Below are 57,671 nucleotides of genomic sequence, written 5' to 3'. Positions count from 1 at the left end.
CTTGCGCCACGCCACCACGGGGGTGATCTCGCCGGCGAAGAGCCGCACCCCGTGCAAGGTCAAGTCACGGGCGGTCTCGAACTGATCGTGTGGTTGGGTGCGGAATCCCACGATGATGTCGGCGTGGTCGATCATCTCTTGGGTCACGTTGGCGTGGTGATCGAGCATCAACGCCAGCGGAAGTGACGGCCCCACGACGCCGCGTGCCGTACGAAGAAGGGCTCCTTCGACGTCGTCGATCCGCTCCGCCGAAGCCGCTCCGTGCAGCAGCATGACCAGCCCGTCGAGCTTGCCCGCGCCACGGAGCCCATCTCGAACCTTGGCGTCGAAGAACTCGAACGCTTCCGTCGAGAGTCGACCGCCCGATCGAGTGTTGCCGCGAATGATAGGAACGGTCTCGACCTCGACCCCGCAGCGCCCGATGGCATCGAGATAGCCGCCGACGGGGCCGCCAGAGTGCAGACGCTCGAGGATCTCGGCCCCTTCGTAGATCCCGAACGACTCGAAATCGGCGAGCGTCGTCAGCGTCGGGTTGAAGCTGCTCGTTTCCTGAGTGATCTGAATTAGCCCGATGCGCATGACTGGATATCTAGCCGAAACTCCGATGTGAGGCTTTCATTGTCTGCCAGCTCGGCTCAAGAAGCCACACCGCCGAAGGGTGTGTACCCGCGGCCCGACACGCCGACATCGAGCCCGAAGAGGGCGCCTGCGTGTGGCTGGGACCGCAGTTCGGCCTCCGAGAGCCCGCTGCGAGCGCTCGTGATGAACAGTGTGGTCCCCTCGGTGCCCCCGAAGGCACAGCTCGTGATGAAGCCTCCGGGCACCTCGACCACACGATCGAGCTGTCCCTGCGGCGTGTACCGGTGAACGGCGCCGCCATCCCAGAGGGCCACCCAGACGCAGCCTTCGGCGTCGATGCTGAGTCCATCGGGTATCGAGTCGACATCGACCAGGGCTTCGGACCGAATTGGCAGGCCCTCGGCGTCGAGATACAAGATGTCGACTCGGTAGGTGAGCGAATCGACGTAGTAGCAGATGCGGCCGTCGGGGCTCCAATCGACGCCATTCGACATGGCCACGCCGCCTCGGAGCCGCCTCTGGGACCCATCGGCCTCGACACAGAAGAGTCCCGCCTTCGGTTCGTCGGAGCGGTCGACTGTGCCGACCCATAAGCGTCCCATCGGATCGCATCGACCGTCGTTTGCGACCCCGTCGCCGTCCGGCGGCAGCGTGGCAATCGCCGGTCCGACACGGCCGATTTCGTCGATCCGAGCCACAGTCAGGCCAGCGACGGCGACCAGTTGACCCTCGACATCGGGCACGATGACGCTGACACGCTGATCGAGATCCATCGCGGTATGACGGCCCGAGCTGTCCAATTGATGGAGAACCTGGCCGTCGATGTCGAGCCACAACAACCGTTGCTCCCGAGCGTCCCATGTCGGCCCTTCCCCGAGGTCGCAGGCACAGTCCACGACAACGTCGGGGGTCATGTGGCCACCTTAGAGCGAGGGCGGTGAGGCAAGCCTTCTGCGGCCGTGCCCCTCGTGTACCTATTGTGAGCTTCGGCTGATGAGACTTGCCTCGGTATTGACTCCGCTTTCGGACGAGAACTTGACCTTGGCTGCCCAATGCGGCGTGGACGAGGTCGTCGCCCGCTATCTGGGACCCGACCTCACCCTGCTCGACGGGGTCAAGGACCGAATCGAGTCCTTTGGAATGCGGTTGGGGGTCGTCGAGGGATACCTGCCGATCGAACGCATCAAGCTCGGCAGCGACGACGGCACCGAGATGGACCAGATGAAGGCCCTCGTCCGGCATCTCGGCGACATCGGCGTTCCGCTCATCTGTTACAACTTCATGGCTGGAACCGACTGGATCCGCACCAGCGTCGATGCGCTCGAACGGGGCGGTGCCAAGGTGACCGCGTTCGACCTCGACGACCTCGAGAGCGCCCGAATCCCTGGCCGCCCCCCGTTTCGGGCCTCACTCGAGCCGGGGGCCACCCGCGAGCAGCTCTGGACAAACCTCGAAGCGTTCCTCACTGAGATCATTCCTGTGGCTGAGGACGCAGGCGTCGTGCTGGCCATGCATCCCGATGATCCGCCGCTCCCGTCGCTGCTGGGCAACGACCGCGTCATGCATTGCGTCGAAGGGTTCGAGCGGCTGGTCGGCTTGGTCCCGTCACCGTCCAATGCGATCGCCTTTTGCCAAGGCACGTTTTCCGAGATGGGCATCGATATTCCGGCTGCCATCAGGCAACTCGGAACCCATATCGCGTACGTCCATTTCCGTGATGTCACCGGTACCGCCGAGTCCTTCACCGAGACGTGGCAAGACACTGGCCAAACCGACATGTTCGAAGCGATGCGTGCATATCGCGAGGTCGGGTTCGATGGTCCGATTCGACCTGACCACGTTCCCCAGCTGGTTGGCGAGGGCGATGGCGAACCGGGCTACACCATGCTCGGTCGCCTCTTTGCCTTCGGGTACATCCGTGGCCTCATGGATGCCACCGAGATCTGAACATGTTCGATCTGATCATCCGCGATGCCACGCTGATCGACGGTTCGGGCGCCCCGGCACGTCCCGGCGACGTCGGCATTGCAGGTGGTCGCATCACCGCCCTCGGCAGCATCGACGCCGATGCGGGGGCGGTCCGAACCATCGATGCCCGCAGACGGGTCGTGTGCCCGGGCTTCATCGACATCCATACACACTCCGACCTCACACTCATTGCCGACGGCACCGGCGAGAGCAAGCTGCGCCAGGGCGTGACGACCGAGGTTGTCGGCAACTGCTCGTTCGCAGCGTTCCCGATCGAGCCCGAACGACTCCACCTCCACGCCGATCACCTCGCTGCGGCCACGGCACCGGTCACGCCATGGTGGACCGATCTCGATGGCTATGCCGATGCCTTGCACGACCAGGGTCTGTCGATCAACGTCGCGCCGCTTGCCGGCCACGGAACGCTGCGCGTGGCGGCGATGGGCGTCGACGAGCGACCGGCCACCGAAGCGGAAATGCGGCGGATGGAACGCGACCTCGATCGCGCACTCGAGCAAGGAGCCTTCGGGATGAGCACCGGGCTCACCCTCGTTCCCAGCTCGTATGGCGACTTCGATGAGGTCGCAGCACTGGCTCGAGTCCTGGCCGCCCGCGGCGCGCTGTATGCCACACATTCGCGAGCGATCGCACCCGACGAACGCGCATCGGTAGCTGAGGCGATCGAAATCGGCAGGCAGACCGGCGTGACGGTCGAGTTCAGTCATCTGGCGATCAACCGCCCGGAACGCTGGGGGCACGGAGCCGAACTCCTGTCCATGTTCGACGAGGCCCGCACGGAGGGCATCGACATCTTCTTCGACGTCTATCCCTACGACGCCTCATCGTCGTCGCTGACGCAGTACCTCCCGCCTTGGCTGCCCGCAGGCGGGACCGAAGCGATGCGTGCCCGGCTGGCGATCCCCGCAGAACGCCAACGTGCCCTCGACGACATGGCTGAGGGCTGGTTCGACGGGATTCCGTGGCTGTGGGACCGCTTCGTCGTGAGCAGCTGTCCAGATGGCTACGGCATCACAAAGACGCTCGACGAGCTCTCGGCCAGCGAGGGGATCGAACCGTACGAACTGACCCTGCAACTGTGCGAGCGGTACGGCAACGAGCTGGCCGTGGTGCTCTTTTATCGCAGCGAGGACGACGTCGAGAAGTTCCTGGCTCATCCGCTGTCGGTCATCGGCTCGGACGGCAATGCAATTCCGCTCCACCAACCCATGGCCTGTCCGCATCCGCGCAACTTCGGGACCTTCCCTCGAGTTTTGGGTGTGTACGCCCGCGACAAGCAAGTGCTCGAACTGAGCGATGCGGTGCGGAAGATGACCGCCGAGCCGGCTCGGCGCCTGGGACTGCCCGACCGCGGGACCCTCGCCGTCGGGGCCGTTGCCGATGTCGTGATCTTCGACCCCGACACCGTCATCGACAACTCCGAGTTCGGCCGCAGCGCCGATCCGCCGACTGGCATCGACGTGGTAATTGTCGGCGGCTCAGTGGTATTGGATCATGGAGTCATCGGAACCGATCGCCCTGGCCGGGTCCTGCGAAGGGGCTCGCGTCCCGCAATCGCCTGACCGGTCGACTCTGTTCACACAAAAGGAAACTCATGCGCGTCGCGACCCTCGGCTTCCACCACGAATCGAACACGTTCGCTCCGGTGCCAGCGACCCTCGAGCAGTTCCTTGCCAGCGGACCCGACGTCGGTGACGGTCTCGTCGCTAAGTACGCCGAATCACAGGCCACCCTGGCGGGCTTCATCGAGGCAGCGGCGGCGGACGCAGATGTGGAACTCGTGCCGTTGGTGTATTTCGACCTCAATCCGATGGGAACGATCACGGCTGAGGCGTTGGAAGCCATCGCGGCGCGGCTGCTGAGCGCGCTCGATGAGAACGGCCCCTGGGATGCAATTCTGTTGGCGCTTCACGGCGCCGCCGCATCCGAGATTCATCGTGACGCCGACGGCGAAATCCTCGAGCGCGTGCGGCGACTCGTCGGAGCCGACGTGCCGATCGCTGTCACCTACGACATGCATGCCAACGTCTCGGCGCGAATGGTCGACTGCGCCACTGTCGTGAACACGTACATGACCAACCCGCATCTCGATCCACGTCTGCGTGCTCGAGAGTGCGCTGATCTGGCATTCCGCGTCGTTCGCGGCGAGATTCATCCGGTCATGGCTCTCGAAAAGCCGCCATTGGCCGTGAACATCTTGCGCCAGGGGACGACCGACTCGCCGATGGCCGAACTCGTCGAGATGGCGGCGCAGGCCGCGACCCGACCGGGCGTTCTGTCGGTCAGTATCGCCGAGGGCTTCCCGTACGCCGATGTGGAAGAGATGGGAATGGCCTTCATGGCGGTCACCGACGGCGATGCCGATCTTGCCGGCGAGATCGCCCGCGAACTCGCTAGCGCCGCTTGGGAGGTTCGCGCCGAACTGGAAGGCGATGGGATCTCGGTCGACGAAGCACTTCGTCGCGCCGCAACCGCAGATGCCCACCCCGTTGTCCTCCTCGACGTTGGCGACAACGTCGGCGCTGGCAGCCCAGGTGATTCGACCCATGTCCTGGCAGCGGCGCAGCGTCTCGAGGTGGGCGGATTGTTCCATTCGTTGTGCGATCCGGCTTCCGTTGCCGTCTGTGCGGATGCTGGTGTCGGCGCCACAGTCGAACTACTCGTGGGCGGCAAGACCGATGACCTCCATGGCGACGCCGTCGCTATTCGGGGGGTCGTTCGAATGCTCGATGACGGGAAGTTCGAGGATGCCGGACCCACTCACGGCGGCTTCCGGTTCTATGACGCCGGTCCCCGGGCGCTCGTCCACACCCAGGACGATCACATGGTGCTGTTGACGTCACATCCTCGGGGCAACACCAGTCGAGCCGAACTCATCAGCGCCGGCCTCGACCCATTGGCGCAGCCGATCATCGTCGCCAAAGGCGTTCACTCGCCGCGTGCGGCTTACGAACCGATCGCAGCCGAGATGATCCAGCTGAACACCCCTGGCTGCACGAGCGCCGATGTCAGCGTTCTCGACTACACGTATCGACGTCAACCGATGTTCCCCTACGAGCCCGACACCCGGTACTGACTGCGCCCGGTACTGACTGCACCCAGTACTGGCAGCGCTGTGCTCGACCGTTAGAACAGCGTTTCGGCGATCTCGATGACCCGATAGTTGTCGTCGACGATCGGGATCGCGCGCCACTTGTCGAATGTGGTGCACGGATGCGAGATGCCGAAACCGACAAGGTCTCCGACTGCGAGAGGATCGGTGGGTTCGAGGTCCAGATAGGCGTGTTGATCGTTGATCTCGACGACCCGGGCACGCGCCACGGTCTCGATCTCTGTGGATCCGCGGCGACGGACCTTCTTCGGAACCGGCAACAGGCCATCGGTCGAGGCGTCGCGCTTGCCGATGCCCACCAGGGCTCGGGTGGGCTCAGGACGGGAGAGCACAGCACCCCAGACTTCGATCGCCGGCACGAGGCGGTCGTCGTTGCCGGTGCGCGGAGTCTCACCCATGGGGGAAACCTGGTGCAACGAACCGTCGTCGTGGCTGATGTAACAGCCGCTGCGGAGCACCACTCGATGGGGAGACTCGATGTCGACGAGTGAGAAACGGTCGACGACCTGATCGAAGTACGCACTGCCACCGGCGGTGACGATCACTTCGGGCGTCGGCTCGAACCAACCCTTGGCATCGACCGCGTGCGTCAGCTCGACGATCTGATCGAGGAACTCTTCGACCCCGTCTCGGACGGGTCGATCGTCCATCGGTCCGAGAATCCCCTCGAACCCGGAGGTTCCAGTGAGCGCCAGATGAGGGGACTGTTCGGTGGCGGCGGCGACAAGCAATCCGTCGGCGATGCTGCGTGCGCCGGTGCGCCCTCCGGTGATCCCCAATTCGAGCAGCACTGGCAACCGACTGGCTGGCTGGACGCGCGCCAGGGTCTCATTCATGATGTCGACACCCTCGAGGGAGTCGACATAGCAGTACACCTCGAAACCCTCATCCAGCGATCTCGCCAGCCATTCGATCTCGGCGGGGACGACGACCTGGTTGGCGATGAGGACCCGGCTTACCCCGGCCTCGCTCATGGTCTTGGCTTGCCACGTCGTCGCAGCGGTGATCGCCCAGGCACCATCGCTGAGCTGACGACGGAAGATTGACGGTGCCATCGTCGTCTTGCCGTGGGGTGCCAAAGACACGTCGTTGCGCTCGCAGAAGGCCGTCATTGCCTTGCTGTTGTGATCGATCGCCGATTCGAACAACAACACGGTCGGGTACGACACGTCGGCGTCGAACACACACCACCCGGTCGTGGCGCCCGAGGCAAGCGGCAGCCCTTTTAATTTGGACGTCGACGGCTGCGCGATGTCGGAAGACGCTGCGACTACGGCCTGCGAATCAGGGCCCATGGCCATTTCTCAACCCTCGGTGAGCTGTCTCAGCCCTCGGTGAGCTGTCTCAGCCTTCAGTGAGGAAGTCACGAACGAGACGCTCACCGACGCTGCGAATTTGCTTGACGACCGTTGGCACCATGTCGATCGTGAACCGTCGCGCCGGCGCGCTCACGCTGATGCCGCAGGGGAAGGGCATTCCGCTGAGTGCCACCGCGACGCATCGACCGTCGCCCTGGTTCTCGCAGTCGTCGATCGCATACCCCTGCTGTCGAACCGTCTCGAGAGCGGACAGGTAGGCCTCGGGTGTCGTGATCGTGGTGTCGGTGAAGGGCGTCATCTCGACCGCGTTCAGGATCGCCAGAACATGATCCTGGGGCAGTTCGGCAGCTATCGCTTTGCCGAGGGCTGTCGAGTGAATCGGGGCGCGCTCACCGGCGCGGGCCGCCAGGCGCATCATCTGGCTGCTCTCGAAGACGAGATTGTGGACGACTGCGGAACCATTGAGCGTTCCCAGGTTCGTGGTTTCGCCGGTGTCGTCGCGGAGTCGTTGAAGCGGACCGCCGGCCTGCGAGAGGAATGCCTCGAGCTGACGTGTGTTGTGCGGTTGGAAGGCGAGCCCGATTCGGTACACAGCGGATTCCTCATCGCGCTCGACATAACCCCGAGCCTCGAGCGCCGACAGGTACCGAAATGCCGAACTCTTCGGCAGTGATGTGACCGCCGCGGTTTCCGGGAGCGAGACCCCGTCGCGTGAGCGCTGCAGGAGATCAAGGATGTCGCAGACTCGTTCCACCGCTCGAATGGGGTAGGCGTTCGATGAACCATCCGACGTCGTGCTGCCCGATTTCGAGGACGTCTTCTTGTTCATCGTCTGAGCTCCTCGAGTTTGTGAACGTTGCCTGGCAGTCCGGTTCGAAGCGTTCGCCCAGAAAGCGGCTCAGTCGACTCGTAGGCATCCGACGATACCGAAGCCCAACCGCAGGTCGGCCCGACATCATCGAAGTACATCGACCGTTCCTGCTCCTCGCAGTAGTGCCATACCTGGCCGGAGCGGATCAGGCACAGATTGCCGGGCCGGGGATCGCCCACCTCGGCAGCGAGATCGTCCCCGGCGCTTGCGGGGATCCGGCGGCGAGTATCTGATCAGGCGTCGCCTCGCCCGTTGCATGGACGACTGATCAAGCCACGCTGAGGTTTCTGCGGATGCGGGGCACCACGTCGTTTGCGAAGCGCTCCAGCGAGGCGTTCATCACTGACGGTGGGAGCCCTGGCGGGCCGCCCCAGCTGACCAGATCGGTCACGTCGTGGTCGCGCATCATCGTGGTCAGCTCGGCCACGCAATGGTCGGCATCGCCGGCGGTCCACACCAGCGGGTTCAGCGGATCGGGAACACGTGGGCCGGTCCGGGCCGAGCGTTCCGCGGCAGTGGACTTGTGGTCGGCACTCGCCTTGATGATGCCGATGTACACATTCCGGCGGTAGCGCTCTGCGGCGGCGATTGCCTCCCAGGTCGGATCGTCGGCGGGGTCGCGCCCGTCGGTGACGTACACCCCGCGGATGATCCCGACTCGTTTGTTGCCGGAGTCGCGCCCGTCAGCGGCCAGCGCCTGCTTCCACGGTTCGAGCACGGTCGACTTCGGCCCTTGGGGCAGCAGATTCGTGTCGAAGCGGGCCGCCCTCAGCGCCCCGGCTTCGCTCGTCGCTGCGATCCACAGCGGGGGACCGCCGTCTTGCATCGGATCGGGCGTCACCCGCACGTCTTGGTAGCTGTATCGCTTGCCTTCGTAGCTGAATGGCTCGCCGGACCATGCCAGCCGCAGTATCTCGAGCCCCTCCTCGGTCAGTGACACCCGCCGGCTGATCGGCAGACCGAAGCCGGCGAACTCGTGCGCCGCATATCCCATGCCGACACCGATCTCCATGCGTCCGCCAGAGATGTTGTCGAGCACGGCAAGGTCCTCGGCCAGCCGCACCGGATCCCGGAACGGCATGAGGCAAATGTCGGTGGAGAACCGCATGGTGGTGGTCAGCGCCGCGGCCGCGCCCGCCACCGGCACGAAGTTGGGCAGGTAGCCATCCTCCATGAAGTGGTGCTCGGTGAACCAGCACAGCTCCAAGCCCAACTGCTCGGCCAGCACCACTTGGTCGAACGTTTCGGCGTACACCTGCGGCATCGTCACGTCACTGCCCGGCGGGCACCGGAAGTCGTGCACGATCCCGAATCTGAGCGTCTGAGCCATGCGGCGACGCTAGTTGGACGCCCCTTGATGCGGCCGTGCCGCCAGCTCGTCGAGCAAATCGCCGACGAGCGCCACCATTGACGACGCGATGAAGTCTGGATCTTCGAGTATGCCGACAGCGCTCACTGCCATGCGAACGCCGATGCTGTCGGTGCTGCCGAAGAGCGAGCCGAGTTGCGCAATCGCTTCATCGGTCACGCCTTTGCTCAGATCGTCCTGCCGCAAGCTGACGAGCCGGGCGCAAAGGTCGTCAGTTGAGACGCTCTGCAGCAATCGCAGCACATCCAACGCGTCCTTGTCATTGAGTCGGTCGGGAACCGTGGATCGGTTAGCAATCTTGTGGACCTTGGCAACAAGGAGTGCTCCTGGACCGGCGACACTCATCTCAATGGAACGACCGTCGTTCGGATCGAGCGCCTCGATCATCCTTCGCCCCCGGTCGATGAGCACTGCTTCGAGGCCTTTTGCTCGGTGAGCGACGCTGTTGCCGTGGGGACCGAGGTCGGCATCGGTCGTGTACTCGTCGACAACGAATTCGGTCTCGCTGGTGTGCGTATAGACGGCTTGAGCTCCCACGAGCACGACCGCATCGAGATGAACTCCCAGCGCGTCGGCGGCATCCAGAAGGCCCGCACGTGCACGTTCGTACAACTGTCTAGGTTCGCCAAGCTTGTTCATTGCTCGTCATCCAATCGAAGAGTGCTTCGCCTTGCGACGGCTCTCGACCTGGTCCCGTCAGCAAGTCGACAGCGAGTTGGCTCGGGTTGACGCAGCGCAGACCGTTGCGGATCGTCGCGCCTTCGAAGACGATCGGGTCAAACGGTTCGAGCAGAACGACGTTCGCGCCAGAGTCGACCTCACGCAGGCCGAGTTCGTGAGCCGCTTCGTAGGGGTCCTCGACAAAGAGCGTCGCCGTTCTCGCGCCCGCGATCGGGTTGAAGCGTTGGGCCGCAAAGGCACCAGTGGCTGCGTACTTGAACGAGGCACGTGCGAGCCGACGTTCGGTGGATCGAAGCCCACGCGGATCTAGCAACATGGACGGCTGGTTTGACGTCAACTGTCCGTAGTCCTCGGCCCACCGGCGGATGGCGGCTTTCCAATCGACATCAAGAACGCGGCCGCGTGGCTCGCGCGTAGTGATTCCCTCGCGGTCGAGCAATGCAATGACACGCGAGAGCGTCGGGGCTGAGGCCGCGGTGAATTCCGCAAGCTGCCGGATGCCGAATGGCGGCGAATTGTCGATGATGGCTCGCAGTGCCACAGCAGTGCCGCGACCACGTAGGGAATTCAGCGGATACTCCGCGGGCCAGGGATCACGGTCAGCACCCGCAGCCGAGATGAACAGTCCCGGCGACGAGACTTCCAACTTGACGTTGCCAGTGGTGTCGATGTAGCCGACGCCGCAGCTCACGAGTGTGTCTCGAGTGCGCGGCGAGAGGTAGGCGGCGCCAACGATTGGCACTGCTTCCTCTTCCAGGGCGGTGCAGTACTGCTGCACCTGGTCCACCACCGATCTCGCCGCGCGAGGTTCGATCCGCCGTTTGGCCTCGATGACGATCTGAGCGGACTCGCCACTCGGCGACTTGACCTTGACGACGGCATCGGGCCTGAGCGCCGTTGCGCCGATTCGTGCGTCGAGGCCTACGTCGGCGTACCAACCTGTCGGCAACCGAGCAGCAAGCGTGCGAGTCAGGTCTCGGATTATTTGAGTTTCGCTGGGAAGGCTTGACGATGGCATGGTTGCTCGGGTTCCGGGATAGTGGTCAGTGATTCGAGCACGTTTCATATCTTACTCTGTTTCGGTAGCGGTGAAATAGGTGAATTTCTGAAACATCCTTAGAGCGTTAGCGAATAGGCGGCGATTCCCGGCAGCCCCGACGGCAGACTCTGCGCAAAAATGCCGCCACAGACGGCAAATCTGCGCACAGAAAGCGTGACAGCAGCATTCCGAGCGGTCGCCTATCCGCGCGGCCCGGTGCGGGTGGCATGCTCAAGAACGAGCGGGGTCAGTACCAGACGTCGGGAACGGCTGCTTTGCGGTCCTCGACGAAGGCTTGCAGCTCCCGGTCGACGGCTGGTAGGAGCGGCATTGGCCGAGTAGCGCAGGTGGGCATCCACCATGTCGAGGTGCCGCTTGTCGACCGGGACGTCGACCGGCTCGCATACCGTGCCGCTCCCATGGGCCAGCCACGGCGACATCCACGTCAGTTTCACGAAGTTCCGGAAGTCCTCGATGGTGGCATACCGGCGACCGCCATTCAGATCAGCGACGAACGGCGGGCCGTAGGACGGCGTGAAGACCACGTGGTCGCCGCCGATCTCGATGCGCCTGCCGTCGCGGCCCCACATGGCGAAGTGGCGTGGCGCCGTTGAGCACAGCTGCCGGGCCAGGCCGGGCTCGAAGCGAACGCGCTCACCGGTGACCTGTGCCCCGGCGGCCCCGAAGAGCTCCAGCGCCTCGTCGTCGCCACGGAACTCAACTCCGATCTCGGACAGGATCCAACCGGCCCGAGCGCCTGAATGCCATCACGCATGGGCTGGTGAGCGACCTCCACGGCGCCCTCAGCGCCACCGATGCCGATCGCATCGGGCTCGTCAGCCGCCGTCGTGCCCGACGACGACCTCATGGACACCTGCCTCGGTGTCGCTGCCGAGATCGTGGGCAACAGTCCGTTCGGCGTGTGGATGACCAAAGAAGTCATGTGGTCGAACCTGGAGATCGGCAGCCTGCGCGCCGGCATCGACCTCGAGAACCGCACCCAGATCATGGCCTCGCTCACCGAGGACAGCAAAGAAGCGATGGCGTCGTTCCTCGGGCGCCGCCAGGTGAAGTGGTCTCACCGCTGACCCGCCACAGCGGCGACGACTGACTGTGAGCCACTGCCCGACGGTCGCCGTGGCGCACGGCATCACACACCAAATATGTATTGCACACACATAAGTATGAAGGTATCTATGGACGGCCTACAATTCTGTGCATGACAGACATGCATCGCGATCATGGTCACAGCTCCCCCGGGCCTGGGGGGTCCGCTCGCAAGTGGGGGAGGTTGACGCGGTCACTTGTTGCGCTCCTCTCCGCGGCTCTCGTAACGGCGACGGTCGCCCTGCCTGCCGCAGCACAATCCGAGGACGACGACGCCTCGGTCACCTGGGATCGCGACTCGAACCGGGACATCGACCTGCACGCTGCTTGGAACAGCCCGACAGCGATTGCTGGGATCGGGTCCACCATGTACGTCAGCACGCGCGGCTCGAGTCAGGTGCGCGCAATCGCCTTGGAGGACGCTGGTGCGTACCGGATTGGCGATCAGGTCCATGAGGACGACATCGACACCGTGGCGGTTGCCGATTCCCACGCAGGCATTTGGGCCAACGACGAGCATCTCTACGTGGTCGCCCCAGCGGCTGGATCCGCTGCACCCAGTGGAGTCAACCAGTGGAGGGTTGTTGCTTTCAACCGTGAGACGGGCCTGCATGATTCGGATGTAGAAATCGTGCTCACCGCAGCGAACCAGCGACCAGAAGACATCTGGTCCGACGGCGAGACGATCTGGGTGCTCGACGGCAACTTCGACCTGATCTTCGCCTATGACCTCGTCACGGGCGATCGTTTGCACAGTCTCGAAGTCGTATTGGATCCCCTGAACGGAGCAGGCCGAGGACTCTGGTCCGACGGTGCCGTCATGTGGGTCAGCGACCTGAGCCGTTCCAAGCTCTTTGCCTATTCGATGGATGAGGATTCGCTCGGCGAGCGCCAACTCGAGCATGAGTTCGAAACTGACAGTGACAATGACCGGCCGAGGGGCATCTGGTCCGACGGCACGACCATGTGGGTGGTCGACGAGGCCGATCGCAAGTTGTTCGCATATACGCATCCGGGCAACACAGAAGAAACCGCAGATCCCGGCGTGGAGCTGATGATTCCCGACGGTTGGGGTGATGTCATCGAAGGAGACAGCGTTGCGTATTCGCTCGTCCTGCAGGCTGAACCCGAAGCCGATGTGGTCATCGATGTCACCCACACCGAGAACGAGGACTTCTCGATATCGCCGAGCTCGTTGACGTTTACTCCGTCGAACTGGTCCGCGCCCCAAGACATCTCGATCAGCATCACCCATGATAGCGACACGCTCAACGACGGCATCCACATCACCCATACCGTGAACGCCGCCAGCAGCTCGGACGAATACGACGACGTCGTCATCAACACGCTTGGGTTCACTGCACTCGACATCGATACCGCCGGGATAACGGTTTCCGTCCTCCGACTGGTGATCAACGAACCGAGCAGCACCTCCTACACCGTGGTGCTTGACGCAGCCCCTGCCTCAAATGTCGTGATCGAGGTTTGGAAGATGGGAGAGGCCACCGTCTCCGTCGCACCCAGCCTGCTGACCTTTACGTCAACGAATTGGTTCGAAGAACAGCAAATCGTCGTCACTGCGATCGACGACGCAGACCGGGCCGACGGAACCGCAACCGTCTTTCACCGTGTGACCGCCGACGGCACGTCGGACAGCAAGTTCGTCAGTGTCCTCATCGACCCGATCCAGGTGGTTGTGAACGACACGGACGATGTGGTGGTCACGGTCGGTTCGCTGGCATTCAATGAGGGCAGCAACTCCTCGTACTCGGTCGTGCTCGACGCGGCCCCAAGCAATGACATCGCCATCGATGTCACGGTGAGCGGGGACAGCGATATCACCGTGTCGCCGTCGACACTGACGTTCACGACCTCGAACTGGTCCACATCGCAAGACGTCACCGTGTCCGCGCTTGAGGACACTGACAACACGGACGACGAAGCAACCATCAGCCACACAGTCAGCACTGCCGGCAGCGCTCACATCACCATCAGCAGCGTGGAGGTCACTGTCACCGACAACGATCCGGGAGCCACCGTTTCGGCGGAGGTGCTGACGATCGACGAGGGCGGCAGCGGTTCCTACACCATCGTGCTCGACATTGCTCCTGAGTCAGATGTCGTTGTTGGTGTGTGGCCGTACTCTCGAAGTGACCTGGAGAGGTCTCCGAGTACGTTGACGTTCACCTCTTCGAACTGGTCTACCCCGCAGACCGTCACCATTACTGCGAGTCAGGACGACGACGACAATCACGATCATGTGAAGATCAGCCACATAGTCGACCAGGCGCGCAGCCCTGCTGAGTACCACGTTTTTGTCGAAAGCTTGACGGTCGCCATCACCGACGATGACATCGATTTGAGCTTCGAGGACTGCGAAGCAGAACTGGCAAGCACAGATACATCAGAGGATTCCTCAGCGCTCTATGGTCGTGTCCCCAGCAAGGACATCAGCCTGAACGCCGGGTGTGACGACGACTCGTACCGTTCGAAGTTTGCGAACGACATTGCAGGAGATTCCGGCAGAAACGTCATCTGGATTGCCGACTCCGAGCGTGACGCGGTGTTGGCGTACTCCATCGACCCCGAAGATTCCTACGGCGAATACCTTGTCGATGTGTCCTTTGTGCTCCCTGGTCACATTGCGAGGGCTACCGGCATCTGGTATGAGGTCGATACCGCCAGCTTCCACATCGCGAACGAGGATCGTGCGGGATACATTCGGAGGGAGGACATTCTCGCCAAGCTCTACGAGCTGGATTCGTCGCACGAGACTCTGAGTTCCATCAGTTACGACAGCGACAACGGAATCCGTGGTGCGGTCTGGGGCGATGACAGCACATTGTGGGTACTGGACTTCGATGACGACAAGATATATGCCTACGACCGATCAACCGGGAGCCCGGACAGCGACAAGGACATCACGCTGGTCGACGGCGAGAACGTGGACGCAAGAGGAATGTGGTCGGACGGAACCACCATGTGGGTCACCGACAAGGCCAACCAGTACGTCTACGCGTACAGCCTTGTTGACAACCAGTCCTATAACTTCGGCCAACGAGCCAAAACTCACGAGTTCGGTCTCGCCGGAGCGAACGCCGATCCGCGCGCCATCTGGAGTGACGGGTCGACGATGTGGGTGCTCGACTCCAGCGAGACGCAGCTGTTCGCATACAAGGCAACTGGTCAGCGCAGCGGGGGCCTGTAGGGAGGCACGTTCGCAGGCAGCCATCGATTCGGGTGCCGTCTGGGTCCGAATCGGTGGCTGCCACGCCGTGCTTCTGCGGTCGATCCCTGTGATTTCGGCCTGTGAGGCGGGCTTGAGCGGTTGATCGGTGCGGGGTCGGCCTGAGAGATCAAACGGATCGGAGATGCTTGTTATGAAGAAGAACTGTCTTGTTGTGGTCGTGGTGCTGGCTGCTGTGATGCTTGCGGGCGTCGCCGGCTGCAGCGATGATGCCGATGACGGCGATGCCATGCCGGAGTCCGATGCGCCGTCGGTGACGGCGGCAAGCGCGGAGACCGAAGACGATACTGCGGCGCCTGTCGCCACCACAGAGCCGCCGACGACCACATCCGGTCCCGGCAGTGACGACGGGGGCAGCGACGCATTGGCCGCCGCAGCGGACAAATCGGATCCAGTTGCGCATACGCGCTGGGTCGTCGACTCGGCGATCGAGAAGTACCAGAGCGAGGGCCGTGAGGCCACGCTGGCCCACTACAGCGATATCGAGAGTGTCGACGAACAGTGGTACGTGTTCATCGTCGACGCCGACGGAGAAGTCCTCGCGCACTACGACTCAGAGCGACGCGGATCGCTGTTGACGAGCTGGGTGGGCGTCGATGCAAACGGCTATGCCTTCGGGCCCGAGATGCTGGCGGCAGACGAGAACGGCACATGGGTGACCTATGTGTTCCGTAATCCTGCGACCGGCGACCTGGCGGCGGGAGATTTCGGGGAAACCCAGCTCAAGGCCGCCTGGGTCGTGCGCCACGACGGGCTGCTCTTCGCGTCCGGCTACTACATCAACGCCGACGAGTTTGTCGAAGCCGGGGTTGCGGCAGCCATCGCGGGCTATGACGAATCGGGATTGGACGGCTACGCAGACAGGTTCACGAGTTCCGACTCTGTCCTAGGCAGCCTCACCGCGACCCTCGCGTACTACAACACGTCGAACTTCGAAGCACGATGGATCGTCTTCGTCGCCGCACCGGACGGCGAAGTCATCTCGGCTTTTTTCGATCCTGAGCTGGAGGGTCGCAACATCGTCGATGTGCTCGGTTCGGCTGCGCTCGATGCGGTCCCTGGAGGCGTGTGGATCAGCGAGGCCGACAACGAGGCCGGAACAGGCCCCGCGTACATGCGGTCGTGGATCGTCCTCCACGACGGCCTGATCTTCGGCGCAGCACGGGCCGACTGGAGCTACCTCGAGTAGCGCAGAGCGCCGCCGCGGGGGTCCTCAGCCACCCACTCGCACGGATCTCTCCGGATCCCTCTTGCCGCCAAGGAGAACGCAATGCCACGGAACGCAATGCCACTCGACCGACTTGCCCTGATGAGATGTCGGAATCGGGGCCGGATCGCGGCGGTGCTCGCTGTCGTGGCCGCCGCGGCGGTGCTGGTGCCGGTGGCGGCGCATGCGGCGCCATCGCCCGACCGCCCATCGAGGCCTTCCGCTGCGATCGTCGACGGTGTTGTGGAGTTGAGCTGGGGCGCACCCGCGCAGGACGCCGCATCGGTGACGGGCTATCAGGTACTGCGCCGCCGCCCTGGTGTGGACGCTGTCGGAGCGTTCCATGTGATCACCGACGACACTGCGACAACCGACACGTCGTTCGCCGACGTGTGCGCCCGCGACGCCGGCGCTTCGTATACCTATCGGGTCAAGGCATGGCGCGATGGCGAGCTGTCGGGCTGGTCGCGGTACAGGCGCATCAATCTCAGGGACGACTTCGTCGCGGCTGAAGATTCGCCGGATTGTGATCCCGACACCGGGGTCATCACCGACAGCGGCGATGCAGGGACGGACGCTGACGACGCTCAGTTACTGGGCATCGTCGCGGGGACACAAGGTGGCGCAGTTGTCGCCTCCGCCGTCGTCGACACCGCCGACACCGCCGACACCGCCGACAGCGACACTGCGGTCACCGTTGAGGACGTCTGCGCCCTAGCGGGCACACCGGCCGCAGAAGAGCAGGGATCGGAGGAGTCGGAATCGGGCGGCGTGTACCGCATCGCATACACCAGCCCCGGCGACGCGTTCTCCATCCGCGTGATGGATGCCGACGGCAGCAATCAGACAATGGTCACGAGCCACTCAAGCGACGTGCACGGAACCGAGTGGTCGCCCGACAGCAGCAAGATTGCGTACTACACCGAAGTCACCAATGCCGACTTCGAGCTCTTCGTCATCGGCGTCGACGGCAGCAACAGCGTGCGTCTCACCGACGACAGCTACGAGAATCGCTACCCGTCGTGGTCCCCGGACGGCGCCACGATCCTCTACCAGACCGAGCGGGCCCTCGGCCACCCAGCCAACATCAGGTCCGTCGAGCCGGACGGCGCCAACGATGCCGAGTTCTACACCGACTCGGCCAGGGAACCCCGGTGGTCACCCGACGGCACCAAGGTGGCCTTCTACGCGCGCGACTACTACGTCGTGGACTCCGCCGGCGAGAACCGCGTGCAAATCAACGACACGGTCACGATCGACGAGCACATGGCGTGGTCGCCTGACAGCACCAAGATCGCCTACCGCAACTACGGCAAGATCTATGTGGCGGGCATCGACGGCAGCGGCAGCACCGAGATCGCAGCAGGCAAGCATCCGGTGTGGTCGCCCGACGGCACCAAGATCCTCTTCTGGTCCGACGACCAGCGCGAGCTGTACACGGTCGAGCCTGACGGCACGAACCGCACTCGGGTCACCACCAACGGCCGTACCGAGCACGCGGCATCGTGGTCGCCCGATGGCACCAAGATCACCTACTACGCGTGGGGCAGCCACGGCGGCGAGATCTTCGTGGTGGACGCCGACGGCAGCAACGAAACCAAGCTGACCAGTGACCGCAACCACAACATCGACCCGGTGTGGTCGCCTGACGGGACCAAGATCGCTTTCAGCAGCAAGTCCACCGACGACGAGATCTTCGTGATCAATTCCGATGGGACCGCCAAGCAGCGGCTCACCGACAACGATGTCGACGACTGGACCCCTGCCTTCTCACCTGACGGCACCCAGATCGCCTACGTCACCAACGACGGCGACCCGGAGATAGCTGTTATGGCAGCCGATGGCACCGATGTGGTGCAGCTCACCGACAACAGCACGTCGGAATCGTTGCCGCAGTGGTCGCCTGACGGCACCCAGATCGCCTACAAGATCGACGACGGCGACGCCGAGATAGCTGTTATGGCAGCCGACGGCACCGGCATGGTGCAGCTCACCGACAACAGCACACACGACACGCAGTTCTCGTGGTCGCCCGACAGCACCAAGATCATCTACACCAGCAACGACGGCGACAACGAGATCTCCGTCATCGGTGCCGACGGCACCGGCATGGTTCAGCTCACCGACAATGCCGACCTCGACGAAGACCCGGACTGGTCGCCCGACGGCAGCAGGATCGCCTTCACACGCATGGCCTCTCCCGGCGATTTCGAGGTGTTCACTGCGAATGCCGACGGCAGCTGCCCCAAGCAGATGACCAACGATCCGATGCACAGCTACCGGCCGAAGTGGTCGCCCGACGGCACCAGAATCCTGTTCACCAACAGGCTCCTGTGGCTCCAGAGGCCAGGAATCCTGATTGCCGACGGCACCGACGATCGGACCACCCAGCAGCAGCTACTCGGGATGTTCCTTGCAGCCCCGAATCCGACGTGGTCGCCCGACGGCACCCGCCTGGCTTACGTTCAATCGGGTATCGGCGTCATGAACGCAACCGGCAACGGCATCCAACGGCTGACCTACAGCCGCGACGACCGCGACCCCACGTGGTCCCCCGTGCCCAATTCGGACTGACGGGACGCCGCCGAAGCCAGCGCCGGCCGGCGCTAGCCGGCCGGCTGAGTTACCCGGTCGGATTTGAATTCGAAGATGTAGGGGTCGAGCGACTCCTGCGCGGCGAGCCGGAACTTGTGCCAGTAGCCGCCGCCGTAGTACGCCAAGCTGCCCGGTTGAGCTTCGCCGTGGCCGTTGTAATACGACAGGCAGTCACGCAGCGGTGCGGTGGTGATGTCGGCTACTCGGCAGTGCTCGGCGTAGTTCACCTCTGAGTCTGGGGTGATGTCGACCACGTTGAGGGCCTTGTCCCGCATTTCGGTCAGCATCCAGATGATGTAGTCGCCGTGCTGGTCGATGGCGTCGGTGAAGTTGAAGCTGCCGCCGCCGCCCTGGGGCCCCGACACGATGAACAGGTTCGGGAAGCCATGGCTGTGCAGGCCCAGGAACGTCCTGGTGCCATCGGTCTGCCACTTCTCGCTGAGCGTCATGCCGTCGCGGCCCCGGATCATGTTGAACGTCGCAGTAGCCATCCACTGGAACCCGGTGGCATAGATCAGTACGTCCAGCGGGTACTCCACGCCGTCGTGCACCACGCCGCGCTCGTTGATCTCGCTCACGCCCATCGGGGCGGTGTCCACCAGGTGCACGTGCGGCTGGTTGAACGTCGGCAGGTACTCGTCGTGGAAGGTGGGCCGCTTGCAGCCGTACGGGTAGTACGGCTTGAGGGCCTCGGCCGTCTTGGGGTCTTCGATGATGGCGTCCACCCGGGCCCGGATCTGCTCCATGATCCGGAAGTTCGTGTTGAGCTGTTTTTGCACCAGCTCTTCGGGCGACAGCTTGCGTTCGTGCTGCTTGCGTTCCTTAAAGTCCGCCACTCGGCCGGCGAGGTAGTCGTCGTTGGCCTTGATGGCGGTGCGTCCTGACGAGATGCGAGCGAACCGTTTGCGGCGGGCCCGTGCCCACCCCGGCTCCTTGCTCCACTCGGCGATCTCGTCGGGGTCGGTCGTTCGCTGGTCGCGCACGTCGATCGACGACGGCGTCCGCTGGAACACGTACAGCTCGCTGACCACCTGGGCGATCTCAGGGATCACCTGCACGGCCGTGGCCCCCGTGCCGATGATGCCGACACGCTTGCCTTCGAGGTCGATGTTGTAGTCCCAGCGAGACGTGTGGAACGACTCGCCCTCGTACTTCGTCATGCCGTCGATGCGTGCCAGCTTCGGGCTGGTGAGGATGCCGTTGGCCAAGATGACGTAGCGGGCCTTCATGGCGTCGCCGCGGTCGGTGATCACCTTCCAGCGGCCGGTGTCCTCGTCCCACTCGGTGGCGTCGACCGTCGTGTGGAACAGGCAGTGGTCATAGAAGCCGAACTTGGTGGCCATCGCCTGGCAGTACTCGAGGATCTCGAAGCCCGAAGCGAACTTCATCGACGGGATGTACCCCATCTCCTCGAGCAGCGGCAGGTAGCTGTACGACTCGACATCGCAGGCAATGCCCGGGTACCGGTTCCAGTACCAGGTGCCCCCGACGTCGCCGCCCTTCTCGCAGAAGCGGACGTCGGTGAATCCGGCGGCGCGCAGCTTGTGCCACAGCAGCAGCCCGGCGAACCCGGCCCCGATCACCAGCACCTCGCACTCGTCGGCAAGCGCCCCGCGCTCGATCGGCGGCTCGGAGTACACGTCTTCGAGGTAGCGCTTGAACTCGCCCTCCATCGCCATGTAGTCGGCGGCGCCCCTGCGGATTTCTTTGAACTCCCGGTATTTGGCCTGCTCTTCGGCGTTGAACACAGCACCCGGCGGGGGAGGCGGCAGCTCCTTGAGATGCTCGTCAGCGTTAACCGAGTAGCCCCTGCCCTGAATCTTCTCCGACGCCTTCGCCGCCCGTGTGTTGAAGATCTTCAAGCCGGTCTCGGGATCAATGCTGACCGCCGGTCGCGTGAACGTGTCCGATGCCATCTCACTCTGCGCCATGAGTCCCCCGACGTCATTCGATTCAGTGCTCATGCGATGTTACGCGAGGTGCTGTTCATCGCGCCGGGGCGGTGCAGCCGCGCAAGCGCGAGGCAGGCGTCGGGCGCTGTGACAGCCTTCAGGACGACATGAGACGGGACATCGTTGCGGCCACGCTGGGGATGGGAGCCCTGGTCGGGGTGCTTACCGTCCATCTGCTCGTGGCCTCCTCGGCGGGCGGTCCTGTGGCGGTGCCCGACGTGCCCGCCTACCTGAGCATCGCCCAGTGGATCGGGAGCGACGGGCTGGCACCCGAAAACCTGCCATTTCAGCCGGGCTTCGGCTTGCTGCTGGCACCGCTCGTCTGGGTGGCACAGATCTCGGAACTGTCCACACAGGGTGAATCTGTGCACTACATCGCGCTGGTTGCCAACTCGATGGCCGCCACAGTGGCAGTGGCGGTTGCGGGCTGGCTTGGCTGGCGGATGTCGGGTCGCTGGTGGGTGTGCGTTGCGGGCGCGGCCATTGCCGCGGTGCACCCGTCGCTGTCGAGCGCGTCCCGCATTGCGTGGCCCGAGACGTTGCTGGCGCTGGCCGTGCTCGCGAGTGCAGGCGCTATTGCCCGCGCGCACCTGGCGGCAACGACCCGTTCGAGCCAGCGTTCATGGGCGGTTGCCGGACTGATCGCGACGCTGGCAGTTGCGCTGCATGCGCGCGCCGTCGTGCTGGTTGTCGCCGTCGTGGTGACGGCTGCGGTGACCCGAACCGGACGCCGCACGTGGCTGGGACTGGCGGCAGGTCTGCTGGTGGGCGGCGGAACAGCCGCATTGGCGCTCTCGCTGACCGGCACCTGGCCGATCGCTCGGCTCAGCGAAGCCGCCGAGCTCGACCGCGGCTGGCAAACGGTGGCGACAGTGTCCGGGCAGCTCCTGGCGCTGGGCGGCGGCACTGTCGGCTTGGGGCTCGTCGGGCTGAGCATCGGCATGGTGGCGGCAATGCGCCTGCTGCGAGTTCGCGGTGCGCCCGAGAGCCCGGTGGCCGCGGTTGGAGTCTTCGTGTGTGCGGGCGCGCTGGCGGTGGTGCTGCTGGGCGGGTGGACTCTGGTCGGCAGCGACCGCGTCGACACGGTGCTGTACGGGCGCTACGTCGATCCGTGGGCAGTGCCGCTTGCCGTCGTCGCGCTCGCATGGATCTCAACGCAGCGCTCGCGCCGCCACAGCCACGTGCTCATTACGACGACGGCGCTGGCGCTGACCGCCTACGCAGCCGTTCTGGGCGCGCCCGGAATGTTCGACGGTGAGCCGCGACGCATCATGACCCTGTCGCTCAGCCCAGCGTGGGCGCTCACCGACGACCGTCTCGGCGCAGTCGCAACGGCAGCCGTGGTTCTGACGCTGGTGGGAGTGCTGCTGGCCGCACTAGCGCTCAGCCGAGCGAACGCTGGCATCGGTGCTCAACTGCCGGAGGGGCCGGGTGTTGCTGTGCTGTCGACCGCCGGCGCGTGCGATGAGCACTCCGGACGTCAACGAGCACGGCTGCTCGTGGGGGGGACGCTGGTGGCTGCGGTGCTGGTGCTGGGGACAGTGTCGACGGTCTCGAACCACCGTCATCTCGCCGATGTGGGCGCAATTGCCCGCGACCAGGTGACCGCGGCAGCCGCGATCGCCGACATCGTCGGAGCCGGCGGGCTGAGCTGCCTGGCCCACGACCGGGCCCGGGTGCCGGAATATGCGCTGTGGCTGTATCGCATGGAGCTGCCGTCGATCACCCACGAGCGTGTGAGCTTGAGCTCCGGGGAGGCGCCGTGCTCGGCATTCGTGATCGCACATGACGATCTCGTCGAGCGCTGCACAAATGCCCGGCACCTGGTGGACGAGCCCGCCGGTGCATGGGCCTTGTGGTACTTGCCGGCACGCGAGTGCATCGGAGCGTGAACCCTCGGAGCAGGGCGCGGAGTAGCGTCGCATGATGGCTCCACGACAGCGGCAAGCGTCGCGGCTGAAGTCCTCGCTGGCAGGACGGCTGGCCACCGGTGGGGTTCTGACACTGCTGGCAGCAGCCCTGTTGGCGGGCGCATCGGGGTGCGCCGGCACCTCGTCCGACGACGACCAATCTGCGCCGGACCCGACGACCATCTCCGCTCCGGCCACCACCGCTGCCGCCGTGGTCCCGGCGTCCACGACAACGGTGCCGATCATCGATCTCAAGGTCACCCAGATCCCCGGCGGCCCGCGCGAGGCAACGGTCTCGGCCTTGCGAGAGGGCATCACTGCACCGCTGCTGCCCGAGGCGCTGGTGTCCCCCCTCGATGTCCTCTCCGGCGGCCCGCCACCCGACGGCATCCCCTCCATTGACGCTCCGGACTTCGAACGAGCCTCCGACGTCGAGTTCTTGCAGCCCCAAGAGGCCGTCGTCACGCTCACGCTCAACGGCGACGCCCGCGCCTATCCGGTCCAGGTGATGCTCTGGCACGAGATCGTCAACGACACCGTCGGCGGTGAACCGGTCACCATCACCTACTGCCCGCTGTGCAACACGGCCATCGGGTACTACCGGCAACTCGACGACCGCATCTTCGATTTCGGCACCTCGGGCCGCCTCTACAAGTCAGCGCTGGTCATGTACGACCGCCAGACCGAGAGCCTGTGGGCGCACTACACCGGCCAAGCCATCGCCGGCGTCCTCACGGGGTCCCAGCTGGAGTTGATCCCTGTCGCCACCGTGGCCTTCGAGACGTTTGTGGCCGAGCACCCCAATGGCTTGGTGATGAAGCGCCCTGGCGGTTTCGGGCGGTCGTACGGCAGCAATCCCTATGTCGGCTACGACGAGCCGGATGGCAGACCGGACTTCTTCGGTGACGTTCCCGATCCACGCCTGCCTCCGCAGACTCGTGTGCTGGTCATCCGGCACGGCGGCGCCGTTGTTGCGGTGCAGCTCGACGCGCTGCAGTCAGGTGGGGTGATGCCGCTCGATCTGGAAGGCATACCGGTGGTTGCCTTTCAACTGCCGGGCACTGCGACGCCGATCCAGCACCAGCAGGTGGCCTTCGGCCGCGACGTGGGCGCGACCGGGGTGTTCGACCCCACCGTGGATGGGCAGCTCCTGACATTTGTGCGTATGGCCGACGCCTCAAGTTCCGTGGGGCCGGGAGCGTTCACCGACAATCAGACCGGCTCGACGTGGACAGTGCTCGGCCGGGCGCTTGACGGCCCGCTGACGGGAACCCAGCTTGAACCCATCGAGCACATCGACACGTTCTGGTTCGCAGCGGCTGCCTACGATCCCGACATCGAGCTCATCGACGCCCCGTAAGAGGATCTAGTCGGCGTCGCCGATCTGGGCGAGCAGGTACCGCTCGACCGGTGCTGAATGTCGGCGTCGAGCTCTAGTCGGCGTCGCCGATCTGGGCAAGCAGGTACCGCTCGACGCCGATGTCATCAATGAGGCTCTGCTGGGTCTCGATCCAGTCGAGGTGCTCTTCCTCGCCGACGAGCAGGTGTTCAAGCAGTTCTCTGGTGCCTGCGTCGCCCTCATCCAGGCATATCCGCACGCCCGCCCGGTAGCGCTCGATTGCGTGCTCCTCAAGCTGTCGATCCAGCGAGAGCTGTTCGGGCACGGTCTCACCGATCATCACCATTCCGAGGCGCTGCATATTGGGGAGCGCGTCGAGCAGCAGGATGCGCTCGATCAGCTTCTCGGCGTCGCGCATTTCCTCGATCGATTCCTCGTGGTACTTCGACGCCAGCCGGCCGTAACCCCAGTTGTCGGCGATCTTCGAGGCTGCGAAGTACTGGTTGATGGCCGTCAACTCGGCCGTCAATGCTTCGTTCAAGAACTCAATGACCTCGGGCGATCCTCGCATGGTTCCACCCTATGCGGCGATTGCTGCGACACAGGCCGCGAAAGTGACCGCTGTTGGTGGCCTGGCCTCTAGACGCCGACGGCGATCGGGTCGAACGCGATCGAGTGGACCTTCGTGTGCTCGGGATCCATCAACTCGAGCCTGCACTGTTCGAGCACGGCGCGGATCATGCCAACGCAGCTGCCGCAGTCGGTGCCGGCACCGCAAGCTGCGCCAATGTCAAGCGCTGAAGTAGCGCCCTGCGCGGCGAGGTGCCGGATGGCGGCCTCGTTCGTGGCAAGACACTGGCAGATGATCATCGAAGCAACGATCTCCAGTTCTGCACAAGCGGGCACCAGCGAGCGGCACACACAACCTTGATGCTCAATGTTAGGCACCGCTAACGCAGCGCGCGCAAGCACCGACATCCGAGTACCGGCATCGGAGCATCACCCGACCGGCGTGCGGTCTGTCTGCTGCGCAGGCGTTCGCGTCGCCGCTGGTCGAGCGTTTGCGCTGCTGGTGGAGCGTTCCGTTGCTGCTCAGGCGTTCGCGGTGACCAGGATGCGCGCCGCGGTATAGGCGCTGACGCCGACGGTGCCTTCGCTCATCTCAACCGTGGCGGTGCCGTCGGGCGACACCGACATGAGCGTGCCCATTCGGCCCGGCATGAGCCCCGAATGCTCGAGGAACTCCAGCTGTCCGGTTTCGAACTCGAGCTCCTCAGGAATGCGCTGCACAGTGAAGGCGCCGGGTGTATCGATCTCGGCGAGCGGCATCGCATTGACAGGAGCGATGTAGTCGGAGCCGGGGATGGGATTGCCGTGCGGGCAGGTGTTCGGGTCGTTGAGCACCTCCACCATCGCCCGCTCCACGACAGGGGAGATGACGTGCTCCCAGCGGCCCGCTTCGTGATGGGCATCGGCCCAGCTCAGCTTCAAGATGTCGGTCAGGAACCGCTCGGACAGTCGATGCCGACGTACGACCGTCGTAGCGATCTGCTGGCCCTCGTCGGTGAGGGTGATGTGGGCATCGTCATCGACCTTGACGAGGCCTTCACGCTGCATGCGCCGGATCATCTCGGACACCGCGGGCCGCGAGATTTCAAGCCGCTCGGCAATGCGGGCCTGGATGACCTCGACGCCGTCCTCGGCTAGCTCGTACACCGTCTCGGAATACTCCTCGAAAGCAGGGTGGTATTCCACCGGCTTGTACGCCATGGTCGCCACCATAGCTGTGACCCCGAGAACCGCTGCACCGAGTTTGCAGGCAGCCGGTGCGTTCGCCGGGGCAGAGTTCTTTGCCGTCGCACCAGTACGGCCTCAGGGTTCGCGGGCGCTCACGTTCCGGCCGGGGCAGACTGGCGCAGCGGTTCGGCCCCGACGGCCGGTGAAAAACGGAGCATGTGATGGATTTGCAGTTGGCGGGCAAGAACGTCCTGGTGACCGGCGCCGGTCAAGGACTTGGACTGGCCATCGCTGCGGCGTTCGCCGACGAGGGCGCCAACGTCGCCTTCGCCTACAACGCATCGAACGAAGGGGCCGAGAAGGGTGCCGCCGCAGCACAGGAAGCTGGCAGGGCGGCGCTCGCCGTGCGATGCGATGTCACCAGCCAGGAAGACGTCGAGCGCACGGTTGGCCAGGTCGTGCGCGAATTCGGCAGCATTGACGTGCTCGTCAACAACGCCGCATATACCGACACAGGTCCGTTCATCGACATTGACCCTGACGAGCTACAGCACATGGTCGACGTGACCGTCATGGGCACGATGCGGATGACCCAGGCCGTCGTGCGGCACATGGTCGTTGCCAACACTGCAGGATCGATCGTGTCGCTCATGGGTGACTCGGGCCGGGTGGGTGAGAGCCGTCTGGCGGCCGTGGCCACCACTCGGGCATCCACCATGGGCCTGATGAAATCGGTGGCGAAGGAATTCGGGCGCAACGGCATCCGAGCCAACACCGTGTCTCTCGGATTGGTGCGCTCGGAGCGGTTCGCCCATCACACCGGCAACGCCGACGACGAGCGCATGGCCCGCATCGCCAAGATGTACCCGCTGCGGCGGGTCGGTGCTCCCGACGATGTGCCGCCGATGGTGCTGCTGCTGGCCTCGCCGCTGTCCGGTTGGACGACCGGCCAGACCATCTCGGTCAACGGCGGCTACTCGATGGTCTGAGGGCGCCCGGCGATTGCGAGCCGGAATCCGATGCCCCCCAAGTGAGCCCCGAAGTGAGTCCCAGCGAATGACATTGCCGAGATGAGTCCGAGCAAGTGAGCCTTCTGGTATGAGCACGGGGCGCGACGAGCCATTCCGGCTCGATGAGACAGTGCCGACTAGCGGCGCCCCGTTTGGCCAATCGGTCCCGCGGCGCGAGGACGCCCGGCTGTTGCAGGGCCGAGGCCGCTACATCGCCAACGTCCGCTACGACGGTCAGCTCGCCGTGGCCTTCGTGCGCAGCCCGGTCGCCCACGCCCGCATCGTGAGCATCGACACCTCCGCGGCGCTCGACGCCCCCGGCGTGGTCGACCTCGCGACTGGTTCCGACCCGGACTTTGCCCCTATGGCGCTGGTGGCCGAATCAGCGCTGCGGACCCACATCGCCACGCCCCAGCCGGTGCTGGCGGCACAGAAAGTCCGCTACCAAGGAGAGGCAGTGGCTGCCGTCGTTGCCACGAGCGCAGCGTTGGCGGCCGACGCTGCAGAACTGGTCGACGTCACTTACGCCGAGTTGACCTGTCACGTTGACGCTGTCGCTGCGGCCGCCGATCCGGCCGATCCGGTGCACGACCTCGCTCCCGACAATCTTCTCGTCACCAGGCTGTTCGACGCCGGCGAAGTCGACCGGGCACTCTCCGACGCGCACCTGGTGATCGAGCGGCAGTACCGCACGAACCGCCACGGCGGGACACCGATGGAGGGCCGCGGCGCGGTGGCGCGCTGGAGCAGCGACCGGACCAAGCTGACGCTGCACGCGACGTCGCAGGTCCCGCACCTGCACCGCAACGGCCTCGCAAAGGTGCTGGGCGTGTCCGACAGCGCGGTGCAGTTGCTGGTGGGCGACGTGGGCGGCGGCTTCGGCATCAAGGCGGTGCTGTACCCCGAAGATGCGGCGATTGCACAGCTAGCACGGAGGCTAGGACGCCCGGTGGGCTGGATCGAGACCCGCTCGGAACATCTGATGACGGCGCTGCACGCCCGCGACCACCACTACACGGTGCGGGCCGGCTTCGATTCTGACGGGACCCTCATTGCCGTCGACGCTGTGCTGCACGCCAACGTGGGCGCATACAGCGCGCCGCCGTGGACCGCAGGGATCGAGCCGCTCATGGCAGGCGGGCTGCTGACGGGGCCTTACAAGCTGGGCCATTACCGCTGCAACGTGCTGGGCGTCGCGACCAACACCACACCGACAGGTCCCTATCGAGGCGTGGCGCGGCCCGCCACGGTCTTCGTCATGGAACGCCTGCTCGACGACGCCGCTGCGGCGCTGGGCCTCGACCCGCTCGACATCCGCCGCAAGAACCTGGTGGCACCCGACGACCTGCCCTACACCGCACCCACCCGGCTGGTGCACGACTCGCGCACCTACATCGACTGCCTCGAAGGTGTCGTCGAGCGTGTGGGGTACGACGAATTCCGCGCTCTGCAGCGGGCGTCAACGGCACCAGGCGGCGACGGCCGGCTGCTCGGCATCGGCTTCGCTTGCTACAACGAGCTGACCGGTCTGGGCCAGAAGGCTTCCGCGGGGCCGCGGCTGCCGTTCCGCACCGGCCACGAGTCGGCCAGCGTGCGCATCGACCCCACCGGCGCGGTCACCGCTGCGATGGGCGTGACCTCCCAAGGCCAGGGTCTCGAAACCACGATGGCGCAGGTGGTGGCAGCCGAGCTAGGCATCGACATCGACGACGTCTCTGTAGAGATGGGGGATACCGATCGGATCTCCTTTGGGCTGGGAGCGTTCGCCAGCCGCCAGGGGGTCATCGGCTCGGGGGCCGCCACCCTCGCAGCCCGCACCGTGCGAGCCAAGATGCTCACCATCGCAGCGCACCTGCTCGAAGCCGAGCCGGAGTGGCTGACCATTGACGACGGCCTGATCCACACGGCCGATGCACCAGCGGTCGGAGTGACGGTGGCCGAAGTGGCTCGCGTCGCCTACTTCGAGCCGCAGCGCCTGCCGCCGGGCACCGAGCCGGGCCTCGAATCCTCCCGCTTCTACGACCCGATCACCGGCACGTTCGCAGCGGGCGCCCAAGCCGCCATCGTCGAAGTGGATCCCGACACCGGCGAAGTGGACGTGCAGCGGATCGTGTGCGTGGAGGACACCGGGCGGACGATCAACCCGATGATCGTGGACGGCCAGGTGCAGGGCGCCATCGCCCAAGGCGTGGGCGGGGCGCTGTATGAGCATTTCGTCTACGACGGCAATGGGCAGCTGCTGTCGGGCACATTCATGGACTACCTGGCGATCTCAGCAGACCGGGTGCCGCCCATCGAGCTTGGCCACATCGAAGATCCCGCTCACAATCTCAACGGCATCCGCGGCGTCGGCGAGGGCGGCACGCTCGGCCCGTACGCAGCGATCGCCAACGCCGTGTGCGACGCGCTCGCCCCCTACGGCATCACCATCGACGACTTGCCGCTCAGCCCCGCCCGCGTCCACGCCGCGCTGGCTTCCGCACGCCAGTAGCCGCTACGCGTGCTCCTCGCCGCGACTCAGGCGTGGGTGCCTGAGCCGAGATAGGCATCCACCACTGCTTCGTTGACCCGGATCTCCGCCGGCGTGCCTTCCGCGATGATCTGGCCGAATTCGAGCACGTAGATGTAATCGCAGACTTCCAGCACGAGGCCCATGTCGTGGTCGATCAACAGGATCGACACGCCGCCCGACGCCACGTCGGTCAGCCGGCGGCCCAGCGCCCTGCTCTCGGTGTTGGCCAGGCCGGCGGCAGGCTCATCGGCCAGCACAACGCGGGGCCCCGGGGCCAGCGCCCGCGCGACTCCGACGAGCTTCTGACGGCCGAGCGGCAGATTCTGTGGCCGCGCCTCGGCGTCACCGACCAGACCCACGAGTTCCAGCGCCTCGTCCACCCGCGACTCGTCTGCGGGTCGCGTCGGCACCACCATGTCGGCAAGCACGGCACGGATCGACGACCTCTCGACAGCGACCTGAAGGTTCTCGCGTACCGACAGGTCACCGAACAACTCGAGCGACTGCCACGTCCGTGTCAGGCCAAGTCGCGCCCGCCGGTGCGGCGCTTGGTGGATCAGATCCTGCCCGCAGAAGGTGACGCGCCCTTGCGAAGGGACGAAGCCCGTCAGTGCGTCGACCAAGGTTGTCTTGCCGGCGCCGTTCGGCCCGATCAGCCCCACGATCTCGCCCTCGCGGATACGCAGCGATGCCCCATCCACAGCCTTCAGACCGCTGAATCGCACCGTGAGGTTTTCGACGGTGAGCACCGTCGGTGCCGCATCGAAGCTCACCGGGCGCGCCGGGCGCTCGTCGTCTGCCACAAGAGCGGGAGCGTCAACGAGGGCCGCGGCGGCGCCGAGGAGCTCAACCGTGCTGCTGCCGCCTTCACGGACGGCCCTCACCGCACGCCTCGCGGAGCGCATGGCCCTGAACTTCGCGAGGTTCTGGCGGTATGCACCGGCGACGCCTTCGGGGAAGAAGATCGCGGTCAGCACCAGTCCGACGCCAGCCAGGAACTGGTACCACCTCCCCAGCGATGCCGCTCGGTCGGCCACGACGTAGCCGATGCCGAGGGGCGCAAAGATCCCGGCGATGATCGCCCCCGCAACACTGGTAATGCCGCACAAGTAGGCGAGTGCCAAGAAGCTCAGGCCGATCAGCACTGCGAAGCTCTCAGCAGACAGCTGGCCGCGGCTGTAGCCGATGAACGCACCGCCCACGCCAGCCAGGAACGAGGAAATTCCGAACGCCAGCAGCTTGGTCTTGGCAACGGAAATCCCGACCGAGGCACCAGCGCGCTCGTTCGATCGCACTGCCAGGAATCGCCGCCCGGTGGCGCTGCGGGCAAGGTTTCCGACCACGACACTGCACACGGTCACCACGATGAGCACGAGGATCCCGAATTCCAATCGAGCGAAGTTGCGCCCCTCGCGCACCCCCAGATTGATCCCGAACAAGGACGGATCCGAAATGGGGTTGCCGAACAAACCGGTGATGGAGGGATTGCGGAAGACGAACTCCTCGAGCGCGACGGCACCCGACAAGGTGACCACGGCCAGCTGTGCACCCCGGATGCGAAGGGCTGGAATCCCGACCAAGACACCGAACACCGTCGCCATGAGGGCCGCCAGCAGCGGCGAGATGGGAAACGGGATGCCCATCGAATCGCCCAGCTTGCTGAGCGCGAAACCCGAAGCCCCGGCGATGGCAGCTTGGGCCAGCGAGATCTGCCCGACCAGACCCGTCAGCACCACCAGCGACAGCATGACGATCGTCATGATCATGCTGGTGATGACGCCCAGGCGGTAACTGCCGTGGGTCACGACGGTCAACACACCCGCCGCCAGCGCAACCAGCACGACAACTGACGGACGCATCCGTGGCCGGACCACCTCCGGCAGGGGATCAGCCTCGACCGCACCTCGGGTCGGCAGCGAATGGCCCAAGCCGAACAGGGCAATTACGATGACCCCGAATGGCAGCGCATGGGCCAGCCCGGTGATCGCCCAGTCGGGCCACCACGGATTGGTGGTCTGATAGACGACGATCGACTGGATGATGCCGAGACCGAACGCGGCCGTCACCGTGATGGCGATGGACAACAACCGGCCGATGACCGCAGCGGCGAGCGCCGGCACGATGGCCAGCACGTAGGTCAAGGGATTCAACGTCACGATCGGTGACGTCAAGATGACGAGGAAGCCGACGATCGTGCTCGACAGCACCCACGTCGAGCCGGCGAGGACCTGCGGCGAGTAGCGGGCGAGGCTGATGGCCCGCTCATTCTCGGTGGACGCCCTCGTGGCAAGCCCCAGGCGAGTAAAGCGATACCAGGCCCATGCCAACACCGCTGTCACCAACACGACGGCGGTGAGCCACAGGCGGTCGCGTGAGAAGTTGATGCCGGCGAAGCTCACGGGTTCGTTCGGCAGGATCGGGCTGACGATGCGAGCCGAGCTCGTGAAGTGCATCACGATCAAGGCCTGGATCACCAACAACACGCCTACCGACGCCACGACTCGCGCCAGGATCGGGGCGCGTCGCAGTGGCCGGAACACGAGAAAATGCACCATCAGGCCGACGAGGCTGCACGACAGCACCGCAAGCACGATCGCTGTCGGGAACGGCACCGTGCCCGAACTGCCACCCAGGCTGAAGCGGTGTCGAACGACGATGACTGGCAGCACCAGATCGCCTGTGCGGCTCAGCTCCTCGAAGACGTACGCCCCCCACATCCCCATAGCGCCGGTGGCGAAGTTGATGATGCCCGTGCCCCGGTACGTGATGACCACGCCCATCGACAACGCCGCGTAGATGGAGCCAAATCCCAGCCCGACGATTGCGAAGAGGAGGTACTGCTGCACTTCAGTCGAGCCGACCCCTCATGTGTGAATGCTCTGTTTGCCGAATGCTGTGTGTCAGTGGGCGTCTCGCGTCTAGAGGCCGCTGTACTCATAGGCGTCGAAGAAGCCACCGCCGATCGGCACCCGGCCCACCGTTCCGTCATCACGTTCTTGGATCTGCCAGACCATGATCTCCGACGTGCAGTGCGAGGACTCCGCTGGCCATGGCGCTTGGCCGCAACGCAGGTTGGGACCGAACCAGCCGGGTGTCTCGCCTGCGTTGCCAAAGGCCGCAATGATCGACTCGGGCGTGATCGGTCCTTCGATGGTCTCCAGGATGAACTCCAGCTCGCGCCACGCCGAGTACGGGGCCACGGCGAAGCCGTCGATCATGTTCGCGTAGCCCGCGGCTGTCATGTGCTCCCTGAAGGCCTCGAGACGCTCCGCGATCTCGGGCGGTGCGAACTGTTGGATCGACGGAATCCACTGGTCGCCCTGGGTGTAGGTGCCCAGTGCGGCTTCGCCCAACAGGTTGATGTAGACGGTGCATGAGCCGGCGAAGATCGGCTTGTCGAAGCCGCTTGCGGCAGCTGATCCGACCATGCCGATGCAGCCGAACTCGTCCAGATGGCCCATGAGTCCTTCGACGCCCGATGTCTGCGCCGCTGCGATTGCCGCGGTCCAATCGGGTGCTGCGGAATCGACCACGATGCGCTCCATCTCAATCCCGTTGTGTTCGAGGACGGGCCCGATGATGTTGTCCAGGAAGTCCAAGCCGGTGGGCGAGTCCTGGGTGATCACGCCGATGTGGTCGATGCCCAGATCCTTGAACGTCTTGGCCGGGCCCACGGCGTAGGCGCCGGATGCCGCGTGCAGCAAGAACGCGCCAGGACTGTTTCTCTCGGTGGGGCCCCACGAGTTGGACGAGACATAGGGAATGCCGGCGTCAAGCCAATGGTGGATCGCAGCCTCTGAGGCCAGCTCGACCCCCATGTAGGCCAAGACAATGTCTTCCTCAATGAGCTTCACTGCGCAGTTGATGGCACCTTCAGGCGTGCCGTCAGTGAGGCAGACGACCGTTTCGATCATCGCTCCGTGGATCCCGCCTGAAGCATTGATGACCCCGATTGCGACCTCGCCACCGACTCGCAGCTCCGGCAGGGAGATGGCACCTCCCTCGGTGTTGACGTAGCCGACCCGGATGACCTCTCCAGTGCGGTCGATGACAGTCGGGCCCTCAGGCATGTCATCGTCGCCGTCGCCTGCCGCTTCACCCGTGGACGTGTCGCCGCTGGCGGCCCCGTCATCGGTCGTGACGACGGTGTCCGTCGTGTCACCGGCATCGTCGGGTGCCGTCGTGGCCGCCGGTTCGTCAGCGCCACCGTCGTCGGAACTGCCGCATGCTGCCGCGACAATGCTGAACGCGAAGAGCAGTGCGAGCAGTCGAGACAGTCGAGACAGTCGAGATGTCATGAGGTTCTCGACGCTACTCGTGGTCGAGTGTGCGCTCGCCGAGATAGCTGGCCTCAAGCACCTCGGGCCGTTGCGCCAATTCGGCGGCAGTGCCTGACAGCGCCAGCTCGCCGTGATTGAGCACGTACGCCCGGTCGGTGATGGCTAGTGCGGCGTGGACGTGCTGCTCCACGAGCAGCACTGCCGTCCCGGTCTCATCCGCGATGCGTCGCACGACCGGCAGCAGGCGCTCCACGATGATGGGCGCCAAGCCGAGGCTCATCTCGTCCACCATCAGCAGCTTCGGATCGGCGATGAGCTTGCAGCCCAGTGCCAGCATCTGCTGCTCGCCGCCCGAGAGCAGTCCCGTGCGGCGGTCCAGGAGTGGGCCCAGGGCCGGGAACCAGCCGATCACGTCGGCCTCGGTGACTTCGCTGCGACGGTGGCAGTGCAGGCGCAGGTTCTCCGCCACGCTGAGCTGGAAAAAGATGCCGCGGTCCTCGGGCAGCAACGCGGCGCCCCTGCGGGCCACCTGATGTGCGCTGGCACCATCGAGAGGCATGCCCAGCACATCGATCTCGCCGTCGATGGGCTTTAGGACCCCGGCGATGGTCAATAGCGTCGTCGTCTTGCCTGCGCCGTTGGGTCCGAGCAGCGCCACCACCTCCCCGGGATGGACGTGCAGGGACAGGTCACGCACGGCCGGCACGCCGCCCCAACCGGCAACCAGGTTCCGTACGTCCAGCGCAGGGGTCGCAGCGGCACCGCCGTTCGGCGTCGCGGTTTCCACTGCGTTCATGTTGACGGCCTCATGTGAGGGGGCTCATGTGTGGACCTCGGAACCAAGGTAGGCGTCAATGACGGCCTCGTTCGCCCGTATGTCGGCCGGGGTGCCCTCGGCGATGATCTGACCGAAGTCGAGCACGTAGATGTAGTCGCAGACTTCGAGCACGAGGCCCATGTCGTGGTCGATCAGCAGGATTGACACACCGCCCTCGGCGATGTCGACGATTTCGCGGCCCAGCGTCCGGCTCTCGGCGGTGTCGAGACCGGCCGCAGGCTCGTCGGCCAGCATCACTCGAGGCGTTCCGGCCAGTGCCCGGGCCACGCCGACCAGCTTCTGGCGGCCCAGCGGCAGGTCGCCCGGGCGAGCGTCCGCATCATCGGTGAGGCCGACGAGTTCCAGCGCAGCGTCAACACGGGAGAGGTCCGACGGGCGAGCCGGAACCACCATGTCCGCAAGTACGGAACGGATCGAGGCTCGCTCGTCCGCGACTTGCACGTTCTCACGCACCGAGAGATCCCCGAACAGTTCCAGCGACTGCCACGTGCGCGAGAGGCCCATGCGCGCCCGCTGGTACGGCAATTCTGAGGTGAATTCCACGCCGCAGTACTCGATCCGCCCTTCAGAGGGGACGAACCCCGTCAGCGCATCGATCATCGTGGTCTTGCCGGCGCCGTTCGGCCCGATCAGCCCGACAATTTGGCCTTCACGGACCTTCAGCGACGCTTCATCGACTGCCTTCAGACCGCCATAGCGGACCGTCAGGCGGTCAACAGCGAGCACATTGGGCGCATCGTCGAAGCTCGGCCGATCTCGCGCCGCAAGGGCGGGAGTGGCCCGGGGAGCCGAAGCGGTGTGTTCAGCGCTGCTCAGAGGAGACGCGTCTGCGCCATCTGCCCCAGCGGCCTTCGCGGCTGCTCGAGCTGCGAGCACCGCTTTCAGCTTGTCGAAGTTCTTGCGGTTGGCGCCTGCGATCCCCTCAGGGTTGAAGATTGCCGTGAGCACCAGGCCGATGCCCGCGAGGAGTTGGTATGCCGTTCCTAGGTCGAAGGCGCGGTCGAAGATCACGAAACCGAGGCCCAGGGGCGCGAAGGTCCCGGCAACGATTGCTCCTGAGACGGTGGTGATCCCGCCCAGATAGGCGAACGCCAAGAAGCTCAGCCCGACCAGCACGGAGAAGCTGTCCGCCGAGAGCTGCCCGCGGCTGTACCCGATGAACGCGCCGCCCACCCCGGCCAGGAACGAGGCGATGCCGAACGCCAGCAGCTTGGTGTTCGCAATCGAGATGCCCACCGATGCGCCAGCACGCTCGTTCGATCTGACCGCCAGGAATCGTCGACCGGTCGCGCTGCGGGCCAGGTTCCCGACGAGGATCGCGCAGACCGTCACGACGATCAGCACGAGGAAGGCGAACTCGACGCGTGCGATGGTGCGTCCCTCGCGCACACCCATGTCGAAGCCGAACAGTGTCGGATCCGAGATCGGATTCCCGGCTGCTTCGGCCAACCTGGCGTTGCGGAAGATGAACTTCTCGAGCGCTACAGCCCCGGCCAGGGTGACGACAGCCAACTGAGCACCGCGGATGCGCAGTGCCGGGATGCCGATCAGCACGCCGAAGACCGTCGCCACCAGTGCTGCCAGCAGCGGCGAGATCGGGAACGGGATGCCCGCGACATCGCCGAGCTTGCTGAGCGCGAATCCAGCGGTGCCGGCGATGCCGGCCTGTGCCAGCGAGATCTGCCCGACCAAACCGGTGAGCACCACCAGCGACAGCATGATGATCGTCACGATCATGCTGGTGATGACCCCGTAGCGATAGCTGCCTGAGGTCAGCGTGGCCAACACACCGGCGCCAATCACCACTGGCACGATCACCGCAGGACGCATCTTCGGCCGGTACACCTCGGGCAGCGGGTCCGACTCGACTGCACCGCGGCTCGGCAACGAATCACCGACCACGAAGAGCGCGATGACGATGACCACGAACGGCACTGCGTCGCCAAGTCCGGTCACTGCCCAGTCGGGCCACCACGACTTGGTGGTCTGGAACACCACGATCGATTGGACGATCCCCAAGCCCAGCGCTGCGGCGACCGTGATCGCGATCGACGAGAGCCGTCCGACGAGCGCAGCAGCCAGCGCCGGCACGATGGCAAGCACGTAGGTCAGCGGATTCAGGATCACCGTCGGGGCGGTCAAGATCACAATGAAGCCGACGACTGTGCCCGACAGCACCCAAGTGGAGCCGGCGAGGACCTGCGGCGAGTAGCGGGCCAGGCTGATGGCTCGTTCATTCTCCGCGGAGGCTCTCGTGGCGAGGCCCAATCGTGTGAATCGGAACCACGCCCACAACGCGACCGCGATCACCACAACGATGGCGGTGATCCACAGGCGGTCCCGCGAGAAGCTGATGCCGGCGAGACTGACGGGCTCATTGGGCAGGATCGGGGCAACCGCTCGGGGTGTGCTGGAGAACTGCATCACGATCAGCGCCTGGATCGTCAGCAGCACGCCGACCGATGCCACGACGCGCGCCAGGATCGGCGCGCGCCGCAACGGCCTGAACACCAAGATATGCACCATCAGCCCGATGAGGCTGCACGACAGCACGGCCAGCACCATCGCCAGCGCGAACGGCACCGAGCCCAAGCCGTCACCGAGGCTCACGCTGTGGGGGATGATGACCACGGGGAACACAAGATCCCCAGTGCGGTTCAGCTCATCGAAGACGTAGGCGCCCCACATCGCCATCGCGCCAGTGGCGAAATTGATGATGCCGGTGCCGCGGTAGGTGATGACCACGCCCATCGAGATGGCCGCGTAGATGGAGCCGAAACCGAGCCCGACGATGGCGAACAGGAGGTATTGCTGCACGTCGCGAGGGCCGAAGGCTCAGTTCTCGATGGTCAGAATGCTGCGCGGTGCGTCCTGGCTAGAAGCCGCTGAATTCGAAGGCGTTGATAAAGCCGTCGCCAACCAGGACGCGCCCGACGGTGCCGTCATCCTTCTCGGCGACCTGCCACACAGCGATCGCTGACTTGCAAGCAGATGTTGAGGCCGGCCAGGGCTCTTGGCCGCACTGATGATTCGGGCCGAACCAGCCGGGCGTCTCACCGGCGTTCCTGAAGGCGTGGAGCACCGATTCGCCGGTGATCGGACCGTCGATCGTCTCAAGGATGATCTCGATAGCACGCCACGAGGAATACGGTGCAACGGCGAAGCCTTCGATGTGGTTCTCGTATCCGGCTGCGGTCATCAGGTCGGCGTACTCGGCGAGCTGCGCCTGGATCTCGGGCGACGCGAATTCAGCCGTTGACGGGAAGAACACGTCGCTCTGGGTGTACGTGCCGATCGAGGCCGCACCCAGAACGGGGATGTAGAAGCTGCACGAGCCGGCGAACACCGGCTTGTCGTAACCGCTGGCCGCAGCGGCACCGACCATGCCGATGCAGCCGGGCTCGGTGAGCTGGCCCCAGATGCCTTCAACGCCCGCTGCTTGTGCCGTGGCGACCGCCGCTGTCCAGTCAGGAGCAGCAGGGTCGACCACGACACGCACAAACTCGATCCCGTGGTGTGCGAGCACCGGGGCGCCGATCGCGTCGATGAACGCCAAACCTGCCGGCGTTTCTTCCATGATGACGGCGATGTGGTTGATGCCGAGATCGCTAAACGTCTTTGCCGGGCCGACCGCATAGGCACCGGCGGGCGAGTGCAGGAGGAACGAGCCCGGGCTGTTCTGTTCGGTGAGACCCCACGCGTGAGACGAGATGTAGGGGATGCCAGCCTCGACCCACAGGTTGATCGCGGCCTCCGACGCCACCTCGATGCCCATGTAGGCGAACACAACGTCTGCTTCGATCAGTCGGTTGGCGCAGTTGATGGCGCTTTCAGGCGTGCCATCGGACAGGCAGACCTCGGTCTCGATCATCGCCCCATTGATGCCGCCGTTGTCGTTGATGAACCCGATGGCCACTTCGCCGCCGGTGCGGAACTCGGGCAGCGCGAACGCCGCGCCCTCGTTGTTCACGTAGCCAATCTTGAGGACTTCGCCCGTGCGGTCGATGGCAGCCATGTCGTCGCCGGAGTCGTCGGCCATGTCGTCGTCGGCCATGTCGTCGCCGGAGTCGTCGGCCATGTCGTCGTCGGCCATGTCGTCGCCGGAGTCGTCGGCCATGTCGTCGTCGGCCATGTCGTCGTCGGCCATGTCGTCGTCATCGTCCATGTGACCGTCGTCGTCGGCCATGTCGTCGTCCGCTGCGGTGGCTGCATGGGCGTCGTCGGCCGCGTCGTCGTCTGAGTCACCGCATGCGGCGGCAACAAGGCCGAACGCAAAGAGCAGAGCAAGCAGTCGAAGCAGTGGTGATTTCATGGAGTCCCCGATCCCAGTCCATCCGCCCGACTCGGTGCCGACGGCGGCTCCGGCGTAGCAAAACGCTGCGCTGGACAAACTTGGGTGATCCTATGCCACTGCGCGCCCGGCCGCCGTCGGTGCTTTCAGCTATCCGCCGCCATGGTGAAAGAGTCAGGCGGAAGCGGACAGGACAGCCATGATGGCTGTCTTCATGCTGGGTGCCCACGACAAGGACTGGTTCCGAGGCGTTTATTCCGAGACGTACCGGCCGTTGCTGGCGTACGCGCGTCGCCGGGTGGACCACGCAACCGCCGATGAGGTCGTCGCCGACACGTTCTTGACAGCGTGGCGCCGGCGCGACGACGTTCCCGACGGCTCCGAACGGCTGTGGCTGTTTGGCGTGGCCCGCAACATGATCCGCAATGCTGCACGCTCGAATAGGCGGCGCCAGGCAGCGCAGCTTCGGCTGCGCTTTGCGAACCCGCCAGAGGCGATCGACAGTGTCGCCGATGCCGCTGATGACCGTTCGACACTGCTGCGAACGGCACTGGGTTTCTTGTCCGAGGCCGATCGCGAGGTGCTCATGCTCGTGGCATGGGAGGAACTCAGCCATGCCGAGATCGGACAGGTTCTGGGCATCTCGGCCAACGCCTCGGCGATCCGTGTCCACCGCGCTCGCAAACGGCTCGCGGCGCGCCTTGAGCACCTCGACCACTCAGGGGCGGGCGAATCGAACGTGAAAGAGCTGCGCCAACGCGGACAGGCAGCCCTCGAACGGCCCGATGAGCATCAAACAGAGCGGCCCGACGACGATTCGGCAAGGAAGGCGCAATGACTGACACCGATATCCACGACGATCTGCTCGATGAGCTGCGCCGAGCCAACCCGGCCGACGTCGATTCGCTCGCATCGGCAACCGATCCGGACCCGGCGCGGACGCTGGAGAGAATCCTGGCGGATACCGAAGATGCACCTGCACCCGGTCGAGCGGCTCCCAGCCTGTCGCCATTCGGATCGCCCGCTCGTCCGCGGTGGATCAATGCCGCTGCTGCAGCCGTCGTGGTCGCTCTCGTAGCAGCGACGACGGTCGTTGTCTACGACACAGGCACCGGCCGCGACGCGACTGCTGCCGTGCACCAGGCTGTCGAGACCACGATCGGTGTGAGCGACTCCGCTACCTCGCAGACGACGGTCACGTTCGACTTCGACGACTTCGCTGAACCGTGGGAATTGACCATCGAGGCGACGTCTTCGGGCGGGAACTTCCAGTACCGGATGACGCCTGGACCGGCGATGCCAGAAATGGGCATCCCACAGATGGACTCCTACACCGAGGTCATCGTCGACGGTCAGGCGTACCGCTCGGCTGCGGAGGGACCATGGGAGGGTCCCGTTCCGGTCGCATCGGAGCCAGATGCTCCGGGCTCCGGCGGACCCATCCAGTCAAACCTGACGTTCGGCGTCGCGATCGACGATCTTGGAGGTCTCTACGACTTCGTAGGCGTGGGCGACGAGAACCTCGATGGGCTCGCCGTGGCTCACTACCGCACCCACACCACGCCTGCCGGTGCAGGGGCAGGCTTCCTGATGTCGCTCGGCATGTTCATGATGATGACGAGCCAGGAGCCGGCCACTCAGCTCGACAGCATCCAGCTCGACGTCTGGGTCGATGGTGACGATCTCATCCGACGGGTGAGCTACAGCGCCACCATCGACGGCACCGGCACCTTCAGTGTCGTCACGAATTGGGCTGACTTCGGCGAGGCCCCGCCGATCACGGCGCCGGTCAACTGAGCCGCACCATCGTCGGGAGCCCGACAAAGCAGCATGGGCGGCCGTTTTCCGCGACTGCAATGATGACCCCCTGATGTGCCAGTGCGATGGGCCGGCACCGCAAGGGGGACAGGTCATGGAGATCCACGGGACGTGCAATGAGGGCTTCGAGGCGGTTCGAGACGCCTTCGAGCAGAACTTCGCCGAAGGTCTTGAAGTTGGTGCGGCCGCGGCCGTGACCGTCGACGGCGAGTCCGTCGTGGACATCTGGGCCGGTGACGCTGGCCCCAGCGGCGAGCCGTGGGAGCGGGACACGATCGTCAACGTGTACTCGACCACCAAGACCATGGCGGCGACAGCGATGCTGGCGCTCGCCGACAGGGGCGAGTTGGACTTCGACGCTCCTGTGTGCCAGTACTGGCCCGAGTTCGCACAGAACGGCAAAGAGGGCGTGCTGGTCCGCCACGTCATGTCGCACACAGCGGGGCTGCCCGGGTACGTGCCGCCGGTGACCGCCGCCGACCTGTACGACCTCGACGCCATCGCCGCCCAGCTGGCAGCCCGGGAATTGTGGTGGGAGCCGGGCACCAAGTCGGGCTATCACGCCGTCACCCAGGGCAACCTCGAGGGTGAGATCATGTACCGCATCACCGGCAAGCGCATGGCTGACTGGTTCCGCGACGAGATTGCCGAGCCGCTGGGCGCTGACTTCCACATGAGCCTGCCGGAATCAGAGGATCACCGGATGGGTGAGTTGATCCCGCCGGTCGTGCTTCCCGGGGATCTCGAGATGAACGGAGTCAAGGTCGAAATGGACTCGGTCTGTGCCCAGACGCTGATGAGCTGCCTGCTGGATGCCACCGAGCCGCAGACGCGTGAATGGCGGGACGCAGAGATCCCCGCCGCGGGCGGCATTGGCAATGCCCGCTCGATTGCCCGGATTCATTCGATGCTGGCATGCGGTGGCGAGGTGGACGGCGTCCGGATCATGTCCGAGGCCGGGGCCCGCAAGGCGCTCGAAGAGCAGATCGACAACGTCGACGACGTGCTGTACATGCGGCTGCGCCACGGCATCGGCTTCGCCCGCGACCTCGAAGGCTGGGTGACCTCACCCAACCCGAACCACATGTTCTGGGGCGGCTGGGGCGGTTCGATTGCCCTGGTCGACTTTGACGTGCGGGCATCGGTTGCCTACGTGATGAACAGCATGGTGGGCACCATCACGGGCGATCCGAGAGGCAACCGCATCGTGGATTCTGCGCTCGCCAGCGTCGCCGCTGCCGGCTGATCAGCCCAACGGCCAACAGTCTTCAGCAAGACACAGGAGCCGCCATGCGCTTCAGCATTTTCTACGAGCATCAATTGCCGCGCCCGTGGGATGACGGCGCCGAGGCTCGGGTAGTCCACGAGGCCCTCGAACAGGTGCAGCTCGCCGACAAGCTCGGCTTCAACACGGTGTGGGAGGTGGAGCACCACTTCTTGGAGGAGTACTCGCACTCATCGGCACCCGAAGTGTTCTTGGCCGCGTGCGCCGCGACCACGCAGAACATCCACATCGGCCACGGCATAGTGCCGGTGCTGCCTGGCTACAACCATCCGGCAAGGGTTGCCGAGCGCATCTCGACGCTCGACATCATCTCGAATGGTCGGGTCGAGTTCGGCACCGGCGAGACGTCGAGCGACATGGAGCTGCTGGGCTTCGAGATCGAGCGGGCCGATAAGCGCTCGATGTGGGAAGAGGCGCTGCCGGAGATTGCCAAGATGATGTCCCAGGAGCCCTATGAGGGGCATACCGGCAAGTTCTTCTCGATGCCGGCCCGCAACGTGGTGCCCAAGCCCACCCAGCGTCCGCACCCACCGATCTGGGTGGCGTGCAGCCAGCGCGACACGATCCTGATGGCGGGCAGCCGCGGCATCGGGGCGCTGAGCTTCGCGTTCATCAACCCTGACGAAGCGAAGCAGTGGGTTGCCGACTACTACGCGGCGTTCGAGGCCTGCACTGATCCGGTGGGTTTGGCGCCGAACCCGAACATCGCGGTGACGACGGGTTTCCTGTGCCACCAGGACGAGCAAACGGCGCTGGACCGTGGTCTCGATGGTTTCCACTTCTTTGCTTACTCGCTGCTGCACTACTACCAATTCGGCACCCACACGCCGGGACGCACCGACATCTGGACCGAGTTCGAGCAAAACCGTGCCGAGATGGGCTTCGAGAAACTGAACGCCCAGGTCGATGAAGCCCGTGCCGACGACGGCACGGGCATCGAGGAAGGCGGGTTGGACTCGCTGCGGGGCTGCATCGGCACGCCCGATCAGATTCGCGACTTCGTGCGCGCCTACGAAGACGCCGGGGTCGACGAGTTGATCTTCGTGAGCCAGGCGGGCCGGAACCGCCACGAGGACATCTGCGAGTCGATGGAGCTGTTCGCCCGGGAAGTCATGCCCGAGTTCGCCGAGCGTGCCCCCGAACGCGAGGCCAGAAAGCGTGAGCGCTACGCGGAGACCATCGAGCGGCTCCAGAACTTCCACAACATCGACTTGGCCCCACGCCTGGAGCTGGCTGTCCCGGCCAACCCCAGCGTCTAACCCTCGGCGAGGCTTGTTCGCTGGAGGCGTTTGCGGGCGCGGCCGCGGGTGGTGGCGTCGAAGACCGTCTTGCGGATGCGAATGGCGTTTGGGGTCACTTCGACGCATTCGTCGTCGCCGATGAATTCCAGCGCTTGCTCGAGCGACAGGACACGAGGCGGCGTCAGGCGAATGGTGTCGTCGGAGGCAGCGGCGCGGACATTGGTCTGCTTCTTCTCGCGGCAGATGTTGACGTCCATGTCCTCGGAGCGCGGGTTCTCGCCGATGACCATGCCTTCGTAGACCTCGTCACCGGGTGCCACGAACAGCGACGCCCGTTCTTGCACAGCAGCCACGGCGTAACCAGTGACCGAGCCTTTGCGGTCGGCGACGATCGATCCCGAGTGGCGGGTGCGAAGCTCACCGAGCCACGGTGTGTAGCCCTCGAACACGTTGGCCATGAGGCCGGTGCCCCGCGTCTCGGTCAGGAATTCGGTACGGAAACCGATGAGGCCCCGTGCCGCCACGATGTAATCCAGCCGCACCCAGCCGGTGCCGTGGTTGGACATGGCGACCATGTCGGCCTTGCGCTCGCCCAGTAGCTGGGTAACCGCCCCGACGAAGCTCTCGGGGATGTCGATGGTGACGCGCTCGGTGGGCTCGTGGAGCTTTCCGTCGATGGTGCGGGTCACCACCTTGGGCTTGCCCACGGTCATCTCGAAGCCCTCGCGGCGCATGATCTCCACCAGCACTGCCAACTGAAGCTCGCCACGTCCCTGGACTTCCCAGGTGTCGGGCCGCTCGGTGTCCAGCACCCGCACCGACACGTTGCCGATCAGCTCGGCGTCGAGGCGGTTGTCAATGAGGCGGGCGGTGACCTTGTCGCCGTCGAGACCTGCCATCGGGGAGGTGTTGATGCCGATCGTGATGGACAGGCTCGGCTCGTCCACGGTGATGAGGGGCAGCGGCTCGGGGTTGGCCAATTCGGCGAGCGTTTCGCCGATGGTGATGTCCTCGATGCCCGAGATGGCGATGATCTCTCCGGCGCTGGCCTCGTCGGCGTCCACGCGATCGAGGCTCTCGGTGACGTACAGCTCGTTGATCTTGGCTGTGGTGGTCGTGCCGTCAGTGCGGCACCACGCCACGCTCTGGCCACGCTTGATGGTGCCGTGCATGACCCGGCACATTGCGATGCGCCCCACGTAGGGACTGGAGTCGAGGTTGGTGACCCACGCCTGAAGCGAGTGCTCGGGGTCGTACAAGGGAGCGGGCACAGTCTCGAGCAGCGTCTCGAACATCGGGCGCAGATCGGTGCCTGGCTGGCCGAGGTCGAGCGTCGCTGTGCCCTGGCGGGCGTTGGTGTACACGATCGGGAAGTCGATCTGGTCGTCGGTTGCGTCGAGGTCCAAGAACAGCTCGTACACCTCGTCGACGACCTCAGCGATGCGGGCGTCGGACCGGTCGATCTTGTTGATCACTAGCACGACAGGCAGTTGCAGCTCCAGTGCCTTGCGCAGCACGAAGCGCGTCTGCGGCAGCGGCCCCTCGCTGGAATCCACCAGCAGCAGGACGCCGTCCACCATCGTCAGGGCGCGCTCCACCTCGCCGCCGAAGTCGGAGTGGCCCGGCGTGTCGACGATGTTGATCTTGGTTTCCTTGCCGCTGTCGCGCACGTAGCGCACAGCGGTGTTCTTGGCCAGGATCGTGATGCCCTTCTCGCGTTCGAGGTCCATCGAGTCCATGACCCGTTCGGCAACCGTCTCGTTGGAGCGAAAGGCCCCCGACTGCCACAGCATGGCGTCGACCAGCGTGGTCTTGCCGTGGTCCACATGGGCGATGATCGCCACGTTGCGCAGGTCTGCGCGCGCAACAAGATTCTCGGTTGCGGACATGGCGAGCCTCGCTGGAAGAGGGTTCCGGCGCAAGATTCGGCGTGCGGACTCACCACGGATGAGTGCAGCCGATGACTCCGGGTGCCGCGCAGGTTCTCAACGCACCCAGAGATCGTGGTTGCTGCTGGACAAGAGGACCCAGCAGAGCTGAACTCTACGGGTGCAACCGTCCTCAGCGGCCAGCCGCTGGTTCGGGCTTCTGCGTGCCGAGTCGCCAGGTGACACCTATGTCGGTGTGTATGAGGTCGTGTGCACGTGATGCGGGCGGGTCGCCTTCGTGTCAGGCTCAACCAGTCACACGAATCGGAACTCGACGTCGTCGCTTGGGTACGCAGAGTCGCCTATGCGGTGCTAGGTGTGTCGCCTTCAGGTTCGGCATCGCGGCTTGGCTCGATGAGTGCCAATTCTGTGCGGGCGTGGAGTTCGAATGCTTGATGGGCGAATCGGAGCCGTCCGCGGCCAGCCGGCAGGACCATGCCGGCATCGAGCGCCCGTCGGCGATAGGCGTTGACCGTGTTCGCCGTCCATCCGAGGCGAGCGGCCAGTGCCTGCACGTCGACGGTGCCGCCCAAGGCGCACATCGCCAGAGCGAACGCTCGGTCTTTGGCTGACAGGCCGACCCAGACCGGCTCGACGAGCTGCTGCACCATGGCATCGTTCGCGGCACTGATCGCAGCACTCATATCTGTCGCAGACACGCCGACGCGCAGGTCGGCGGCACGCTCCCAGGCCGCATAGCCGATGTGCTGGATCATGAACGGATAGCCGACTGCAGCCTCGATGCCGGCTTCGAGGGCAGCGTCGGCCATGACCACGCCGGCGGCAGCAAACGGCTCTCGCAGTGCGTAGCGCGCTTCGTCGTCGCTGAGGCTGGATGTCTCGGCGCGTGCGCAACGGTGGAAGAAGGTCATGCCCGGATCGGACATCAACGTTCGAGCGATGTCAGTCAGGCCGCATCCCACGAACATCAGCGGCCGCTCCTCACGGCGTGTCACATGCTGCAAGATGGAGGCGACTGGCCGCAGCGCTTCGGCCGTGCTGGCCTGCATCTCATCGATGGTGAGCATGACCCCAGCCCCGTGAGCGGATGCCTGATCGGCCAGGTCGGTAATGACGCTGCGCAGATCGCCCGCATGGGGCAATGCCACCGGCCTGCCGTGCCTCCCCGTCGCAAGTTGCGATGCCTCGCTCGCGAATCCCGGCGCGGTCGTGGCCCATGAGCTGGGACGCTCCAGTTCATGGACCCGCAGCATCACGTTGCCCGCGAGGTTGGGCCCGTCCGAGCCAGCGACCTGCACAACCGCCCATCCCTTCGATGTCGCCTCGCGGGTGGCGACATCGAGCAACACCGTCTTGCCGGTGCCTCGACGACCGGTCACCACCAGGGTGTAGTCAGGGTGCCGCGGTCCGCTGTCCATCGCCGCAGAAATGCGCCCCAGCACTCCCGACCGGCCTGCCAACACGGGCGGTGCCGTGCCGAACGTCGGGGTGAAGGGGTTCGAAGCCTCCATCGAGCCTCCTGCTCACTCGTGCCGACTATGAGGTTCTACAATATAGAGCTTCATAGTCGCAACTCAGCCGCCCGAGGTCACCTCGCTTGACGATCCCTCCGCAAACGCGGCATCCGTAACGCCACATTTGATGCATTGAAGTTGCTCCAAATGACGCATTGATGAGCTGAACGCCATTGGCGAGACTGGTAGTGAGACCGCTTCTTGTAGCCCCAAGTCTCCACAAACTGTAGGCCGAGAAGCCCACAGACTGTAGGCCCAATGCCCCCTCTAGAGCACGCCGTCCCAGAGATTGATCTCCGCGGCTGCGGGGCTGTTGGCGACGCGGCATTCGTCGTCGAAGAGCATCGTCGGGCGATTGCTCGCATCCCAGCGCGGCCAGTCGGGCAGGCCACTGTGGTTGGGATTGCCGTCGGTGGCGAACCGGACCCATGCGTCGTGCGTGGCCGCGATCAGGTCGGCCGGCGGGTTGTTGCCGACGAATCCGCGGCCCATGTCGTTGTCGGCCTGATCGAATGCGAACGGCACCTCGATGAAGTGGTGCGCTCCCCATTCGCCGTCGCGCTCAGGGTTGTCCCAGTCGAATCGGTACAGCCACAGGTCCGAGTTGTGCGCGGCTTGGGCATCGGCCATGCGAATTGCGGGCACGGTGAACATGCGGTCGGTCTCGATGGCCGCTGCCAGCTCGTGCGGAGGGGCGCCGGGCCGGTTCTCGCTGTAGAGCTGCAACGCCGCGTCGCCGTCCTTGCCGGCCATGCCGAACACCGCTCCCACGGTGGCTTGCACGAGTTCTTCGTTGAACATCTCCTTGAGGTCGACCACGAAGATCAGCGCTTCTTCCTTGGTCGAGCCGACCATGACCGAGACATCGGTTGCCGAGCCAGCAGCGATCGCGTCGATCGGCCGCTGTGGCAATTCCTCGGTGAAGTACACGGGCTGGAAGGCCATCGGCACCGCCGCTGCCTCGCGGTACTTCACCGGGTCTCGTGTCGCGCCCAGATCGTCGGTGATCGCGATCTGTGCAGCCAACAGATCGTCGTTGCTGACCGCTGCGAGCGCTGCGGTGTCGCCCGGTCTCACACCGACCGCGTCCAGCACGTAGCCGCCGATGAGCGATGTCGTGTCGGCGCTGAGGCCGTTGTGGGCGGCACCGCTCTGGGGAATGGCGGCCCGAAACAGGCCCTTCGCCGCGGGCATCGCCATCAGCGTCGAGCAGCTCATACCGCCGGCGGATTCGCCGGCGATCGTGACTTTGCCGGGATCGCCGCCGAAAGCAGCGATGTTCTCCTGCACCCAGCGCAGCGCCGCGATCTGGTCGAGCATGCCGATGTTGCCTGACTGAGCCAGTGCGGGGAAGTGGTTGGCCAGGTTCCAGTATCCCTGCACGCCGAGGCGGTAGTTGATCGTCACGCAGACGACGCCATCGCGGGCAAAGGCTGCGCCGTTGTACACGTCGTCCACGCCGCTGCCGGCGTAGAAGGCACCGCCGTGGATCCACACCAGCACCGGCATGCCGCCTGCTGTGGGGTCCGGCGTCCACACGTTCAGCCGCAGGCAGTCGTCACCGGCGGGATTCGGCGGCGTGCCGAGCTCGCCGAAGATGCCGGGCATGGGCTGCTGCAATGCCACAGGTCCGAAGGCCGAGGCGTCGCGCACGCCGTCCCAACCGGCTGGCGCGACTGGCGGCCGGAAGCGCAGGTCGCCCACCGGAGGCGCCGCATAGGGAATGCCCTTGTAGGCGTGGACGCCCTGGTCGTCAGCACCAGCCAGTCGTCCTGAGGTGATCGCTACTTCTGCAGCCATGTCGGCCCCTCCTTTGTGTGCGGGGCTGCCCCCGCGGAACTGTCCCGGCGATCCTCCACGCCAAGCCAGCGGCGAGGATCGTATGGTTTCGAGGCTCACACTATGCGCGCGCTCTCAATCGGATTGCGCCGTGGCGGGCTCCCGAACCACTCGTCGGGCAATCAGCTCGTCCACGACATCAGGCGCGTATCCCAACACATCGGTCAGGACCTCGAATGTGTGCTCGCCGAGCAGGGGTGCCGGGCGACGCAGTCCGTTGGGGCCGTCCCTCAAGCGCCAGGGGACGCCGGGCACCACACGTTCTCCGGTGAGCGGGTGACGAGGCCGTTCGAGCATCCCGATGGCTTCGAAGTGGACGTCGCCGGTCCACAGCTCGTGCGATGAAAGCGAGGGGAATGCGGTCACGCCGACGGCCTGCAGCTCTTCGGTGATTTGCCAGCGATCTCGTGTCTTGGTCCACGCCGAGATTTCCGCGTCCAGTTCGGCCTCGTTCCGCTTGCGATCCGCAGCGTCTGCGAATCCCGGCCGATGCGCGAGGCCGGGGTCCACGACTGCACACAACGAATGCCACATGCGCTCGTCGGTGCAGGCGATCGAGACCCATTGATCGGGGCCTCGGGCCCGGTAGCAGTTGTGGGGCGACCAGATCGGGTCGTGGTTGCCGATGGGAGCCGGCGATCGGCCTTCGGTCAGGTACTGCATCCAGCCTTCACCGACGGTGGCCGCGACGGCTTCCGCCATAGCGACGTCGATCGTGGCGGCGATGCCGCTGCGACGGCGAGCGGCGAGCGATGCCACCACCGCCCATGCAGCGGTGATCCCCGTGCACGGATCACCGATGGCTACACCGGTCTCGAACGCGGGACCGCCCTCGTAGCCGTTGGAGGCGTACAGCCCCGCGAGTGCTCCGCCAGCAGGTCCATACGCCACATATTCCGCACAGGGGCCGGTGCTTCCATAACCGGACAGCGAGGCGATGACGACGTCTGGGTTGATTGCACGCAATTGCTCGGTACCGAACCCGAGTCGATCCATGACACCGACGCCGAAATTGTCAATGACCACGTCGCTGACGGCGACGAGCCGTGCAACGACCTCCGCGGCGTCCGCATGGGACAAGTCGATGCTGACACTGCGCTTGTCGGTGTTGTAGATCTGAAACAAGCCCGAGGTGTCATGCGACGGCGGGCTGTCGGGCGGACTCAGCGGCAGCCGTCGGAACATGCACAGATGATCGGGAGACTCGAGCTTGATGACGTCAGCGCCGAGGTGGGCCAAAACCTGGGTGCAGAAGGGACCGGCCCAGATCCAGGTGAAGTCGCAGACCCGCACTCCCTCCAGCGGACGGCGCCCCGGAGCTGTTGCCGCGGTGCTGCTGGTACCCGCGGCGGTATCGGCATGGTCGACGACGGCCGTTCTGTGGCGCCAGCCTTCGCCTTCGTGGGCACCGGCGTCCGGTGCTTCCGCGGCGAGATTCCACCACGGTTGATCGATCTGGAAACCCGGTCCCGGCAGTTTCAGCCCGTCGGGCGTTGTGGCGAAGAACCCGCGCTCGGCAAAGTGGTCATCGGCTTCAAGCTGGGCCATCGTGTTCACCGGTGTCACGGCTATACGCGCAGCCTGGGCGGCGTGGTAGATGTCGTCGACGTGCTGGTCGGCAAACCACTCCGCGAGATACATGTTGACGACATCGGAGTTCTGAGTTCGATCAGGTCCCGTGGCGAACACATCGAGTGATGCCCACTCGGGGGATCCCATGAGTTCGACAAACGACTCCCATTGGGATTGCTCGGGACAAATGAGCTGCAGCAGCCCGTCAGCGCATTGGAAAATTCCCCAAGGCACCACCGTGCGAGTGCCGAGCCGGGAGGCCTCCACGCCCAAGAACGAGACTGCGGCAGGAGCGACTTCGGTGATCTTGGCCGCCGCGGCGACGGCCGAGAAATCGATGTGCTCGCCCTGGCGGCTCACGGCGGCTCGCTCCACTGCCGCGAGGGCCACGATCGCGGCGACGGTGGCCACGTTGATGTTGGCGTGATGGCCCGGCGCCTTCAGCGGCGGCAGGTCTGGATCGGTGGCACCACCCGGTGACAGATTCCCCCAACTGGACGCGTGAATGGCGTTGATCTCGGCGGCCTCGTAGTGCGCGTAGGGCCCGGTGAGCCCGAACGGGGTGATGGCAAGCACGACGAGCTGGCTGTTGTGCCGCGTCAGGTCAGCCAGCTCGCGGCGATCGTGAATCACCAAGTCGGCGCTGCCGATCAGGTCATCGGTCAATGACAGGACGGAACGCTTGTTGGAGTTCAGCCATCGGTGGACATCGTGGGGACGCGATCGGACCACGTCGTTCCCGTCCTCAACGCGTATGACATCGGCGCCCAGATCGGCAAAGAGCTTCGCTGCCCAGGCAACCCCCACGCTTCCAGCAAGCTCCAGCACCCGCACATGAGCCAGTCCGGCATTGGGCAGTGCGGGCGTCGTCTGACGAGACGGCATCGATGCTTCTGCCGCCATGCCTAACCCCCTCGCGAACTCGGTCGGGTTGTGCTGTGGTGTGCACCCGGCGGGGTCGCTCGCTCTCCCCCCGTGAGCAGACGGGCCCCGCCGGAATGCCGTGCGAGCGATGCTAGGCGCGAGGTCCCAAGAGCCGCAGCGCCCGTCGGGCGGGCACCGGCAACCAGTGCTGAGCGGCCTCGCTCGACGGCCCGGAACTAGCGTGCGGGCGCTTATGGATGGACGGGGGGCGAGGGGAGAGTGGCGTCGGGTGCTGCTCTACCTCGGCGGCATGATGGGGCCGCTCGGCACCTTCGTGATGCTGCCGATGATCCCAGAGTTGCGCCACCTTCTCGGTCACGACGGGCCAGATCGGGTGGGCGTTGTGGTGCTACCTGCTGCCGTTCGCGGGACTCTTGCTGGTGTCGGGCACGATTGCCGACCGCTGGGGCCGAGCCCGGGTATTGCGCCCTGCCGTTGCGCTGTACGCGGTAGCGACCGCTGCGTGCGCCGTGGCGCCTTCGTACCTGTGGTTTCTGGCGGCCCGGGTCGGACAAGGCTCGATGAACGCGTTCATCACGCCGCTGCTGCTGGCGACATTGACCGAGACGGCACCATCGGGTCGCATCGGTCGGATCGTTGGCCGCTACGCAGCATGTCAAGCGCTCGGACAGCTGGCCGCCCCGGTTGTGGGCGGCTACGGCGCCGATGTGAACTGGCGCTTGGCCTATGTGGCGACGGCCGTCATCGGTGCGGCCATTGCGTTGCTGCTGCCGAACGCCGCCGATGACGGCGCATCAGATCCGCTCCAGGCGTTGAGCTCACCGCCTCGCCTGCGTTCCCTGCTTCGCCGCCCGACGCTTCTGCTCGCGGCCACCGCGTTGCTGAGTGCACTTGGACCCGTCGGGGCAAGGGTCCTGGTCGGTTTGAGTGGCCGCGATGTCATCGGATTGACGGGTTCACAGGTCGGCTGGCTCTTGTTCGGCGGAGGATTGGCCGGCATGTTTGCTGCACCAACGTGGGGGATCATGCTCGACCGCTTGGGCGGGAGACAAGCGGCCACCATCGCGATTGCTGTCTGCTCGGGACTCGTGGCGCTGCTCCCCGCCGCACAGACGACATGGTCGCTGGCGATCTTGTGGTTCGTCACCGGTGCCGCGACGCAGTCCGTGGTGGTCAGCTTCCAGTCGCTCGCCTCGGTTGCTGCCCCCGACAACCGTGCCGGCGCGCTGTCGTTCACCCTGTCGCTTCGATTCGGGGGTCACGCGCTGGGCGCGGTCATCTGGCTGCCGGTTTTTTCGGCCAGCCCGACCGCGGCCTATCTCGGCTCGGCGGCGGTCGGCGGTCCATCGTGGCCGTGTTGGCCAGCCGGCTGGACACCAGCGGCCAGCCCTGAACCGCGGGCGACGACATTGCGATCCCGGCAAATTGCTTTGCCCTGTGAGCTGACCCCATGACTAGCTTCACGCGGTCCGAATGAGCGGCTGGCAGACCGAGGAGGCACTGATGCCTCAGCGACCACGGCACACCAATCAAGATTACGATCGCTGTTGCGAGAAGCAAGACCGCGGTTGGCGGGTGAAGAAGATGAAGAAGCACTTCTTGGCGCTGTGCCCATGCGACTGCCAGTGCGTCGTTACAGTTGGGTCCACACCCTCAGACCGGCGAGGCATCAAGAACACCCGAGCGAAGTTCAACCGATGCAAGAGCGGGAGATGAGCGTGATGAGCAAGGCGAGCGGACCACATACCGAAGTGACGATCACCGGCACCCTCAGCCGTGTCGACGCTGACGGAGCTCGACCTCTCACGTACGACGAATTTGTCGATTTCGTGAGCGGCACGGCGGACCATCTCCACGACGACGACAGCCTCATAGATCCCATGGTGTCGGGGCAGGCCAGCACAGGGGAGCTCTCGATTTCCTTCGGAGTGCTCGTCTCGATCGGTGCACCCGAGCTCACAGGTCGCCTCTCGGAGATTCTCGACAGCCTCAACGACGCGCTCGGTCTTGTTTGGCCACACGACCCTGTACCGCGTTCCCGCGAGCGCGGCACGACGATGCTGAACCTGACAAGCCAGCACCTCGACGGGATCGACCTGCCGGCGTTCGCCTAGAACTACGACCCAGACGGCTGCCCGGAGGGCGTCAAGTGCCGCCAGACCCGTTCGGGGGTGCAGGGAAGGTCGACGTGGCGAACTCCCAAGTGCGACAGCGCATCCACCACCGCGTTCTGTACCGCCGGCGTGGCGCCGATGGTGCCGGACTCGCCGATGCCCTTGGCACCGAGCGGGGTTGCCGTCGTCGTCATAGACGAACACCTCGCCGAGTGCATGGGCGATGCCAGAGGCGACACCGCCATGCACCTGGCCTTCCACGATCATCGGGTTGACGATGACACCAGCGTCGTCGCACGTCACATGGCGCCGCGGGGTGACCTGTCCGGTATCACGGTCCACCTCCACGACTGAGAGCTGCACTCCGAACGGGAAGGTGGCCGCCGGTGGCTGGAAGTCGCTCTCGGCTTGCTTGGCCTGTTCGATCACCGCTTTCGCTGATTGGAAGACTGCGGCCCCGCCGGTCTGAAGCGAGCGGGAGCCACCAGTCCCACCGCCGCGCTTGACCTCGTCGGTGTGCCCGTGGCGCACTTCGATCCGCTCGATCGCCAAAGCGGCCTCCGGGCGCCCAGCTCCCCGGTACGCGCCCACCGGCGCAGTGTTCGTTGTAACGGAATTCGTGGACACCGCCACGTTCGGGATGTCGTACACGCCCGTCGCCATCGTGCGGACGAACATGGGCAGCAGTGACCCGATCATCGGGTAGGCGCCGGCGTCCTGCAGTGCGTCCACCTCGTATGCCGTCACGTTGCCGTCGCGGCTGCCCCCGAGGCGGCAGGTAAGGCGGGCCACCACGAAGTCTTCGACGTATTGGGCGTTCTTGGCGCCGAAGCCCCCGCCGACATCAGGCGTGATGACATGGACCTGGCTGGGCTCGAGCCCGCAGAACGCGGACATCGTGTCCCGGGTCTGGTGCGGGAACTGGGTGCAGGCCCAATAGGTGAGCCGCTGTGTGCCAGCGTCCCAGGAGGCAACCGCAGCACGAGGCTCGATGGGGGCTGCCGTCATCCGAGGGTTGCAAAACGCCAGTTCGACGGTGACCTCGCAGTCGGCGAAGGGATCCTGCCCGTTCTGTGGGCCCGACGGGATTGCGAACACCGTGTTGGTCTCGGCCTCGGGGAACAGCAGCCGTTCGTTGAGCGCAGACTCGGCGGTGTCCAGCAGCGGGTCGAGCGGTTCGTACGGTGAGGAGTTCAGGGTCTTCTTTGCGTTCTACGCGGGTGCCGATCATGCTCATGTGTGGGGAGATTCTCCGAATGCGGTGTCGTGTGATGATCAGGCGGCGAAACGGAACCGAGCTGCGGCCCCGGTTCGCGACGGCCGGAGAGTAGTCAGCGCTGACCGGTCAAGCTGCGTTGACGGGCCTCTCAAACCGTGTCGACCCAGATGTAGGCGAATTCTTCGCCTCTTGGCTCGACGGAGACGTGCACTTGCTGGCCGAGACTCGCCTCGCCCGGCTGCACGTCGCGCAGCGAACCGACCACGCGGGGCCCTTCGTCGAGTTCCACGACTGCGGTGATGTAGGGCAGCTCGTCGACCCAGCCTCTATCGACCGTGAAGTGGTTGACGGCCATGGAGTAGATGTGGCCACTGCCCGAAACGGGTGCGAAGTCGTAGTTGCGGCTGTGGCACGACGGGCAGTACCAGCGCTGCGGGTGGCGGAATTGCCCGCAGTCCGAGCATCGTTGAACACAGAGCGTTCCCGCTTCGAGGCACGCCAGGTGGAACTCAAGGTTGAGCCCCTCGGGCTTGGGCACGTACTTGCGGGCCGGCTTGGCAGTGGTCATCGCATCGGCCTCATCGGCACCGGTTCAGCCCCGGGCCAGCACGGCAATGCTGCCGTCGCCGAGGTCGCCGTATCCGGTCACCAGCCCCACTTCGGCGTCGCGCACTTGGGCGTCGCCGGCCTCGCGGCGCAGCTGTCGGGCCGCTTCGACGACGTGGTTGAGGCCCCATGCGTGACCTTGGGACAGCAAGCCGCCATGGGTGTTCATCGGGAATCGGCCGCCGAGCGCGATGTTCCCGTCGGCCACGAATTCCTTTGCACCGCCTTTCGGGCACATGCTGATGGCCTCAAGCTCCATCAGCACGACGTAGGTGAAGCAGTCGTAGATCTGCAGGAAGTCCATGTCGGACGGCTGCACGCCCGCCATTGCGAACGCCCGGGGAGCTGCGGAGTCGAGGCCCAAGCGGAGCATGTCGGGCCGGTTGGTGATCTCGTCGGCGGGGTACGGGTGCCCTTCGGCGCCGCCCAGCCACAGCACCGGCGTATGGGGCAGGTCTTTCGCTCGCTCGGGCGAGGTCAGCACCACTGCAGCCGCGCAGTCGGTCTCCAGGCAGCAGTCGAACTTGCGCATCGGCTCGGTGATGAGCGGTGAGGCCAGGTAGTCCTCCATGGTCATCGGCCGCCCGCCCATGAGCGCCTTGTCGTTGAGGTGCGCATGCTCGCGGCAGGTCAACGCAACCTGAGCGGCATCGGTCGGCTCGACGTCGTAGAGGTCCACGTAGCGCTGGATGTACATCGAGTACCACTGCACAGCCGAACGCACGCCGTAGGGCGCATAGAAGTTGCGGCTCACGTCCACGAACGGTCCCGGCTCCAGGCGACGCTTGGTCGGACGTGTCTCGGGCCGGGGCCGCATTGCCGAGTAGCCGTTCCAGCCCACGGTGATCACGACGTTGGTGGCGACGCCCGCGGCGATGGCCATCGTGGCTGACTGCAGCGCTGCTACCGGGCTGGCGCCCCCCATGTGCACCGTGACGGCGTAGCGGATGTCGTCAGCGCCGAGGTTGGCGGCGATCTCCTCGGCCGAGATGAATCCCGGGGGCGGCAGGATGCCGTCGATCTCGCTGGGATCCAGTCCGGCATCGGCGATGGCGGCCATGGTCGCTTCCAGTACCAATTCGGGCACGCTCAGCGAGGTGCCACGCATGTAGTCGGTCTCGGCAACCCCGACAATGGCAGCAGCTCCGGAGATGTCCACGATTCACCTCACCTGCTGGACGTGGTGGGAGATCGAGTCCGTCCAGCGATCCCGTTGAGTGTGGCAGATCTATTGGCAGGAGTTCCTGTGGAGCGGCCTATGAGCTCTCAGTCGTCGTTGATCACATGAGGGCAACGCGGTAGTCAGCGAGAATCTGCTCGAGGTAGAGAGCTCCGACGCCCGTACCGAGATCTCGCTCGCTAGATGTCAGCGGTGAGGCATCTTCGGTCGCTTCGAGACAGTCGTCTGAGACACGGTCACCGAACAGCACCAAGGCGAAGCCTTCAGGTTCCCGTCGGGAGCGCCAAGCGAGGCCACTCGCCCATGGTGCCCATGATCGAATGGCCGCTGCCCAGCGACGTGACATCCCATAGGCCGATGCTGGCCCACCGGTCAACCAGGTGTCTTGTCCGACAGCCGCCAACGAACGGCCGGAGCGCAGGTCGACCAGGTCCAGATCGACGGCCACGTTCATCCAGCCGATTCGCAGGCCTGAGAGCTTGGCGCGCGGCAACAAACGGGCGCCGCGGTCATCGAATGGGAGGTCGCGAAGCAGCGTCTCGGAAACGGCGGTGCGATCGTCCAGCGCGGCGTACAAGAAGGAGTACGGATCGTCAGGCGACGAGTCGAAGCGCCCACCTTGCAAAGGGTTGCGAGCAACGGTCGGATTGAATTCCGTGACGGAGAACTCGGTGCTGTGCAGCCGAGTTAGGCGAGTGCCGCTCAGAAGACGGAATCGGTGCGGCGTGCCGTCGTAGTGGGCCGACGGTGCCTGCTCTGGCGGCAATCCCGCCTACCCGACGGGCTCGGTGACGGCGTTCGCGACGGCAAGCAGATCGTCGTCGCGGTCGGCTGCCACGAGTTCGCAAGGGCGGGCATTGAGGCGGTCATTGACGCTGAACCACCACGATGCGACACCCCACGGGTCGTCAACGGCGCGCAAGTGTTGGTTGACCGCGCCAACCGTGGTGTCAACGCAGCGTCGTTCGGGATCGAACTGGAACGCTGGATATAGGTAGCCCCGTCCGTGACGCAATCCGAGCAACTCCGAACGCAAACGGAGCTGGCGAACTCGCTCCCGGTTCGTCGGTTCTGACCCGAGTGCCGTGGCCGCATCCCGTGCTTGCAGCATTGGCTCGTCCCAGATGGCACGGATTGCCTCGCCCTGAAGCCTCGTGCGGTTCATGAGCGACTGTTCGATGTGGTCGAGAACCCTTCGCGGCTCGCCGCCAAGTTGGTGGGCGATATCGCTTTGGGCCGCGACGAAGAGCAGCAGATTTCGAAGGTACGGCGCGCGATCGACGAATGCTCGGTGACTCGCAGCGACGAGTGCGGCTGCGTCCAAATAGTCCGCATCGGCCGCTGGCCACTCATCTTGGAGCGCGACCAAGATTGCTGCCATGCAGCGCCAGCGGTCTGCGTATCGTTCAGATGCAGCCGACACGACCGCGTCCGCGAATTCCTTGTCGCTGAGTTGGGCGCTCAGTTCCAGGAACTGCTCGTGTGCCTTCAGTTCATTCGTCACAGAACATGTCCTACGCTGACGGAT

The 57,671-nt window shown here is 65.1% G+C and carries 42 protein-coding genes and 3 pseudogenes (1 of these 45 only partly in view); 17 read left to right on the top strand and 28 right to left on the bottom strand.

Features of this window, described 5'->3' with window-relative positions; all coding sequences use genetic code 11:
- Together ACOOHB_RS12425 and ACOOHB_RS12420 are read right to left on the bottom strand one after the other, a co-directional pair.
- Positions 1-579: the 5' end (the start) of a M81 family metallopeptidase gene (locus tag ACOOHB_RS12425; RefSeq protein WP_420445155.1), read on the bottom strand. Its footprint begins 897 nt before the window's first position; 579 of the gene's 1,476 nt are visible here — the first part of the coding sequence; the start codon lies at positions 577-579; its stop codon lies beyond the left edge, outside the window.
- 56 nt (positions 580-635) lie between these two features.
- The gene (locus ACOOHB_RS12420) at positions 636-1,493 is read right to left on the bottom strand and encodes an SMP-30/gluconolactonase/LRE family protein (protein ID WP_420445154.1); all 858 of its coding nucleotides are present in this window, start codon (positions 1,491-1,493) and stop codon (positions 636-638) included.
- A 79-nt stretch (positions 1,494-1,572) separates the two neighbouring features.
- Between ACOOHB_RS12420 and ACOOHB_RS12415 the strand changes: the two genes are divergently transcribed.
- The 3 genes from ACOOHB_RS12415 to ACOOHB_RS12405 are packed head-to-tail and all read left to right on the top strand — an operon-like array spanning position 1,573 to position 5,641.
- Positions 1,573-2,526, top strand: coding sequence for a mannonate dehydratase (locus tag ACOOHB_RS12415; protein ID WP_420445153.1), 954 nt, complete (start codon positions 1,573-1,575; stop codon positions 2,524-2,526).
- A 2-nt stretch (positions 2,527-2,528) separates the two neighbouring features.
- Entirely contained in the window at positions 2,529-4,127 is a 1,599-nt protein-coding gene (locus ACOOHB_RS12410) for an N-acyl-D-amino-acid deacylase family protein (protein ID WP_420445152.1), read from the top strand.
- 32 nt (positions 4,128-4,159) lie between these two features.
- On the top strand, positions 4,160-5,641 hold the full coding sequence (locus ACOOHB_RS12405) for a M81 family metallopeptidase (RefSeq protein ID WP_420445151.1): 1,482 nt from the start codon (positions 4,160-4,162) through the stop codon (positions 5,639-5,641).
- A 50-nt stretch (positions 5,642-5,691) separates the two neighbouring features.
- On the opposite strand, the gene ACOOHB_RS12400 is transcribed toward ACOOHB_RS12405, so the two are convergent.
- The 7 genes from ACOOHB_RS12400 to ACOOHB_RS12370 all read right to left on the bottom strand — a co-directional run bounded on the left by ACOOHB_RS12400 (position 5,692) and on the right by ACOOHB_RS12370 (position 11,696).
- Positions 5,692-6,978, bottom strand: coding sequence for an amino acid deaminase (locus tag ACOOHB_RS12400; protein ID WP_420445150.1), 1,287 nt, complete (start codon positions 6,976-6,978; stop codon positions 5,692-5,694).
- Positions 6,979-7,021: 43 nt separating this feature from the next.
- Positions 7,022-7,825 (bottom strand): IclR family transcriptional regulator, encoded by an 804-nt coding sequence (locus ACOOHB_RS12395; protein WP_420445149.1) that lies wholly within the window; start codon positions 7,823-7,825, stop codon positions 7,022-7,024.
- Positions 7,822-8,046 (bottom strand): phenylacetaldoxime dehydratase family protein, encoded by a 225-nt coding sequence (locus ACOOHB_RS12390; RefSeq protein ID WP_420445148.1) that lies wholly within the window; start codon positions 8,044-8,046, stop codon positions 7,822-7,824. The genes ACOOHB_RS12395 and ACOOHB_RS12390 overlap by 4 nt, the downstream gene beginning before the upstream one ends.
- An 89-nt stretch (positions 8,047-8,135) precedes the next feature.
- On the bottom strand, positions 8,136-9,197 hold the full coding sequence (locus ACOOHB_RS12385; protein WP_420445147.1) for an LLM class flavin-dependent oxidoreductase: 1,062 nt from the start codon (positions 9,195-9,197) through the stop codon (positions 8,136-8,138).
- 9 nt (positions 9,198-9,206) lie between these two features.
- Positions 9,207-9,848, bottom strand: a complete 642-nt coding sequence (locus ACOOHB_RS12380) for a hypothetical protein (protein WP_420445146.1) — start codon at positions 9,846-9,848, stop codon at positions 9,207-9,209.
- Between the two features lie 4 nt (positions 9,849-9,852).
- A complete protein-coding gene (locus ACOOHB_RS12375) occupies positions 9,853-10,983 on the bottom strand; it encodes a hypothetical protein (protein WP_420445145.1) in 1,131 nt (376 codons plus the stop codon).
- 173 nt (positions 10,984-11,156) lie between these two features.
- Positions 11,157-11,696, bottom strand: coding sequence for a trimethylamine methyltransferase family protein (locus tag ACOOHB_RS12370; RefSeq protein ID WP_420446905.1), 540 nt, complete (start codon positions 11,694-11,696; stop codon positions 11,157-11,159).
- Positions 11,697-11,771: 75 nt separating this feature from the next.
- Between ACOOHB_RS12370 and ACOOHB_RS12365 the strand changes: the two genes are divergently transcribed.
- The 4 genes from ACOOHB_RS12365 to ACOOHB_RS12350 all read left to right on the top strand — a co-directional run bounded on the left by ACOOHB_RS12365 (position 11,772) and on the right by ACOOHB_RS12350 (position 19,091).
- Positions 11,772-12,044: an enoyl-CoA hydratase/isomerase family protein gene (locus ACOOHB_RS12365; RefSeq protein ID WP_420445144.1), complete on the top strand. Its 273-nt coding sequence runs from the start codon at positions 11,772-11,774 to the stop codon at positions 12,042-12,044.
- 131 nt (positions 12,045-12,175) lie between these two features.
- Positions 12,176-15,271, top strand: a complete 3,096-nt coding sequence (locus ACOOHB_RS12360) for a hypothetical protein (protein WP_420445143.1) — start codon at positions 12,176-12,178, stop codon at positions 15,269-15,271.
- A gap of 172 nt (positions 15,272-15,443) precedes the next feature.
- Positions 15,444-16,499 (top strand): cache domain-containing protein, encoded by a 1,056-nt coding sequence (locus ACOOHB_RS12355; RefSeq protein ID WP_420445142.1) that lies wholly within the window; start codon positions 15,444-15,446, stop codon positions 16,497-16,499.
- Positions 16,500-16,580: 81 nt separating this feature from the next.
- Positions 16,581-19,091 carry a DUF5050 domain-containing protein gene (locus ACOOHB_RS12350; RefSeq protein WP_420445141.1) on the top strand — a complete coding sequence of 837 codons (2,511 nt, stop codon included), beginning with the start codon at positions 16,581-16,583 and terminating at the stop codon, positions 19,089-19,091.
- A 32-nt stretch (positions 19,092-19,123) separates the two neighbouring features.
- On the opposite strand, the gene ACOOHB_RS12345 is transcribed toward ACOOHB_RS12350, so the two are convergent.
- A complete protein-coding gene (locus ACOOHB_RS12345) occupies positions 19,124-21,076 on the bottom strand; it encodes a flavin-containing monooxygenase (RefSeq protein ID WP_420445140.1) in 1,953 nt (650 codons plus the stop codon).
- A gap of 95 nt (positions 21,077-21,171) precedes the next feature.
- Here ACOOHB_RS12345 and ACOOHB_RS12340 point away from each other — a divergent pair, with 95 nt between their 5' ends.
- Positions 21,172-22,956: a hypothetical protein gene (locus tag ACOOHB_RS12340; protein ID WP_420445139.1), complete on the top strand. Its 1,785-nt coding sequence runs from the start codon at positions 21,172-21,174 to the stop codon at positions 22,954-22,956.
- Positions 22,957-22,990: 34 nt separating this feature from the next.
- Entirely contained in the window at positions 22,991-24,334 is a 1,344-nt protein-coding gene (locus ACOOHB_RS12335; protein WP_420445138.1) for a DUF3179 domain-containing protein, read from the top strand.
- A 73-nt stretch (positions 24,335-24,407) separates the two neighbouring features.
- On the opposite strand, the gene bfr is transcribed toward ACOOHB_RS12335, so the two are convergent.
- The 3 genes from bfr to ACOOHB_RS12320 all read right to left on the bottom strand — a co-directional run bounded on the left by bfr (position 24,408) and on the right by ACOOHB_RS12320 (position 26,083).
- Positions 24,408-24,884, bottom strand: coding sequence for a bacterioferritin (gene bfr, locus ACOOHB_RS12330; RefSeq protein ID WP_420445137.1), 477 nt, complete (start codon positions 24,882-24,884; stop codon positions 24,408-24,410).
- A gap of 68 nt (positions 24,885-24,952) precedes the next feature.
- Entirely contained in the window at positions 24,953-25,219 is a 267-nt protein-coding gene (locus ACOOHB_RS12325; protein WP_420445136.1) for a (2Fe-2S)-binding protein, read from the bottom strand.
- A 186-nt stretch (positions 25,220-25,405) separates the two neighbouring features.
- Positions 25,406-26,083: a metal-dependent transcriptional regulator gene (locus ACOOHB_RS12320; RefSeq protein WP_420445135.1), complete on the bottom strand. Its 678-nt coding sequence runs from the start codon at positions 26,081-26,083 to the stop codon at positions 25,406-25,408.
- Positions 26,084-26,271: 188 nt separating this feature from the next.
- Here ACOOHB_RS12320 and ACOOHB_RS12315 point away from each other — a divergent pair, with 188 nt between their 5' ends.
- Positions 26,272-27,039 carry an SDR family NAD(P)-dependent oxidoreductase gene (locus ACOOHB_RS12315; RefSeq protein WP_420445134.1) on the top strand — a complete coding sequence of 256 codons (768 nt, stop codon included), beginning with the start codon at positions 26,272-26,274 and terminating at the stop codon, positions 27,037-27,039.
- A 109-nt stretch (positions 27,040-27,148) separates the two neighbouring features.
- The gene (locus ACOOHB_RS12310; RefSeq protein ID WP_420445133.1) at positions 27,149-29,551 is read left to right on the top strand and encodes a xanthine dehydrogenase family protein molybdopterin-binding subunit; all 2,403 of its coding nucleotides are present in this window, start codon (positions 27,149-27,151) and stop codon (positions 29,549-29,551) included.
- 26 nt (positions 29,552-29,577) lie between these two features.
- On the opposite strand, the gene ACOOHB_RS12305 is transcribed toward ACOOHB_RS12310, so the two are convergent.
- The 5 genes from ACOOHB_RS12305 to ACOOHB_RS12285 all read right to left on the bottom strand — a co-directional run bounded on the left by ACOOHB_RS12305 (position 29,578) and on the right by ACOOHB_RS12285 (position 39,002).
- Positions 29,578-32,418, bottom strand: coding sequence for an ABC transporter permease subunit (locus ACOOHB_RS12305; protein ID WP_420445132.1), 2,841 nt, complete (start codon positions 32,416-32,418; stop codon positions 29,578-29,580).
- A 72-nt stretch (positions 32,419-32,490) separates the two neighbouring features.
- Positions 32,491-33,870, bottom strand: coding sequence for an ABC transporter substrate-binding protein (locus ACOOHB_RS12300; RefSeq protein WP_420445131.1), 1,380 nt, complete (start codon positions 33,868-33,870; stop codon positions 32,491-32,493).
- Between the two features lie 13 nt (positions 33,871-33,883).
- Positions 33,884-34,648 (bottom strand): ABC transporter ATP-binding protein, encoded by a 765-nt coding sequence (locus tag ACOOHB_RS12295; RefSeq protein WP_420445130.1) that lies wholly within the window; start codon positions 34,646-34,648, stop codon positions 33,884-33,886.
- A gap of 24 nt (positions 34,649-34,672) precedes the next feature.
- Complete coding sequence (locus ACOOHB_RS12290) at positions 34,673-37,507, bottom strand: ABC transporter permease subunit (RefSeq protein ID WP_420445129.1); 2,835 nt, start codon at positions 37,505-37,507, stop codon at positions 34,673-34,675.
- A 58-nt stretch (positions 37,508-37,565) separates the two neighbouring features.
- Positions 37,566-39,002, bottom strand: coding sequence for an ABC transporter substrate-binding protein (locus ACOOHB_RS12285; protein WP_420445128.1), 1,437 nt, complete (start codon positions 39,000-39,002; stop codon positions 37,566-37,568).
- A 181-nt stretch (positions 39,003-39,183) separates the two neighbouring features.
- On the opposite strand from ACOOHB_RS12285, the gene ACOOHB_RS12280 reads away from it, so the two are divergent.
- The 4 genes from ACOOHB_RS12280 (at position 39,184) to ACOOHB_RS12265 (ending at position 43,343) form a co-directional block, all read left to right on the top strand.
- On the top strand, positions 39,184-39,819 hold the full coding sequence (locus ACOOHB_RS12280) for an RNA polymerase sigma factor (RefSeq protein ID WP_420445127.1): 636 nt from the start codon (positions 39,184-39,186) through the stop codon (positions 39,817-39,819).
- Positions 39,816-40,778, top strand: coding sequence for a hypothetical protein (locus ACOOHB_RS12275; RefSeq protein ID WP_420445126.1), 963 nt, complete (start codon positions 39,816-39,818; stop codon positions 40,776-40,778). The genes ACOOHB_RS12280 and ACOOHB_RS12275 overlap by 4 nt, the downstream gene beginning before the upstream one ends.
- A 115-nt stretch (positions 40,779-40,893) precedes the next feature.
- Positions 40,894-42,045: a serine hydrolase domain-containing protein gene (locus tag ACOOHB_RS12270; protein WP_420445125.1), complete on the top strand. Its 1,152-nt coding sequence runs from the start codon at positions 40,894-40,896 to the stop codon at positions 42,043-42,045.
- Positions 42,046-42,089: 44 nt separating this feature from the next.
- Positions 42,090-43,343: an LLM class flavin-dependent oxidoreductase gene (locus ACOOHB_RS12265; protein WP_420445124.1), complete on the top strand. Its 1,254-nt coding sequence runs from the start codon at positions 42,090-42,092 to the stop codon at positions 43,341-43,343.
- On the opposite strand, the gene typA is transcribed toward ACOOHB_RS12265, so the two are convergent.
- The 4 genes from typA to ACOOHB_RS12245 all read right to left on the bottom strand — a co-directional run bounded on the left by typA (position 43,340) and on the right by ACOOHB_RS12245 (position 51,042).
- Positions 43,340-45,214 (bottom strand): translational GTPase TypA, encoded by a 1,875-nt coding sequence (typA, locus tag ACOOHB_RS12260; protein ID WP_420445123.1) that lies wholly within the window; start codon positions 45,212-45,214, stop codon positions 43,340-43,342. The genes ACOOHB_RS12265 and typA overlap by 4 nt on opposite strands.
- Positions 45,215-45,555: 341 nt before the next feature.
- Complete coding sequence (locus ACOOHB_RS12255) at positions 45,556-46,725, bottom strand: ATP-binding protein (protein WP_420445122.1); 1,170 nt, start codon at positions 46,723-46,725, stop codon at positions 45,556-45,558.
- A 270-nt stretch (positions 46,726-46,995) separates the two neighbouring features.
- Positions 46,996-48,528, bottom strand: a complete 1,533-nt coding sequence (locus ACOOHB_RS12250) for a carboxylesterase/lipase family protein (RefSeq protein ID WP_420445121.1) — start codon at positions 48,526-48,528, stop codon at positions 46,996-46,998.
- 114 nt (positions 48,529-48,642) lie between these two features.
- Positions 48,643-51,042 carry a CoA transferase gene (locus ACOOHB_RS12245; protein WP_420445120.1) on the bottom strand — a complete coding sequence of 800 codons (2,400 nt, stop codon included), beginning with the start codon at positions 51,040-51,042 and terminating at the stop codon, positions 48,643-48,645.
- Between the two features lie 341 nt (positions 51,043-51,383).
- Here ACOOHB_RS12245 and ACOOHB_RS12240 point away from each other — a divergent pair.
- Positions 51,384-52,478 (top strand): annotated as a pseudogene (locus tag ACOOHB_RS12240) (MFS transporter); the annotation flags it as partial.
- A gap of 267 nt (positions 52,479-52,745) precedes the next feature.
- The gene (locus ACOOHB_RS12235; RefSeq protein ID WP_420445119.1) at positions 52,746-53,138 is read left to right on the top strand and encodes a hypothetical protein; all 393 of its coding nucleotides are present in this window, start codon (positions 52,746-52,748) and stop codon (positions 53,136-53,138) included.
- Positions 53,139-53,140: 2 nt separating this feature from the next.
- On the opposite strand, the pseudogene ACOOHB_RS12230 reads toward ACOOHB_RS12235, so the two are convergent.
- From ACOOHB_RS12230 to ACOOHB_RS12205, 6 genes and pseudogenes are all read right to left on the bottom strand, one after another.
- Positions 53,141-53,684, bottom strand: a pseudogene (locus ACOOHB_RS12230) (molybdopterin cofactor-binding domain-containing protein); the annotation flags it as partial.
- A 48-nt stretch (positions 53,685-53,732) separates the two neighbouring features.
- Positions 53,733-54,236 (bottom strand): annotated as a pseudogene (locus tag ACOOHB_RS12225) (molybdopterin cofactor-binding domain-containing protein); the annotation flags it as partial.
- Positions 54,237-54,505: 269 nt separating this feature from the next.
- Positions 54,506-54,925, bottom strand: a complete 420-nt coding sequence (locus tag ACOOHB_RS12220) for a Zn-ribbon domain-containing OB-fold protein (protein WP_420445118.1) — start codon at positions 54,923-54,925, stop codon at positions 54,506-54,508.
- Positions 54,926-54,949: 24 nt separating this feature from the next.
- Complete coding sequence (locus ACOOHB_RS12215) at positions 54,950-56,122, bottom strand: thiolase C-terminal domain-containing protein (protein WP_420445117.1); 1,173 nt, start codon at positions 56,120-56,122, stop codon at positions 54,950-54,952.
- Between the two features lie 121 nt (positions 56,123-56,243).
- Positions 56,244-56,909: an RES family NAD+ phosphorylase gene (locus ACOOHB_RS12210; protein ID WP_420445116.1), complete on the bottom strand. Its 666-nt coding sequence runs from the start codon at positions 56,907-56,909 to the stop codon at positions 56,244-56,246.
- A gap of 6 nt (positions 56,910-56,915) precedes the next feature.
- Positions 56,916-57,647 carry a hypothetical protein gene (locus ACOOHB_RS12205; protein ID WP_420445115.1) on the bottom strand — a complete coding sequence of 244 codons (732 nt, stop codon included), beginning with the start codon at positions 57,645-57,647 and terminating at the stop codon, positions 56,916-56,918.
- Positions 57,648-57,671: the final 24 nt, after the last annotated feature.

This window comes from Candidatus Poriferisodalis sp. (assembly GCF_965215815.1).
Classification (GTDB): Bacteria; Actinomycetota; Acidimicrobiia; order Acidimicrobiales; family Poriferisodalaceae; genus Poriferisodalis.
The sequence above is the reverse complement of the archived record's forward strand: the minus strand, read 5'-3'. Positions and strand labels throughout refer to the sequence as shown.

Coding starts and splice junctions, on each gene's coding strand:
- ACOOHB_RS12245 (WP_420445120.1), bottom strand. CDS start 51,042: ATGGCGGCAGAAGCATCGATGCCGTCTCGTCAGACGACGCCCGCACTG.
- ACOOHB_RS12270 (WP_420445125.1), top strand. CDS start 40,894: ATGGAGATCCACGGGACGTGCAATGAGGGCTTCGAGGCGGTTCGAGAC.
- typA (WP_420445123.1), bottom strand. CDS start 45,214: ATGTCCGCAACCGAGAATCTTGTTGCGCGCGCAGACCTGCGCAACGTG.
- ACOOHB_RS12340 (WP_420445139.1), top strand. CDS start 21,172: ATGAGACGGGACATCGTTGCGGCCACGCTGGGGATGGGAGCCCTGGTC.
- ACOOHB_RS12320 (WP_420445135.1), bottom strand. CDS start 26,083: ATGGCGTACAAGCCGGTGGAATACCACCCTGCTTTCGAGGAGTATTCC.
- ACOOHB_RS12335 (WP_420445138.1), top strand. CDS start 22,991: ATGGCTCCACGACAGCGGCAAGCGTCGCGGCTGAAGTCCTCGCTGGCA.
- ACOOHB_RS12405 (WP_420445151.1), top strand. CDS start 4,160: ATGCGCGTCGCGACCCTCGGCTTCCACCACGAATCGAACACGTTCGCT.
- ACOOHB_RS12355 (WP_420445142.1), top strand. CDS start 15,444: ATGAAGAAGAACTGTCTTGTTGTGGTCGTGGTGCTGGCTGCTGTGATG.
- ACOOHB_RS12345 (WP_420445140.1), bottom strand. CDS start 21,076: ATGAGCACTGAATCGAATGACGTCGGGGGACTCATGGCGCAGAGTGAG.
- ACOOHB_RS12395 (WP_420445149.1), bottom strand. CDS start 7,825: ATGAACAAGAAGACGTCCTCGAAATCGGGCAGCACGACGTCGGATGGT.
- ACOOHB_RS12235 (WP_420445119.1), top strand. CDS start 52,746: ATGAGCAAGGCGAGCGGACCACATACCGAAGTGACGATCACCGGCACC.
- ACOOHB_RS12280 (WP_420445127.1), top strand. CDS start 39,184: ATGGCTGTCTTCATGCTGGGTGCCCACGACAAGGACTGGTTCCGAGGC.
- ACOOHB_RS12385 (WP_420445147.1), bottom strand. CDS start 9,197: ATGGCTCAGACGCTCAGATTCGGGATCGTGCACGACTTCCGGTGCCCG.
- ACOOHB_RS12300 (WP_420445131.1), bottom strand. CDS start 33,870: ATGACATCTCGACTGTCTCGACTGTCTCGACTGCTCGCACTGCTCTTC.
- ACOOHB_RS12295 (WP_420445130.1), bottom strand. CDS start 34,648: ATGAACGCAGTGGAAACCGCGACGCCGAACGGCGGTGCCGCTGCGACC.
- ACOOHB_RS12250 (WP_420445121.1), bottom strand. CDS start 48,528: ATGGCTGCAGAAGTAGCGATCACCTCAGGACGACTGGCTGGTGCTGAC.
- ACOOHB_RS12410 (WP_420445152.1), top strand. CDS start 2,529: ATGTTCGATCTGATCATCCGCGATGCCACGCTGATCGACGGTTCGGGC.
- ACOOHB_RS12420 (WP_420445154.1), bottom strand. CDS start 1,493: ATGACCCCCGACGTTGTCGTGGACTGTGCCTGCGACCTCGGGGAAGGG.
- ACOOHB_RS12375 (WP_420445145.1), bottom strand. CDS start 10,983: ATGAAACGTGCTCGAATCACTGACCACTATCCCGGAACCCGAGCAACC.
- ACOOHB_RS12255 (WP_420445122.1), bottom strand. CDS start 46,725: ATGGAGGCTTCGAACCCCTTCACCCCGACGTTCGGCACGGCACCGCCC.
- ACOOHB_RS12285 (WP_420445128.1), bottom strand. CDS start 39,002: ATGAAATCACCACTGCTTCGACTGCTTGCTCTGCTCTTTGCGTTCGGC.
- ACOOHB_RS12415 (WP_420445153.1), top strand. CDS start 1,573: ATGAGACTTGCCTCGGTATTGACTCCGCTTTCGGACGAGAACTTGACC.
- ACOOHB_RS12350 (WP_420445141.1), top strand. CDS start 16,581: ATGCCACGGAACGCAATGCCACTCGACCGACTTGCCCTGATGAGATGT.
- ACOOHB_RS12400 (WP_420445150.1), bottom strand. CDS start 6,978: ATGGCCATGGGCCCTGATTCGCAGGCCGTAGTCGCAGCGTCTTCCGAC.
- ACOOHB_RS12275 (WP_420445126.1), top strand. CDS start 39,816: ATGACTGACACCGATATCCACGACGATCTGCTCGATGAGCTGCGCCGA.
- ACOOHB_RS12315 (WP_420445134.1), top strand. CDS start 26,272: ATGGATTTGCAGTTGGCGGGCAAGAACGTCCTGGTGACCGGCGCCGGT.
- ACOOHB_RS12365 (WP_420445144.1), top strand. CDS start 11,772: ATGCCGATCGCATCGGGCTCGTCAGCCGCCGTCGTGCCCGACGACGAC.
- ACOOHB_RS12310 (WP_420445133.1), top strand. CDS start 27,149: ATGAGCACGGGGCGCGACGAGCCATTCCGGCTCGATGAGACAGTGCCG.
- bfr (WP_420445137.1), bottom strand. CDS start 24,884: ATGCGAGGATCGCCCGAGGTCATTGAGTTCTTGAACGAAGCATTGACG.
- ACOOHB_RS12220 (WP_420445118.1), bottom strand. CDS start 54,925: ATGACCACTGCCAAGCCGGCCCGCAAGTACGTGCCCAAGCCCGAGGGG.
- ACOOHB_RS12265 (WP_420445124.1), top strand. CDS start 42,090: ATGCGCTTCAGCATTTTCTACGAGCATCAATTGCCGCGCCCGTGGGAT.
- ACOOHB_RS12360 (WP_420445143.1), top strand. CDS start 12,176: ATGACAGACATGCATCGCGATCATGGTCACAGCTCCCCCGGGCCTGGG.